This window comes from Pseudoalteromonas sp. SG43-4 (assembly GCF_014164325.1).
In the GTDB taxonomy this organism is placed as follows: domain Bacteria; phylum Pseudomonadota; class Gammaproteobacteria; order Enterobacterales; family Alteromonadaceae; genus Pseudoalteromonas; species Pseudoalteromonas distincta.
In genome coordinates this window covers 1-57,671 of sequence record NZ_JACJFB010000001.1, presented here as the reverse complement: position 1 = coordinate 57,671, position 57,671 = coordinate 1, and the positions used below count along the sequence as shown (strand labels likewise).

General features: G+C 37.6%; 48 protein-coding genes and 2 tRNA genes (1 of these 50 running past the window's edge). 16 read left to right on the top strand and 34 right to left on the bottom strand.

Annotation, left to right across the window (positions count from 1 at the left end; genetic code table 11):
- Together msbA and H5160_RS00245 are read right to left on the bottom strand one after the other, a co-directional pair.
- Positions 1-1,548 carry the 5' portion of a lipid A export permease/ATP-binding protein MsbA gene (msbA, locus tag H5160_RS00250; protein ID WP_149602576.1) on the bottom strand. 198 nt of this gene lie to the left of the window's left edge, so the window shows 1,548 of its 1,746 coding nt (coding positions 1-1,548); its start codon is at positions 1,546-1,548; its stop codon lies off the left edge, out of view.
- A 60-nt stretch (positions 1,549-1,608) separates the two neighbouring features.
- Positions 1,609-3,876 (bottom strand): DNA internalization-related competence protein ComEC/Rec2, encoded by a 2,268-nt coding sequence (locus H5160_RS00245; RefSeq protein ID WP_182736329.1) that lies wholly within the window; start codon positions 3,874-3,876, stop codon positions 1,609-1,611.
- On the opposite strand from H5160_RS00245, the gene H5160_RS00240 reads away from it, so the two are divergent.
- Positions 3,856-4,362: a DUF2062 domain-containing protein gene (locus H5160_RS00240; protein WP_024595571.1), complete on the top strand. Its 507-nt coding sequence runs from the start codon at positions 3,856-3,858 to the stop codon at positions 4,360-4,362. The genes H5160_RS00245 and H5160_RS00240 overlap by 21 nt on opposite strands.
- A 102-nt stretch (positions 4,363-4,464) precedes the next feature.
- Here the strand turns inward: H5160_RS00240 and H5160_RS00235 are convergent, their stop codons facing one another.
- The 24 genes from H5160_RS00235 to H5160_RS00120 form a co-directional block, all read right to left on the bottom strand.
- The gene (locus H5160_RS00235) at positions 4,465-6,210 is read right to left on the bottom strand and encodes a DUF3466 family protein (protein ID WP_182736328.1); all 1,746 of its coding nucleotides are present in this window, start codon (positions 6,208-6,210) and stop codon (positions 4,465-4,467) included.
- 11 nt (positions 6,211-6,221) lie between these two features.
- Positions 6,222-8,135, bottom strand: coding sequence for an ABC transporter ATP-binding protein (locus H5160_RS00230; protein ID WP_182736326.1), 1,914 nt, complete (start codon positions 8,133-8,135; stop codon positions 6,222-6,224).
- A gap of 15 nt (positions 8,136-8,150) precedes the next feature.
- Positions 8,151-8,390: a glutaredoxin family protein gene (locus tag H5160_RS00225; RefSeq protein WP_182736325.1), complete on the bottom strand. Its 240-nt coding sequence runs from the start codon at positions 8,388-8,390 to the stop codon at positions 8,151-8,153.
- Complete coding sequence (gene rlmKL, locus H5160_RS00220) at positions 8,383-10,500, bottom strand: bifunctional 23S rRNA (guanine(2069)-N(7))-methyltransferase RlmK/23S rRNA (guanine(2445)-N(2))-methyltransferase RlmL (RefSeq protein WP_008133692.1); 2,118 nt, start codon at positions 10,498-10,500, stop codon at positions 8,383-8,385. Before rlmKL ends, H5160_RS00225 begins: the two co-directional genes overlap by 8 nt.
- Before the next feature lie 91 nt (positions 10,501-10,591).
- Positions 10,592-11,122, bottom strand: a complete 531-nt coding sequence (locus H5160_RS00215; RefSeq protein ID WP_182736323.1) for a cell division protein ZapC domain-containing protein — start codon at positions 11,120-11,122, stop codon at positions 10,592-10,594.
- 117 nt (positions 11,123-11,239) lie between these two features.
- On the bottom strand, positions 11,240-12,250 hold the full coding sequence (gene pyrD, locus H5160_RS00210) for a quinone-dependent dihydroorotate dehydrogenase (protein WP_182736322.1): 1,011 nt from the start codon (positions 12,248-12,250) through the stop codon (positions 11,240-11,242).
- A gap of 120 nt (positions 12,251-12,370) precedes the next feature.
- A complete protein-coding gene (locus H5160_RS00205) occupies positions 12,371-17,212 on the bottom strand; it encodes an NAD-glutamate dehydrogenase (protein ID WP_182736321.1) in 4,842 nt (1,613 codons plus the stop codon).
- A gap of 208 nt (positions 17,213-17,420) precedes the next feature.
- Positions 17,421-19,742 carry an RND family transporter gene (locus tag H5160_RS00200; RefSeq protein WP_182711197.1) on the bottom strand — a complete coding sequence of 774 codons (2,322 nt, stop codon included), beginning with the start codon at positions 19,740-19,742 and terminating at the stop codon, positions 17,421-17,423.
- Positions 19,742-20,737, bottom strand: coding sequence for a YCF48-related protein (locus H5160_RS00195; RefSeq protein ID WP_182695649.1), 996 nt, complete (start codon positions 20,735-20,737; stop codon positions 19,742-19,744). Before H5160_RS00195 ends, H5160_RS00200 begins: the two co-directional genes overlap by 1 nt.
- A 126-nt stretch (positions 20,738-20,863) precedes the next feature.
- Positions 20,864-22,228 carry a DUF1329 domain-containing protein gene (locus H5160_RS00190; protein ID WP_165721954.1) on the bottom strand — a complete coding sequence of 455 codons (1,365 nt, stop codon included), beginning with the start codon at positions 22,226-22,228 and terminating at the stop codon, positions 20,864-20,866.
- A gap of 13 nt (positions 22,229-22,241) precedes the next feature.
- Positions 22,242-24,341: a DUF1302 domain-containing protein gene (locus tag H5160_RS00185; protein ID WP_154903039.1), complete on the bottom strand. Its 2,100-nt coding sequence runs from the start codon at positions 24,339-24,341 to the stop codon at positions 22,242-22,244.
- A gap of 252 nt (positions 24,342-24,593) precedes the next feature.
- Entirely contained in the window at positions 24,594-24,815 is a 222-nt protein-coding gene (locus H5160_RS00180) for a DUF2835 family protein (RefSeq protein ID WP_010552655.1), read from the bottom strand.
- Entirely contained in the window at positions 24,816-27,410 is a 2,595-nt protein-coding gene (gene pepN, locus H5160_RS00175) for an aminopeptidase N (protein ID WP_182736319.1), read from the bottom strand.
- Between the two features lie 47 nt (positions 27,411-27,457).
- On the bottom strand, positions 27,458-28,921 hold the full coding sequence (nhaC, locus tag H5160_RS00170) for a Na+/H+ antiporter NhaC (protein ID WP_002961908.1): 1,464 nt from the start codon (positions 28,919-28,921) through the stop codon (positions 27,458-27,460).
- A gap of 181 nt (positions 28,922-29,102) precedes the next feature.
- The gene (gene prc / locus H5160_RS00165) at positions 29,103-31,127 is read right to left on the bottom strand and encodes a carboxy terminal-processing peptidase (protein WP_165723491.1); all 2,025 of its coding nucleotides are present in this window, start codon (positions 31,125-31,127) and stop codon (positions 29,103-29,105) included.
- A gap of 26 nt (positions 31,128-31,153) precedes the next feature.
- Positions 31,154-31,804 carry an RNA chaperone ProQ gene (gene proQ / locus H5160_RS00160; RefSeq protein WP_002961909.1) on the bottom strand — a complete coding sequence of 217 codons (651 nt, stop codon included), beginning with the start codon at positions 31,802-31,804 and terminating at the stop codon, positions 31,154-31,156.
- 15 nt (positions 31,805-31,819) lie between these two features.
- Positions 31,820-32,098 carry a hypothetical protein gene (locus H5160_RS00155; RefSeq protein WP_002961910.1) on the bottom strand — a complete coding sequence of 93 codons (279 nt, stop codon included), beginning with the start codon at positions 32,096-32,098 and terminating at the stop codon, positions 31,820-31,822.
- Positions 32,098-32,556, bottom strand: coding sequence for a GAF domain-containing protein (locus H5160_RS00150; RefSeq protein ID WP_002961911.1), 459 nt, complete (start codon positions 32,554-32,556; stop codon positions 32,098-32,100). Before H5160_RS00150 ends, H5160_RS00155 begins: the two co-directional genes overlap by 1 nt.
- Positions 32,557-32,684: 128 nt before the next feature.
- Positions 32,685-33,065, bottom strand: a complete 381-nt coding sequence (locus H5160_RS00145) for a hypothetical protein (protein ID WP_002961912.1) — start codon at positions 33,063-33,065, stop codon at positions 32,685-32,687.
- A 173-nt stretch (positions 33,066-33,238) separates the two neighbouring features.
- A complete protein-coding gene (locus H5160_RS00140) occupies positions 33,239-33,484 on the bottom strand; it encodes a hypothetical protein (protein WP_165723493.1) in 246 nt (81 codons plus the stop codon).
- A 13-nt stretch (positions 33,485-33,497) separates the two neighbouring features.
- Entirely contained in the window at positions 33,498-34,310 is an 813-nt protein-coding gene (locus tag H5160_RS00135) for a CPBP family intramembrane glutamic endopeptidase (protein ID WP_154903035.1), read from the bottom strand.
- 119 nt (positions 34,311-34,429) lie between these two features.
- Positions 34,430-35,326 (bottom strand): LytTR family DNA-binding domain-containing protein, encoded by an 897-nt coding sequence (locus H5160_RS00130; RefSeq protein WP_259416207.1) that lies wholly within the window; start codon positions 35,324-35,326, stop codon positions 34,430-34,432.
- A 371-nt stretch (positions 35,327-35,697) separates the two neighbouring features.
- Positions 35,698-35,788 (bottom strand) — tRNA-Ser (locus H5160_RS00125).
- A gap of 83 nt (positions 35,789-35,871) precedes the next feature.
- Positions 35,872-35,962, bottom strand: a tRNA-Ser gene (locus H5160_RS00120).
- A gap of 251 nt (positions 35,963-36,213) precedes the next feature.
- Here H5160_RS00120 and H5160_RS00115 point away from each other — a divergent pair.
- The 7 genes from H5160_RS00115 to H5160_RS00085 are packed head-to-tail and all read left to right on the top strand — an operon-like array spanning position 36,214 to position 39,353.
- Positions 36,214-36,879 (top strand): Bax inhibitor-1/YccA family protein, encoded by a 666-nt coding sequence (locus H5160_RS00115; protein WP_008133668.1) that lies wholly within the window; start codon positions 36,214-36,216, stop codon positions 36,877-36,879.
- A 55-nt stretch (positions 36,880-36,934) separates the two neighbouring features.
- The gene (gene tusD / locus H5160_RS00110; protein WP_024596911.1) at positions 36,935-37,288 is read left to right on the top strand and encodes a sulfurtransferase complex subunit TusD; all 354 of its coding nucleotides are present in this window, start codon (positions 36,935-36,937) and stop codon (positions 37,286-37,288) included.
- Positions 37,285-37,641 (top strand): sulfurtransferase complex subunit TusC, encoded by a 357-nt coding sequence (gene tusC, locus H5160_RS00105; RefSeq protein ID WP_182736317.1) that lies wholly within the window; start codon positions 37,285-37,287, stop codon positions 37,639-37,641. The genes tusD and tusC overlap by 4 nt, the downstream gene beginning before the upstream one ends.
- The gene (locus H5160_RS00100) at positions 37,638-37,904 is read left to right on the top strand and encodes a DsrH/TusB family sulfur metabolism protein (protein WP_008133664.1); all 267 of its coding nucleotides are present in this window, start codon (positions 37,638-37,640) and stop codon (positions 37,902-37,904) included. The genes tusC and H5160_RS00100 overlap by 4 nt, the downstream gene beginning before the upstream one ends.
- Positions 37,905-37,907: 3 nt before the next feature.
- On the top strand, positions 37,908-38,237 hold the full coding sequence (locus H5160_RS00095; protein ID WP_182736315.1) for a TusE/DsrC/DsvC family sulfur relay protein: 330 nt from the start codon (positions 37,908-37,910) through the stop codon (positions 38,235-38,237).
- Positions 38,237-38,923 carry a pseudouridine synthase gene (locus H5160_RS00090; protein ID WP_182736314.1) on the top strand — a complete coding sequence of 229 codons (687 nt, stop codon included), beginning with the start codon at positions 38,237-38,239 and terminating at the stop codon, positions 38,921-38,923. The genes H5160_RS00095 and H5160_RS00090 overlap by 1 nt, the downstream gene beginning before the upstream one ends.
- Entirely contained in the window at positions 38,916-39,353 is a 438-nt protein-coding gene (locus tag H5160_RS00085; protein WP_154903032.1) for an NUDIX hydrolase, read from the top strand. Before H5160_RS00090 ends, H5160_RS00085 begins: the two co-directional genes overlap by 8 nt.
- Position 39,354: 1 nt before the next feature.
- Here H5160_RS00085 and H5160_RS00080 read toward each other — a convergent pair whose 3' ends face one another.
- The gene (locus H5160_RS00080; RefSeq protein WP_165723498.1) at positions 39,355-40,626 is read right to left on the bottom strand and encodes a sensor domain-containing diguanylate cyclase; all 1,272 of its coding nucleotides are present in this window, start codon (positions 40,624-40,626) and stop codon (positions 39,355-39,357) included.
- Between the two features lie 361 nt (positions 40,627-40,987).
- On the opposite strand from H5160_RS00080, the gene mnmA reads away from it, so the two are divergent.
- The 5 genes from mnmA (at position 40,988) to H5160_RS00055 (ending at position 45,952) form a co-directional block, all read left to right on the top strand.
- A complete protein-coding gene (gene mnmA, locus H5160_RS00075) occupies positions 40,988-42,088 on the top strand; it encodes a tRNA 2-thiouridine(34) synthase MnmA (protein WP_002962705.1) in 1,101 nt (366 codons plus the stop codon).
- Positions 42,088-42,690 carry a high frequency lysogenization protein HflD gene (gene hflD, locus H5160_RS00070; RefSeq protein WP_007375707.1) on the top strand — a complete coding sequence of 201 codons (603 nt, stop codon included), beginning with the start codon at positions 42,088-42,090 and terminating at the stop codon, positions 42,688-42,690. The genes mnmA and hflD overlap by 1 nt, the downstream gene beginning before the upstream one ends.
- A gap of 31 nt (positions 42,691-42,721) precedes the next feature.
- Complete coding sequence (purB, locus tag H5160_RS00065) at positions 42,722-44,092, top strand: adenylosuccinate lyase (RefSeq protein ID WP_149602566.1); 1,371 nt, start codon at positions 42,722-42,724, stop codon at positions 44,090-44,092.
- A gap of 89 nt (positions 44,093-44,181) precedes the next feature.
- The gene (locus H5160_RS00060; RefSeq protein ID WP_182736312.1) at positions 44,182-45,339 is read left to right on the top strand and encodes a cupin domain-containing protein; all 1,158 of its coding nucleotides are present in this window, start codon (positions 44,182-44,184) and stop codon (positions 45,337-45,339) included.
- Positions 45,340-45,493: 154 nt separating this feature from the next.
- Positions 45,494-45,952: a GNAT family N-acetyltransferase gene (locus tag H5160_RS00055; protein WP_024594684.1), complete on the top strand. Its 459-nt coding sequence runs from the start codon at positions 45,494-45,496 to the stop codon at positions 45,950-45,952.
- 62 nt (positions 45,953-46,014) lie between these two features.
- Here H5160_RS00055 and H5160_RS00050 read toward each other — a convergent pair whose 3' ends face one another.
- The 3 genes from H5160_RS00050 to H5160_RS00040 form a co-directional block, all read right to left on the bottom strand.
- Entirely contained in the window at positions 46,015-46,461 is a 447-nt protein-coding gene (locus tag H5160_RS00050; RefSeq protein WP_024594685.1) for a DUF4826 family protein, read from the bottom strand.
- A 117-nt stretch (positions 46,462-46,578) separates the two neighbouring features.
- A complete protein-coding gene (locus H5160_RS00045) occupies positions 46,579-47,982 on the bottom strand; it encodes a M28 family peptidase (RefSeq protein WP_002962717.1) in 1,404 nt (467 codons plus the stop codon).
- Between the two features lie 173 nt (positions 47,983-48,155).
- On the bottom strand, positions 48,156-48,569 hold the full coding sequence (locus H5160_RS00040; protein WP_002962719.1) for a hypothetical protein: 414 nt from the start codon (positions 48,567-48,569) through the stop codon (positions 48,156-48,158).
- 149 nt (positions 48,570-48,718) lie between these two features.
- On the opposite strand from H5160_RS00040, the gene H5160_RS00035 reads away from it, so the two are divergent.
- Positions 48,719-49,516: a hypothetical protein gene (locus tag H5160_RS00035; RefSeq protein WP_182696478.1), complete on the top strand. Its 798-nt coding sequence runs from the start codon at positions 48,719-48,721 to the stop codon at positions 49,514-49,516.
- A gap of 6 nt (positions 49,517-49,522) precedes the next feature.
- Here H5160_RS00035 and H5160_RS00030 read toward each other — a convergent pair whose 3' ends face one another.
- On the bottom strand, positions 49,523-49,927 hold the full coding sequence (locus H5160_RS00030; protein WP_182696479.1) for a GFA family protein: 405 nt from the start codon (positions 49,925-49,927) through the stop codon (positions 49,523-49,525).
- 225 nt (positions 49,928-50,152) lie between these two features.
- Between H5160_RS00030 and H5160_RS00025 the strand changes: the two genes are divergently transcribed.
- On the top strand, positions 50,153-50,989 hold the full coding sequence (locus H5160_RS00025; RefSeq protein ID WP_024594956.1) for a hypothetical protein: 837 nt from the start codon (positions 50,153-50,155) through the stop codon (positions 50,987-50,989).
- 97 nt (positions 50,990-51,086) lie between these two features.
- On the top strand, positions 51,087-52,934 hold the full coding sequence (locus H5160_RS00020; RefSeq protein ID WP_154903025.1) for an ABC transporter ATP-binding protein: 1,848 nt from the start codon (positions 51,087-51,089) through the stop codon (positions 52,932-52,934).
- 127 nt (positions 52,935-53,061) lie between these two features.
- Here the strand turns inward: H5160_RS00020 and H5160_RS00015 are convergent, their stop codons facing one another.
- From H5160_RS00015 to H5160_RS00005, 3 genes are all read right to left on the bottom strand, one after another.
- Complete coding sequence (locus tag H5160_RS00015; RefSeq protein WP_002963227.1) at positions 53,062-53,481, bottom strand: MAPEG family protein; 420 nt, start codon at positions 53,479-53,481, stop codon at positions 53,062-53,064.
- A gap of 189 nt (positions 53,482-53,670) precedes the next feature.
- Positions 53,671-56,058, bottom strand: coding sequence for a GGDEF domain-containing protein (locus tag H5160_RS00010; protein WP_182736311.1), 2,388 nt, complete (start codon positions 56,056-56,058; stop codon positions 53,671-53,673).
- Between the two features lie 177 nt (positions 56,059-56,235).
- Positions 56,236-57,339: an endonuclease/exonuclease/phosphatase family protein gene (locus H5160_RS00005; protein ID WP_182736572.1), complete on the bottom strand. Its 1,104-nt coding sequence runs from the start codon at positions 57,337-57,339 to the stop codon at positions 56,236-56,238.
- Positions 57,340-57,671 lie beyond the last annotated feature (332 nt).

The window sequence follows — 57,671 nt, the reverse complement described above, 5'->3', positions numbered from 1 at the left end:
AATAAGCTTTTCAGATTCGGTATCAAGTGCTGATGTAGCCTCGTCTAAAATCAAAATAGGTGCGTCTTTTAATATTGCACGTGCTATCGCTATACGCTGGCGTTGACCGCCGGAGAGCATTACACCATTTTCACCTACCATGGTGTTTAATTGCTCTGGCAGGTCTTTAACAAACTCCCAAACATGCGCTTGTTTAGCAACTTGCTCTAATTCTTCCTCAGACACATCATGCTTTATGCCATAACAAATATTGTTAGCAATCGTATCGTTAAATAACACGACTTGTTGAGACACTAAAGCAAATTGGCGACGTAGATCTGTTAATTTATAATCCTGCAGAGCTATACCATCAAGTAATATTTCACTCGGTAACTCTAAGTCATAGTAGCGTGGTAATAAATTAGAAATTGTTGATTTACCCGAGCCTGAGCGCCCTACTAAGGCAATACTTTCACCCGCTTTAATCGTTAGCGACAAATCGTTTAATACGGCTTCATCTTTTGTTGGGTACTTAAAGGTTACATTTTTAACTTCAATTAACCCTTTAACTTTATCGACTGAAACGGTGCCAGTATCTTTTTCCATTTCTTCATCTAAAACTAAAAAAATACTTTGCGCGGCAGAGATACCACGCTGCATATCACTATTAACATTGGCGAGTTGTTTTAGCGGTCGCAATAGCATCATCATTGAGGCAATTAATGCCATGAAGTCACCAGAGGTAATCGTATCAATCATTGATGGAAGAGATACAGCCCATAAAATAACAGCCATAGCACTTGCTGCTAATATTTGAATAATTGATACACTTAAAGCTTTTGTCGCATCCATTTTAATGCGCTGCTGGCGGTTATGATTATTAATCTTTGAGAAATGGTTTATTTCTTGGTCTTGTCCGCCAAATCCATGAATAACTTTATGTCCGCTAAGCATTTGTTCAGAGCTACGTGTAACCTGCCCCATAGCTGATTGGATACTTTTAGAAATATGGCGAAAACGTTTCGATACAACCGCTACAATAATGGCAACGAGAGGGATGATGACTAAAAATATAAGTGAGAGCTTCCAACTGGTATAAAACATTACACCAAGTAAAAAGACAACAAAGGCTCCTTCACGTACAACAATAAGTAACGCTTTAGTAATTGCTTGTTGAACTTGCTCTGTGTCAAAAGTGATTTTTGAAATTAAATCGCCTGTTGAGTTTTTGTCATGAAAAGAAACGGGTAAATGCAATATGTGCTCAAATAACTCTTGGCGTAAAGAGCGTACAACTTGAGAGCCCACATAACTTAAACAGTACGAAGACATAAAGTTAAAAACACCACGCCCTAGTACTAACGCGATAACAACAAAAGGAGCGTACTTTAAAACTTCTGTATTTCGCTGGTTTAAACCTTGATCAATAAACGGCTTCATTAATTGAATGAATAAAGCATCCATTGCTGAATAGCCTATCATCCCAACAATTGCGATAAAAGCGACGCTTTTGTATGCGCCAACATACGAGACAAGACGTTTATAAATTTGTGCAGTACTTTGATCCATAACACTCTCTAAATACAGTAACTCCCTGTATTGTATCCTTCGATGAGATAAAACTAAACGTCAATCTTTGATAAACCAATAACTTTCCTGCCCTCTTGCTGTTTCTATGACCAAATTGTTTGAGTAGAATTTAATACTAATTTGTCCTTCAACGCCTGTTGTAAATTGCTCGGCGCTTATTGCTTTGTAACGCTCGACAACAACGGGCTTGGGAAATTCCCACTGTCCTTTATAAGCACTTGAATGAATCACAACTTTAGGGCCAACATAACTAATAAAATTAACACTTGAGGATGTATCACTGCCATGATGCGGGCTTAACATGACTGTACTTTTCAACGATGTATTATTAGCTAATAATGAGGCTTCACGGGATTTTGATATATCACCTGTAAATAACACACTATAAGTATTACTCGATACTCTAACAACGCATGAATCGTCGTTTTCATTTCCATACCCTATAGTGCTAAAGCTTTCTACTCTTAAACCGACAAAATCAACACTTTGGACTTCACACACATTAAGTGTATTTTCAGGATGAAATTGCTTTAATGTTTCCCCAAATCCAGCTTCAATAAAATGCTGTATTCCTCCAGCGTGATCGCTGTCTTCATGACTTAGAATTGCTGTTTTTACTGTGAAATTATTTGCTTTTATATAAGGCAATAAAATACTTCGCGTACGACTAAAACGATTAAAATAACTTGGACCAAAATCATAGATAAGCACTTGGTTATCTTTTTCAATTAATGCCATGAGACCATGCCCAACATCAAACACATGAAGTTGCCAGTTAGGCTTTTCTTTTAGAAGATTATTCAATAAAAGTACTGTTAAAGGAATGAAACAGAGCAATTTATAGGGGAGGAAGTAAATCATCAACATAGTAATATAGGTAAAAATGACGAATATTAACTCGATTCTTCCTGTTGTCAGCCATCTTAACGGCTCGGGTATTTCATAAAGTAATTTAAATAACGCATATAGCCCTGTATCAAACAAATGTATTAAATTACCTATATCTAAAAAAGTACTCAGTAATGTAAAAACAATCAAAAATGGCAAAATAATGATGGAAAGAAACGGTATCGCAATTAAGTTAATGACTAGGCCCGCAATACTTACGCCATTAAAAAAATAAAGTGAAAGTGGTAATAAACCGATAAACAATGCTACTTGAATAACAAATAACGCAATAATTTTGTTTTTGATTCGTGTATTTAATATTGGTAATTTATTAATAACAGTAAAAATTATAGCGACCGCTAAAAATGAAAAATACAGACCTGGATTAAGTAAATTAAATGGGTTAACAGCAAGCACTATTACCAAGGCAAATAAAATACTACGCCATCGCAGCTGCTGCTTAGCAAGAAAATAAAGTAACAAATAACAACCCAGCATAATTAGCGCTCGCGTTGCTGATACTAAAAAGTCACTTAAATATACGTAAACTAATGCAGCTATAAAACCGAACGAACTGTAGTAAAGTGTAAGGTTAAATGATTGACCAATTGAAAAGTTTATTTTCGTACAGATAAATCGAATGAATAAATAACCAAAGCTAAAAATCAAACCAATATGTAAACCCGATATAGCCAGTAAGTGACTTAACCCAAGTGATTGCATTAATTGTTTATCTGTATAGCTCATCAACGATTTATCACCACTGAGTAATGCATAATAGAGCCACTGCAATCTTGTATTTGTATAGGTATTTTTAATGAAGTTTTGATAATCTAGTACGATGCTTTGTTTATCGCTGTGTATTATATTAAGCTCTTTCTTGAGCACTTTACCTTTAAATAATATCCTATTTATAAATGCATAACGTTCATTATCAAACACATTAAAATTTTTATTACTGCGAAAATATTTTAAATGGATTAATGCAGAGAATTCATCCCCGACTGTAAAGGGCTGTGCAGAATTAACACTGAGCATTGCTTTGGGTGCTCTAAAACTCGAAAAACTACTCCCGTCTAATGCCACTATTTTGGCTTTGATATACTGAGGTTTTTTATCAGAAATAATCTCTTCAACAACTAATGTAGAATCAAGTGCATACTTTTCGTTCGATTTTGGTATTTCAAAACTATAAAAAAGGTAGAAATGCATACCAACAAAGCAAATTGCACAAATAAAGCCTAACAATACGTTTAAAAACGGCTTAAAATAAGCGCTCACTATTACAATGAAAATTGTGAAGACTGTAAATTCGAGAGTTTGATAATAAAACACGGTTGCTACACAGCCAATTACAAACCCAAGACTTATCCACACTGATGTAAATGGTTGCTTTAAATGGCTAAAAAAACGATCCAAAGATTTTTACCTGATCCAAATAAAATTAGACATCATAAATCACTAAAAATATTTGGACGACTTTTGCAAGACGCAAATCTTTGGCATTTAAATAGACGTTCAGCTCGAGGGGCCTTCGCGGTCGGGTTATTTTTTGCTTTCATCCCTGTTCCTTTTCAAATGGTTTTAGCCGCAGCAGGTGCTATATTATTTAGGGTTAATTTACCCATATCAGTTGCTTTAGTATGGCTTACGAATCCATTAACCATGCCACCTATCTTTTATGGCTCATACTTAGTGGGTACGTTAATACTTAATCAGCCAGAACAACACTTTGTATTTGAAGCAAGTTGGTCTTGGTTTTTAGAAAGTATAGAAACAATTGGTCCTGCATTTTTATTAGGTTCATTAGTATGTGCTTCTATTGCATCAATTATAGGATATTTTGGTATCGATATTATTTGGCGCCGCTCTGTGAAAAAAGCATGGTTATCACGAAATAATTAGTGGCGTTAAAGCTAAATAATCGCTGCAATCCTAATCTAATAAAATATTATAGACGAAAAAAAACCAACTTTATCAAGTTGGTTTTTTTATAATCAATAAACTTTAAAAGCGAAATACACGCCTTAAGCCAACCAGTGGTAATAACAATAATGTATACCAAGCGAAGCTAGCAGAGTTACGCTCATAAACTTCAGCTTCTACTGGAGCACAGCTTTCTACTTCACCATTTGCAATTGGCGTTAGTTTAACTGCTATTGCAATACTCTCATATTCAATTTCACCATTAATATCAGTTACTACACCGCCTAATGAATCTAGCTTTTCAACTGTTTTAGTCGCAGTACCAAATATTTCATTATTTTCGTTGATAGCAGTCGCTTCAACCATAGTATAAGCGTAATCAGTTTCACCGTCGGTGTCATAACAAGGCAGTAAATCGTTTAGATTAGTGATTTTGTCTTCACCAATTTTGTAAATAAAGGCCTCTTTGAGTCGCGAGCTATCAGAAACACCCACTTCCCCTTCACCTACAATATAACCTTGGTTGTTTATATCGTTACCGTAAGAACTTGAGCTTGAAAAGTAATCATTAGGGAAAACCGTACTACCCGTTGCTATATCATGGTAAAAGAATTTATTACGAAGAGTACCTTCAATACGTTTAGTTGCATAACCTGTAATTACATCGTTATCATTAATAGCAATTGATTTACCAGACTGCCAGTCATCTTCTTGATTAATAAAATCAACAACCGCACCGTCTTTAAAATAAACTGGCATTGTAAGAATTGTATCGTCATTTTTGTAATAACGTGTATTCGATGATCCTACAATTGTCCCGTTGTTGTTCACTGCTAAAGCAGTACTTGTAAATGCATCATCTTCCGCTTCACCTTCATCAGGTGTCAGTGCCATACCAAGCTCTTCAACAGACGTGATATTAAGTGATTCATCAAGTTCCCATTTAACAGCGCGCTTATTAAATAAGCCTCGTGTAATATTTGTATTTAACAAGTTGATACATACTGACGTAGGTTCGTCTTCATTATCACAGTTATCATCAATATTATCTTGTCTGTCATCTGGAATGCTTGTAGACATGTTACCTACAACGGTATAACCACTGTTAGTTTTAATAATATCGTTGGCACGACTTGTACCACCGTATTCATTAAACTCAGGCTCTAACTCAACACTTACACTGCCATCAGCGCTTATTACAATCCCACGCTCTATAAATTCATGAGTAAACCATGTTTCTGCATCATCTTCACCATCAGGTGTAAAAGATACTTTATCGTATGGAGCGCTTCCCCAACCGACTGTAACACCATCTTCAGTTACAGCATTAAAAAGGTTAGTAGTTGAACGTGTTAGTCCGTCATAATCAACAGATGCAATATCAAATAATGGTTGCTCAGTTATTTGTGTATCATTATATTTTATGCCTACTAATGAGCTTAATTTTTGATATTCAAAATTTGTAGAAATTGAAGATAAAAAACTAACCATGAAAGTGTGTGCATCAGCATTAGTAAGTACCGCATCATTATTTTCAATGTCATCAAGTGTGAAGGTAATCTCTTTATCACTTAATTCAAATGCTGCCTCTGTATTGTCATAGCTATTTTCAATAAGGTTTTCAGTAAAATCTATATAGCTTGTATCAATAGGTAAATTGTATAAACCATTTGCGAAACCAATAATATGCCCGCTTTCGCTTACATCTGTTACATAAGAATATTTAGCGTCTTCAAGAGTCCCTAATTCACTTAACTGGTACGTCGCACTTGTTGCTGAAGTGCTTAATGTCGCTAAAATACTGGCAGCGAGTAATTTATATTTCATTTTAGTCCTTACTACTGATTCTGTAATTCTTCAAGTTCTTCCCAGCGCTCAAGGGCAGCTTCAAGGTCAGACTCAAGTTGTGCTAAATGGTTCAATGCTTTAGTTGTTACATCACTCTCTTGTTTAAAAAAGTTTGCGTCACTCACTACAGCTTGTTGAGCTTCAATTTCAGCTTCTAGTTTTTCCATTTTATTCGGTAGTTGCTCTAATTCAAGTTTTAATTTGTAAGAGAGTTTATTTGTCTTAGCTGCTGGTTTTGCAGCTGGAGCGGCTACTTTTTCAACTTTTTTTACTGGTTGTTGCTGAATTTTTTTTTCTTGTTCAGCTAAGTAACCTACATAAGCTTCATAGTCGCTATAACCACCGACGATATCTGTTACTTTACCATTGCCTTCAAATGCCCATACACTAGAACATGTATTATCAATAAATTCTCGGTCATGGCTTACAATCAGCACTGTACCTTGATATTGATTAATAATGTCCTCTAATAACTCTAACGTTTCAATGTCCAAGTCATTCGTTGGCTCATCGAGAACAAGTACATTAGATGGTTTTAAAAACAGTTTAGCTAATAGCAGTCTATTTTTTTCACCACCAGAGAGTGCTTTAACCGGGGTTCGAGCGCGTGCTGGAGGGAACAAAAAGTCTTGCAGGTAACCTAAAACATGGCGTGAACGACCGCCCATCATCACTTCTTGTTTACCTTCGGCAACGTTATCTTGAACAGTTGCTTCTTCGTCAAGTTTTTCACGGTATTGGTCAAAGTAAGCAAACTCTAAATTAACACCTTGCTTAGTAATACCACTATCAGGTTCTAAATCACCAAACATTAGTTTTAATAGTGTTGTTTTACCAATACCATTTGGGCCTACTAAGCCAATTCTGTCGCCACGCATTACAAGTGTCGAAAAATCATCAGCAATAACTTTGTCTTTAAATGCATGGCAAAGGTTCTTAGCTTCAAATACCAACTTACCTGAGCGATCAGCTGTTTCAATATTAAAGTCAGTTTTTCCAACTTGATCAACACGTTGCTTGCGCTCATTACGTAGCTGTTTTAGCTCTCGAACACGCCCTTCGTTACGCGTTCTTCGCGCTTTAACACCTTGGCGAATCCACGTTTCTTCTTCAGCTAAACGCTTATCAAACAATGCATTTTGCGCTTCTTCTACTTTTAAATCATGCGCTTTTTGCTCTAGATAAGTCGCGTAATCACCTGGGTAGGAAATAAGTTTACCGCGATCTAAATCTAAAATACGCGTAGCGACAGCGCGAATAAACGCACGGTCATGCGATATAAATACAATGCCGCCTTTAAATTCTTTTAAAAACTGTTCAAGCCACATTACACTAGCCATATCTAAATGGTTTGTTGGCTCATCTAGTAATAATAAGTCAGGCTCACTTACAAGTGCACGCGCAAGTGCTACTTTACGTAACCAACCACCAGAAAGAGACTCAAGCTTAGCTTCTGGTGTTAATTCTAATTGTGTCAAAACTAATTGAATTCGGCTATCAAAACGCCAACCATCAGCGGCTTCAAGTTGGTTTGATAAACGTTCAAGTTTATTTAATAACTTATCAGTACATTGTGTTTGCAGTTCGTTGCTAACATGATGAAAATCAATGAGTAGGTTAGCGATTTCTGGCATACCCTGTGCCACGTAATCAAATACAGTTCCGCTTGCACCTTTTGGTGGATCTTGCTCTAAACGAGAAATTCGAATACCACCAAGCTGATTTATTTCACCGTCATCTAAAACAACTTGTCCATCGAGCACTTTTAATAACGTTGACTTACCCGCGCCATTTCGACCAACTACACACACTCTTTCGCCACTTTCTATAACGGCGTCTGCTTTGTTAAGCAAAGCATGTGTACCAAAAGCAAGTTGTGCTTTTAAAATTCTTATTAAATCCATAGTTCTTATTTGCTCTTATTCTGCTTGTGCTAAAAAATCGCGCACAGAGTGTAAAGTAAAAGGCCAATATAATTTCTCGCCTTTTTCACTTTTTAATACAGGAATAGTAATTTGATACTCAGCAATAAGCTGCTCATCAGTCATAATATCGATTAGTAATAACTCACTGTTGTCATTTAGTACATCAGTGATAAGTTGCTCAGCCTGTTCGCACAAGTGGCAGCCATCAGTATGATATAAAATCCATTTAGCCATGCGTAATTAGCCAGCTATTATGGATTTTTTTATTACGTTTGAAGTCTGGTGATAGCGTTTTATCTGAGATATTAACGGCTTTTAAACCTAAACCAATCAGGCCAACTTCATCCATTACAAAACCACGTTTGTTATTAGAGAAAATCAAAGTACCTGATGGACTTAAGATCTTTTTAACCCACGTTAATAATTTAATGTGATCACTTTGCACATCAAACGCGTCTTTCATACGTTTTGAGTTTGAGAACGTTGGAGGGTCTAAAAATATCAAATCATATTGTGCTGTCGCATGCTCTAACCACTTTAAACAATCTGCTTGTTCAAAACGGTAACGTGTATTACTGATATTGTTTAAATCGAAGTTATCTTGGCCCCATTTTAAATAGGTTTTAGATAAATCAACTGTTGTAATTGCTTTAGCGCCACCAAGTGCAGCATGCACAGAGGCTGTACCTGTGTATGCAAACAAGTTTAAAAAGCGCTTATCTTTCGCATTTTCTTGAATATAACGACGCATTAAACGGTGATCTAAAAACAAACCTGTGTCTAAGTAGTCAAATAAATTAACTTTAAACTTAGCACCAAACTCTTCAACTACCATAGTGCGGTTTTGTTTAGACATGGCCGTATACTGGTCTTCGCCCTTTTGCTTTTTACGCACTTTTACAGCAATATTTTCAGGTGAGATATCAAGTTGTTGCGAAGTCAATGTTATTACGTCTTGCAGGCGTTTTTCTGATGTTTTTTCATCAATTTCTTTAGGCGCTGCATATTCAAAAATAACAGCAGAGTCACCGTAAATATCTACAGCAACATTGTACTCAGGGATATCCGCTTCATAAACTCGATAAGCGTCTACTTTATTTTGTTTAAGCCAGTTTTTTAAGCCTTGCTTATTCTTTTTCAATCTATTTGCGAATGACGTAGAACCTTCAAAATTAAGCGCTTTTTTATCATCGGTGGTCAAACTTACTTGCTTATCATCTAATTGATATAAGTTAAGTTCAACATCAAGTGGGCCATTTTTAAACTTATAACGCTTAAGACGCACAAGTTTTAAAAGTTTAAATAAGCTCTCGTCCATACCTAGTAAGGCAAGTTTCCAATGATTAAAGTGCTTTTTAAAGCCAACACCTAAATTACGGTGTAAATCAACAAGCTCAGCCATAGAACCAATACGCTCACCATAAGGTAAGTTTGAAATTACAACACCCGGTAATTTTGCAACAGCAGTAAGTTTAGTTGCATCACTTTGCTTAAACTTAATAACATCATCAAGCTCAGCACGTTTGGCATTATCAATCGCTTTATTTAAAACTTGTTCATCGTAATCGTGGCCAATTAACCACAATTTAGGATCGGTAATGTTAGCAAGTAACTCTTCTTTAAGTTCTTTAAACTTAGCGGCTCTAAAACTGGGTAAACGCTCAAAAGCAAAGCCTTCACGAAATAATCCCGGTGCTTCGTTTCGTGCCATGCCAGCCGCTTCGATTAAAATAGTACCCGCACCACAACATGGATCGAATAAAGGTTGTTTTACATTATCAAGCCAACCACTTCGTTTAATTAATGCAGCCGCTAAATGTTCTTTAATTGGTGCTTTACCTTGACCTTGACGGTAACCACGTTCAGACAAACGAGGGCCCGAATAGTCAATATACATAGAAACGCCGTAACGATTTAATCGTGCAACAACACGCACATTTGCATCTTGCTTATCAACGTTAGGACGCTGCTCGTATAAATCATTAAAGTAGTCAACAATCGCATCTTTTATTACAAGACCCGAAAATTGTGTGTTTTTTAATGAGTCATTGGTACCGTTGAAGTCGACAGCGAATGTTTGAGTTGGTCCAAACCACTCTTGCCAAGGTTGCGAGCGAGCAAAATTATACAGGCTATTCTTGTCATCTACGCCTTCTTTTTCTTCAATAAGCATAAGCACACGCGTTGCAAAACGACTTGATAAACAAACCTTTTGCGCCAGTAATGAGTCAGCCTCAAAACGAACAGAACCAACAGTTTGCTTAGACACAGTTGCGCCAAGTTCTGTTAGTTCATCAACCAATAAATTTTCGATTCCGATAGAAGTAAGTGCGATAAATTGCAAAGTAATAACCCTTAATAGCTAATTGCGCAGGATTATAACATAGGTTGGGCGACAAACACGCCATAAAGACACGCTTAAGACTTAAATTTGGTTAGGCGGTTTGACTTTGATATTGCTGATTTAGGATGGGGTGTACTCGATTATTCAAAATACGGATTACTTCAAATTGCGCTAAAGATAAGTTTTCGTCTAATTTAAAGGTTTCGCTTAAATTTAAGCAAATAGATGCATCAGGGCAATGCTCTACAATTAAAAAATCGCCAGCCTGCGTTTTAGATATTAATTTAACTATTGCTTCTACACTTGGCTCTGTTCCAGTGTACTCTTCAAAAAACCAGCTTTTTGATAAAACGGGTTTTAAGTGATATTTAACAGCGGTTGCATTTAGCGATATTTGACAAATTTGAGCAGCAGACCACAATTCAAACCCATCTAAATAGTTATAAACTTGTTCATAAAATGCAGCATCTTCTAGACTAAAACGTGGATTTTTAAAAACAGAATCGGTGAGTTGTCTTAACTTATAGGGCGTACATAATTGCATGTCGTCATTTAAATCAAGTAATAAACGATTTTTATTAGGACAAGTAATCCACTGCCATTGCTTTGATGCTTGTAACATTTACTCCTCCTTGGGTATGTTGAATAATTATTGCTCACAGTATAACCGCTTTTGACCACTTTTAAAATGCTTGCTTAGAACATTTATCGAACGATCAAAAGCTTAGATAACTGATCCTTATAAGCCGTTAACGATCGACTTTACCAATTGTGGACCTTTGTAGATGAACCCAGTATAAACCTGGACTAAATTTGCGCCTGCATCGAACTTTTCTTTTGCAGATTGCGCATCATCTATTCCGCCAACTCCGATGATTGGTAATTTACCTTGTGTTAAGCGTTTCAATTCACTCACTACCTCTGTAGAACGCATTCTAACAGGGTGACCTGATAAACCGCCGGCTTCTTCTGCATATTGCTGGCCCATAACTGCAGCTCGCTCAAGCGTGGTGTTGGTGGCAATTACACCATCGATTTTATTATTTAAAAGTGATTCACTTACTTGCTCTATTTGAATTTGATCTAGATCCGGTGCAATTTTTACAAGCATAGGCACTTGTTTATTGTGCTTTGCAACTAAATCTAACTGTTCGTTTTTAAGACTTTGCAGTAAATCATCAAGTGCAGCACCATATTGCAAATCACGCAAGCCAGGTGTATTTGGTGATGAAATATTTACCGTAATATATGAGGCATGTTCAAACACTTTACGCATACAATGAATATAGTCATCTTTACCTTGTTCATTTGGCGTATCTTTATTTTTACCAATATTAATACCGAGTATGCCGCTGTATTTTGCTGCTTTTACATTTGAAACTAAGTTATCAACGCCTTTATTATTAAAACCCATACGGTTAATAATAGCGTTTGATTCTGGCAACCTAAAAATACGAGGTTTATCATTACCCGCTTGAGCACGCGGCGTAATAGTGCCAACTTCAATAAAACCAAAGCCCATTTGGCTGAATGCATCAATACATTCCGCATTTTTATCAAGGCCAGCTGCTAGCCCTACAGGGTTTTTAAATTTCAGACCCAAAAAATCGACTGGCTTATCAGAAATATTTTGCGACCAAGCTAAATTTAAAGGTGTATTGGTAAAACGACGAAGATTATTAAGTGCAAACTCATGCGCCCACTCCGCATCACGGGTAAACATAAAACGGCGAGCTAAATCATAAAACATCAATATAATCCTCTTTTTAAATTTTAGACAAAAAAATACCTCAGACAAGGCTGAGGTATTGTATAACAATTTTAACAATCAGTTATTTATTTACTAAACAATTAACTGATTAAAGCTAAATTATTTTCCTGACGTATCACAATTGTGGCTTAACAACATAAGTTCACGAAGTGCAACCGAGAACTTAGCAAAGTCGTGGCTTTGTGATGTTTTAAACTCAGCCAGCATTTGTTTCCAGCGTTGAAGTAATAAATCTTGGCTATCCATCCACTCGTCTATTTGACTATCAACATCGCTCTCATCACCTTCAAAGCTATTTAATACAACTTCAGATAACGTACGTTGCTGCCAATCAAGCTCTTCTCGATAAGACGAGCGAGCAAGTGCTTGCCAATGATTTGCTACTGGTTGCTTAGTTATTTGCTCTAAGAACCAATGCAGACCCATTCTTGCACCTAGTTTAAAGTAAGTATTGGACACCATCGAAATACTCTTACCTGAACTATTCGCAACTTCTGCTAAATCCATCACAGAGAATAAGCTTGATAAAGAAACAATACGATTAGCTATATCTGTTGGAACGCCCGCGTCAATTAACTTATTGGCCTCAATTACAATACGATCATTTTCTTTTTCAATCATATACGTATTTAAGTTATCGCTTAAATCTTTAAAGGTTGGCGCAAAGAATTCAATTCCTTGTTCAATCGTTTGTGACTTATTACGGTGACGTAAGAACCAACGCGTTGCACGGCGCACAGTACGACGAAGTTGGTAAAGCATTTCAGTTTGAACTGCTGCTGGTATTTTATTATCAAGTGCACTAATAGAAGACCATGTTTCACGCATTTCAAATATTTCGCTAGCAATTGAGTAACACATTGCTATCTCAGCTTCATTAGCACCAGTTTCTTCATGCATACGTACCATGAAGTTTAAACCCATATCGTTAACGATACTGTTAGCAAGTTTAGTTGCAATAATTTCTTTACGAAGTGGGTGGTTGTTCATCGCATCGTTAAACTTCTCACGCAATGGGCGTGGGAATGACTTAACAAGCAATTGGCGATAGTAAGGGTTTTCAGTAATTTCATCACTTACTAAAGACTCTTTTAATACCATTTTTGCGTAAGACACTAGCACTGAAAGCTCAGGACGAGTTAAGTCTTTACCTGCAGCGGCGCGTTCTGCCAATTCTTCATCACTTGGAATAAATTCGATAGCACGGTTTAACTTGCCTTCTTTTTCAAGCGCATGAATAAAGCGAATCTTTTCTTTGAGCGTTGAAGTTCCTTTAGACTGTGTAATTGAAATAGTATGTGTTTGACGGTAACAGTCTTTTAATACTAATTCAGAAACTTCATCTGTCATTGAGTAAAGTAGCTCATCACGTTGTTTACGTGTTAGGTCACCTTCAGCGACTAAGCCATTAAGTAAAATCTTAATGTTAACTTCGTTATCTGAACAGGCAACACCCCCTACGTTATCAATGAAGTCAGTATTAACACGACCACCTTTAGCTGCAAATTCAACACGACCTAATTGCGTTGCACCTAAGTTACCGCCCTCGCCTATTATTTTAGCGCCTAAATCTCTACCATTGATACGTAGTGCATCGTTTGCACGATCCCCTACATCGGCATCAGTTTCTTTAGAGTGTTTAATGTATGTACCAATACCGCCATTCCACAGTAAATCAAACTCCATCATTAATGAGGCTTTCATTAACTCATTTGGTGTCATACTAGCTTTTTTAGTGCCCAACATTTTTTTCATTTCTGGGCTAAGCGTAATTGATTTAGCTGCACGAGAGAACACACCGCCACCGGCAGAAATTAGCTCTTTATTGTAATCTTCCCAAGAAGAACGCGGCATATTAAATAAACGTTCGCGCTCAGGGTAAGATGTAGCAGCATCTGGATTAGGGTCAACAAAAATGTGCATATGGTTAAAGGCAACTTGTAGACGAATATGCTTAGATAACAGCATACCATTACCAAATACATCGCCTGCCATATCGCCAATTGCTACTACTGTAAAGTCGGTAGTTTGACAATCAATATCCATTTCACGGAAATGTCGTTTAACTGACTCCCATGCGCCTTTTGCTGTGATACCCATTTTCTTATGGTCATAACCAACCGAGCCACCAGATGCAAATGCATCACCTAGCCAGAAATTGTATTCGTTAGCAATGCCATTTGCGATATCAGAGAAAGTAGCAGTTCCTTTATCCGCTGCAACTACTAGGTAAGCATCATCTTCATCATGACGAACAACATCGCGCGCTGGTACTATTTCACCACGCTCAATATTATCAGTAATATCTAAAAGACCACGGATAAAGATTTTATAACACTCTTGGCCTTCTTTGATAAACGCTTCACGCTCAATCGGTAGTTGTTTACATACAAAGCCACCTTTAGAACCAACAGGTACGATTACCGTATTTTTAACTTGTTGTGCTTTAACTAAGCCAAGTACTTCAGTACGGAAGTCTTCACGACGATCTGACCAACGCAGACCACCACGCGCTACTTTGCCGTAACGTAAATGCACACCTTCTACGCGCGGAGAATAAACAAAAATTTCAAACGCAGGTAAAGGAAGTGGTACATCTGGAATTAAGCTAGGTTGTATTTTAAACGACACATAAGACTTAAACTGTCCGGCATCGTCTTTTTGGAAATAGTTAGTACGCAGCGTCGCAACAATCATATCTACGTATAAACGTATAATACGGTCATCATCAAGGTTTGCTACATTTTCAAGCTCTAAATAAATTTGCGTGCTTAGCTTTTCAAGTGTTTTAGCACTTGCAGGGCTTTTAACTGAGAACTTTTTAGCAAACAAGTTAACAATTTGCGCTGCGATATTTGGATAATTTGCAAATGTACTTTCTATGTAGCTTTGTGAGAACGTTACACCAATTTGACGCATGTACTTAGCGTACGCACGTAAGATAGATGCTTCGCGGCCTGTTAGGCCACCCATTAACACTAAACGGTTAAAACCATCGTTTTCAAGGCGGTTGCCCCAAACATTTGTTAATGCAGCACGAAAACGTGCTGAGATTTTATCAAAATCTGCCATCCCTTTGCTGTCAATAAGCATCGAGAAGTCCATGATCCAGTTGATACGACCATCGCTAGTTTTAACTGAATATGGTGTTTCACCAACAACACGAAGGCCAAAGTTTTCAAGCATTGGCATGACATCAGATAAGTGAATCGGCTCATCTTTATGGAATAAGCTTAATCGTACAATATTGCTGTTTGCTTCTTCTTGAGGACGGTAAAACAACATTTCTAGTTTGTTTTCATCGCTAAGTAGTTCTAACTTTTCAATATCAACAACCGCAGCACTTGGAAGCACTTCATCTTTGTATGAGCGTGCAAACGCATTACAGTATTTACGATTTAAATCGTTACCACGAGCTTCACCCGCAGACTCTAAAAGTGCAGATTGAAGTTTATCTTCCCACGTACGTGCAGCTTCTACTAAATTGTTTTCGATGTCTTTCACGTTATATTCGATCTTGTTGTCGGTCACACGAACGGTGTAATGAGTACGCGCCAGTGTTGACTCAGAGAAATAAGTAGTAAATTCGACTTTGTCGTCAGAATTAAATGCATTAGCTAATATATCTTGCGTTTCACGACGAAGAGCCGTGTTATAACGCTCGCGAGGTACATAAACCATACAAGATAAAAAACGACCATACGCATCTTTACGTACAAACAAGCGACACATATCGCGCTCTTGTACTTGTAACACACCCATAGCAACTTCAAGTAGCTCACCTTCGCGCGCTTGAACTAGCTCATCACGTGGGTAGGTTTCTAAAATATTTAAAACAGCTTTGTAAGCGTGAGTACCTTTAGCAAAATCACACATTTCCATAATGCGATTAATTTTACTTTTTAACACAGGTACATCAGTAGCACTGTTATTGTAAAAGCTTGATGAAAATAAACCGATAAAGCGGTCTTCACCAATTACATTGCCTTCATCGTCAAAACGCTTAATGCCTACATAATCGATGTAAGCTGGACGATGAACACGAGAAACAGAGTTAGTTTTTGTTAAAATCAGTAGGTTGCTGCTACGAGCTTCTTGACGTGCAACTTCAGGTAATTCTGATAATAAGCGAGTGTGTTCTTCAGTCGAGTTTTTCATCAAGCCTAGGCTTGTATCCATTTTACCTTTTAGTTGGTAATCACCTTGAACTGGGCTTAACTCATATTCACGGTAACCCATTAGGGTAAAATTATCTTTAGCTAACCAATCTAAAAACTCAGTTGTTTCTGAAACTTCATCTTTACTTTTATTATGATGACGTTTAGGTAACTCTTTAGTCACTGCAATCAATTTTTTACGGATTGGTTGCCAATCATCAACAGCAACTGACACATCAACAAGCACAGACTCTAATTCTTTTTTGAAAGACTCAATCACAGAAGAATCTGTTTGACGGTCAATTTCAATAAAAAATACTGTTTTAGTAGATGAAGATTCTTGCTCTGCTTTTAAATTTGATAATCCAGAAATTTTAGCGTTTTCATCACGCTTAATTTTTAATGGGCAGTGAAGTAATAAGTGAGAGGCGATATTTTCACGAGTCATGGCCATACGAACAGAATCAACTAAGAACGGCATATCTTTAGTGATAATTTCAACGATTGTATGTGATGACTGCCAGCCATCTTTTGCCACTTCTGGATTGAAAACGCGGATAACAGCGTCGTCAGTAGTATTTTTTTCTAGCGAGTTCCAAAGGCTTAATGCTGCGCCATATAGGTCACTATCGTTGCGGTTTGCCAAATCCTCTTTAGACATATTGCTGTACAAGGCTTTGGCGAATTTCTCAACGAGTAACACATTATCAGCGCGAACTTTTTTCTGGATCAGCTTACAGACATTATCTAGGATAACCGAGGCTTGGCCTTCATTTCGTGTCATTGTATGTTCCTTAATCTATTACTGCTAAAAGCAGAATATTTGTACAGCGTATTATTAGCGTGAAGTCAGTTAAATTCTAACCCTTTTACAGCTAATAAACAGCCTTTTCGATGAAAACATTTTAAGCATTTCAGCTATTTGGTCATCTATTCACAAAATATAGATATAAATGGCCATTACTGGCCATTTAGGAGCAAAAGTATTCACATTATTTTTTCTGGTCAGTCCAGAGAAGGCTACCAATTGCGGGTAATAACAACACTGCACCTAACATATTCACTAAAAACATGAAGGTTAATAGTATACCCATATCAACTTGGAATTTAAGATCTGAGAATATCCAAGTGCTCACACCAATAGCTAATGTAATACCAGTAAATAGAACCGCGCTGCCACGCTCAACAAGCGCATTTCGATAAGCAACACTAAGCGGTACGTTTTGCTTAAGCTGCCCCATCATCGACGACAGTATATAAATACCGTAATCAACACCAATACCTACACCTAATGCAATTACAGGTAAAGTAGAAACTGTTAAGCCTATTTCCAGCTGTACCATAAGTGCTTGGGCAAGGGTTGATACAATATAAAGCGGTAATACCACGGCTACTGTTGCTTTTACGCTTCTAAAGCTCATTAAACATAAAATAATAACGGCACCATAAACGTAAAGCATCATGGGTATTTGTGCTTCTGATACAGACTCATTAGTAGCTGCCATTACGCCCACAGGTCCTGACGCTAATTTAAATGCTAGTTTTTCAGTGCCCTCTTCTTGTGCAAATTGCTTAACACTCTTAATTACGGTATCGATAGTTTGTGCTTTATGATCATCTAAGAATATAATCACTGGCATAACTGAACAATCACCGTTAAGTAAGCCTGTACTAGTTTCAACTCGAGACGTTGACTGTACTAAGCTTGCTGAATTTCGTGGCAAACTCTGCCATTTTAAATTGCCTTCGTTGTAGCCCGCGTTAACCGATTGAGCTACAGAGCTCAAACTTACAGCAGACTGCACACCGGCCACATTCTCAACTTTGTATTGAAAACGGCTTATACGCTCCATCACATCATGCTCAGTACATGCTGCAGGATACGCCTCTACAATTACTTTTAAAATATCAGACGAGATAGTGTACTTATCCGAAATTAAAAACGTGTCTTGGTTATAACGGGCATCTTGATGAAGAGATGGCGCGCCTGCGTGTAAGTCACCTATACGCATTTTATCTGCTTGCCAGTAGCCTAGAGCAAATAAAACAAGGGTAAAACCGATAATCATTTTAGCGATTTTAGGATCGGTTGCTTTTACTAAAATGTCTCTGATCTTATCAAGTATATTAGGCTTCTCAGCATCACCAGATTGAATATGTACACTGTTTTCAAAGTTCATGTACGACGCCCAAACTGGCAGCAAAATTAAATTTGTAAATATAATTACTGCCACACCTAAACTCGCTGTAATAGCAAGTTCGCGGATAATACCAATATCAATAGTAAGTAATGTTAAAAAGCCTACGGTATCTGAAAGCAGTGCAATACCACCAGGTATTAATAAAGCCCTGAAACTTGACTGACAACAAATTCGCGTACTTTTTCCTTCACCTACTTTTTTGCCAATCGCATTGATCATCTGCACACCATGGCTTACACCAATAGCAAACACTAAAAACGGCACCAAAATAGACATAGGGTCTAGTCCAAACCCTAAACTTGAAAGCAGGCCTAATTGCCAAATAACAGCAATAATAGAACACGCGATTGGCAAAATAGTTAGCTTTAAACTGCCACAAAATAGCCAAACCATAATAAAGGTAAAGGCGATAGCAATGGCAAAAAATACGACTACCCCTTTTGCGCCTTCAGCTATATCACCAGCCATTTTTGCAAAGCCAATAATATGAATACTTACTTTGTCTGTACTTAAAGGCTCTCTTAAATCACTTTCTAGCTTTTGTGCAAAAGCTAATGTGTCTAATTTTTGTTGTGTTTGAGGATCTGTTTCTAAAAGTTGAGCCGTTACCATTGCACAAGAGTAATCGCTGGCAATCATACGCCCTACAACTTTTGCTTTTTCAATGTTTTCCTTTACTACACCTAATCCACGCGTATCTGCTTTAAAGTTTGCAGGAATAATTGGACCACCGGCAAAGCCATCCTCTACTACTTCTACAAAGCGAGCACTAGGTGAAAATATAGAATTCACTAAAGGACGATTTACACCAGGAATAAAATAAAGCTGATCGTGAACCGCTTTTAATTGAGTAAAAAATTCTGGATTAAATATATCTCCGCTGTCGTCACATACTGAAATTAAAATACTGTTTGCACCACCAAACTGTTTTTCATGTTTAGTGTATACCTTCATGTAATCGTGATTTAACGGGATATTTTTATTAAACGATGCATCAAGTTGAATTTGAGTCGCTTTAAATACAAGTAAACAGGTTATAAGTGCAAAACTTATAAGCATAATTAAGCGATGTCTAAAAATCGCCTTTTCAATAAAATCGAGTAACTTATGCATTAAGGGGTTAACTCCTTCACTTTAATGCCATCTTCTGTAGCCATGATCAATCTGTTATCTAAAATTACACCATCAAGAATCGCTTTACCGTCAGCAAGCTGCTCATGGGTGAGTAACCCATCTTGAAGATGAAAAATAACGCCACTATTAGCGAGCATGAGCCATTGTTTGTTATTATAATTAATGATGTTGTTAATCGTCGCTGTTTTAACATTTTCAAAATGCTGCCACTGCTTTTCGCCACTTTGCTTTGCAAAAACATTACCTCGTAGCCCCGCCACAATTTCTTGAGTGCTATCAGAGGCAACTGCAAAGAATGAACCGGGATAAACTTCTTCTATTCTTTGCCAAGTTTGACCATCGTCAACGCTTCTGGCCATTAAACCCATTTCACCAACGAGCATTAATCCATTGTCTGTTTTTTCTATACGATTAAAGTGCGGTAAGATAGAAGCAGTTTCCGCTTCGTATCCTTGTGGGTCATTTTCTTTTAAATCGTTTAAGTAATCACGATCATCACTAAAAAGTAGCGAATCTAAAAAGCGTTTTTGCCAATGTTGACCACCGTCTGTAGTTTGATAAAACATGCCATATGCGCCAACTGCAAAACCTTTTAAGTCATCTTCAAATAAAATATCTAAACATGGTTTGTCTAATTCAGGTAATGCTTGTTGTAGCTGCCAATTAACGCCACCGTCAGTAGTATTTATGATTGTTGCATCGTGGCCACACGCCCATCCATTATTTTCGTTACTAAAATCAACGGCAGTTAAGAGCACTTGAGTTGGAACTAGCTCAGCTTGTTGCCATGAATCACCCGATGTACTTTTAATAACAGTACCGTGTTTACCAACAGCAATTAAGCCATTACCCGTGTTAGTTATATCAGTGAGTAAGGTTTTAGCTGCATTTGTTGCACTGATTGCATAGTTAGGGGCTTCTTGTGCAACACTCGCACCGCTTATTATCAGGCTGGCATATACCAAATACTTCATAAATTTTAATCGCCTTGTACGAGAGAGTTGTTTGTCTTTTTACTAGGGAGTGCGTTGCGCGCTGTAAGACAAACGCGATGAGAAAGGAAAAGGCACTTAACATATTGTTAAGTGCCTAGTTTAATACTATCTACCTGCGCGACGTAAAGCGCTTGAAGTAAATTCGTTATCGTTAAACGACTGTGAAAAATCGTACATTTTTTCTTGGTTATCTAAACCAATTGCTAAATAACGACGAGAATTCAAATCATGATAAACCTCAAGGGTACTCCACTGTGTAGGAACTTCGTAATAGTTAAGGCCATAAGCCATGGCTACACGGTAAAGTTGGTCGCGGTTATCATAAATATCAGTTACCTGTACTTGCCAGCTATCTTCATCAATGTAAAACACACGCTTTTTATAGATATGGCGTGTATCATCTTTTAAGTTAGCTTCAACAACCCAAACACGATGTTTTTCGTAACGTGTATGTTCTGGGTTAATATGGCCAGGCATTAAAATATCATCGTACTCTAGCTTGTCGCTATGAAGTTTATAGCTGTTGTAAGGTATGTATAACTCTTGCTTACCTTTTAGCGTCCAGTTGTAACGATTTGGTGAGCCATTAAACATATCAAAATCATCGGTAGTGCGCAGGCTATCTGCAGCTGTGCCTGGTGCATCATATGCAACATTAGGTGCACGACGAACACGACGTTGCCCCGAGTTATAAGTCCATGCTTGGCGCGGCGTTAATATTTGGTCCATTGTTTCATGAACTAATAATGCAGTACCCGCTAAACGTGCAGGCTCTGTAACGCTTTGTTTAAACTTAAACAAAATGTTTGAGTCTTGTAGCTCTGCAGGTGTTGCGCTTGGGTCTGAGTATTTAACTAATAGCTGCTCATCAAAACCAACATAGTTGTAAGAGCCAGATGCAGTCGGTGCAGCTTGACCACCAAAGCGCTCAATAGACTGGCCACGGTAACGTAATAAGTGATTCCAAATTGCCTCTAAACCTGTTTTAGGAATAGGGAAAGGAATACCTATCGCGGTATTTTTAATACCGTTACCGCCTTCGATTAATTCAGCAGTCGGTGCAAACTTTTTAGTCGCGTCATAAACAAACTGAGGGTACGAAGCTGAGCGGCGTGTTTCATACACTGGCATTTTAAATGTGTCTGGGTATGCTTCAAATAAAGCAATTTGACCCGGACTTAAATTGGCTTTGTACTTTTCAATATTACTTTTATCGATAGTGAAAAGCACTTTATCAGCTGTAAATGGGTCAAGATGATGCATACCAGCTTCATAACCTGCAGGCGCTGTTGTAATTCCATTATTCCACGCTGGAATAGAACCATCAGCATTCGCAGCTTTTTCTGCACCCATTGGCGTTAAGTTTTGACCTAATTGAGCAACTTCATCAGCGTTTAATTTAGCCAAGGCTGCGCTGCTTGCAAACAAACTACAAAATGCTGTAGCGATGAGGGTAGGTTTTTTAATCATAGTAATGTTACCCCTAAATAGAATATTTTAAGTTAAAAGAAACGTAATCGCGGTCTGAGAATGTATTAACACCGCCACCGCCCCAAAACGAGTTATAGCTCACATCAAGTGACCACGCATTTTGGTAGTTAAAGTTCATCGTAGCACCTAAAGATTTACGATCTTCGATAAATAAGAACATAGGATCTGGTGTATTACCGTTTACGTCATGAGAAAATACAAAACGTGGTGAAAAGTTAATACCTTTGTAAAAGTTGAAGTAGTCGCCTTTCGCAATTAGGCGGTAACCCCAAGACGATGCTGTAGCGAATGATTTCTCTTCAGCGCCATTTGATAGACCAAGTTGCAATGTTGAATAATCAGTAGTACCTGGGCCTGTTATTGTGCCACTACGGCCAGTGCCTGATACATTTAAACGCATTTCGTCATAGCCAGGCATATCGTGAATTTTAACTACACCCACTTCACCAACTACAGCCCAGCTATCAGCACCTAATGAAGGACCAAATAAATGTGTTGCTGTAAATTGAATTTGTGATGTATCACGTTCAATGTAGCCTTTGGCAACTTCACCTGCACCAACTGAGCTTACCGCATCGCCTATACTCATTTGCGAAATACCCGCAAAATCAGGACGAATACCAGCAACCGCCAATTGCTCAGGCATAGCTGTGTAAAGTAACTCTACGTCATCAATTTGTAGCGGTTCATCTTGGCGAAAAGCAAATTCACCCGCGAAGGCTGTTTCGCCAATAGTCGTATTAAAACTTAAACCATATAACTTAATATCTTCAGGGTATTCGTTTTCAGCTTTAGAAAAAGCAGTTAAATCAGCAACATTATCTGACGTGATTTCTGTTGTCATGATCATCGCTAAATCTTGGGCAATTGCAGCTTGTGAAAAGTTTGATACGCGACCAGATATAAGCGGACGACGGCTATGATAATTCACGTGATAGAGTGCAATTTCAGTATCATTAAATTCAGGTAAAAATACACCTAAACGTAAACCATACTGACCGCCATCTTCAGGCTCTGTTTTACCATTATCTCCTTTACCTTTTAAAGCAACTTTAGTTGGGTATGCAAGATACATTTGAGCTAATAAAGCACTTCCTTCTGCACTTGAAGGATCAATACCTTGTGCTGCTGCGGCCAATGCAAAATCAGATGTTAAGTTATTCAAGCTATCTGTTAAAAAAGCGACATCAATATCAGGATTAGACGTAAAACCTAATTGAACATTCTGCTGATAACCATTTTCTGCTGCAAAGTCATTAGTCGAAAAATACGTACCAGCTGCTGGTAAACGCGTTTCTTGCCATTGGTATTGGTAGAAACCTTCAAGGGTAATGTTGTCAGTAATGCCAAGCGATGCCCAAAGCATGCCTACAGGTATGAATGCTTCTTTAAGCTCAGCACCTGGCGCTTTCAATCGGTCAATATCAACTGGGTTTACGTTAATACCATGAGATATAAGTGTACTCTCACCCCAGTTAACTACTTGTTGACCTAAACGGACAGATAAAGGGTTATTACCATCATTTAAATCAAAATCAGCCCACACAAACGCATCTAATAAACGAATATCTGCACAGCTTTGCGCTTTAGTGTCTTTATCATCACACGGATCAACCCCCTGCCCTGATGTAGGATTTGAATATGCATGATAGCCATCCATCAACGCAAAGTCATAAAAATACATGAAGCGAGTGAACAAACCGTAGTTATCTTTATTTATTGAAAGGTCGTGTGTTCCCTTCAAAAGTTTTGAAAATGAGTCACCACTGTCAAAATTTAAATTACCAGCATCACCATTATTTGAATAAGAGCCAGGTTGAGCCCATACATCTTGAGATGAGTAAATAGTGTTGTTTAGCGCAGGGTTGTAACCTGTCCAATCAAATGCCGGATTGTTACTTTTACCAATTAGGCTAAAGTCTCTGTCTTCTACGCGAACACTTTGCCCATATGAAAAGGTTGAATCGAAGGTAATGTCAAAACCTCCAGCTTCAAATGTTACAGCTTGTGTACTTGCTGCAGATAAACCTAAGCTAGCGGCTGCTATACCTATAGCGATTCTATTTTTAACAAAAAGCGATCTTCTTATCATTTTGGTTCCCCCCTGTCGCGGGTCATTTTGTGTGATCAAGTTATTGTTTTTAGTGTAATCATAACGATAGAAGCGAATCAGTGAAATTACAAATACTCGCTCTAATCTTCCGTATACTTTATATTTTGGTTGACGCTTACGTATTGGTAAGACGTCGTACCAGATAATTTATACACGTAATTTAACAATAGGACAAATTGAAATTAACAAAAATACAATATTTTTATGTATATATAACATAAAAACCGAGTGTCAGGCCACTCGCTCTAGGCGGATAAACTTGTTTTCGGGGGTTAATAAGAGTCTAAAACGGCCACGTACACCTAAACTTGAAATGAAGGGCCTCAAATGTGTAGCAGCAAAACGAATCGTTTTACCGCCATCTTCTACAACTTGTAAAGAGCTAAAACGGCCATGGTAGTAATCCATGCACTCGTTATAGCTCAATCTTAAGGTAAAATAATACTCAATCATTTATGCGAGCGCTTTTTCAACCTTTTCATACAAATCAGCACTTAGCCCATCTAGATTAGCTAAGCGTTGTAATTGCAGTTTCATTGCTTGAGAGCGAACATCATCGTAACGCTTCCATGACATGAACGGTGTTAGCATACGAGACGCATTTTGTGGATTAATTGCATTAAGTTTTATTAACAAGTCACCTAATAACGTATAGCCTTGGGCATCTGAGCGATGAAATTGTGCTGTATTAAAGTGACTAAAGCTTCCTACAAGTGCACGTACACGGTTCGGGTTTGAAAAATCAAAACACGGATGTTCGTAAAGTGCCTTAATATTATCTATAGCTTTATTGCCTGACTGCATAGCTTGCAGTGCAAACCACTTATCCATCACTAAAACATCATGGCGCCATTGACTATCAAAATGATTCAAAAGCTCTTCTTGTATAGGGTGGGATGCTTTTACCACTGCGCTTAGTGCACCAAGTACATTGGTCATATTAGTCGAACTTGCGGCTTCTTTAATAAAGCTTACAGCCTCTGGCTTTTGAGTTTTAGCCAAATAATGCAAGCATATTTGTTTTAAAGCGCGTTTAGCAACGGAGCTTGCACTTATACTGCCATCATCTTCAAGAGATTCGTAACAAGCAAGCAGTTCATCAGCAAGTTCGTCAGCAATTTGTTGCTCAAACTTTTCTGTTATTTCAATAATCTCATCAACAGGTATTACTTCAAATTCAGCGGCTAATGTATCAAAACTTGGCAGTTTAAACAGCTCTGCAATTAAGGCTAAATCACCCTCTTTGGTGTTTATAAGTACACGTAGCGCATTTATAGTTTCGCTGCTTAACATGCTATTAGTTGTGTCGGTAATCTGAGACTTAATCGCTTTAATAAATAGCTGCTGTTGTGCATCCCAACGTGAAAAATCACTGCGTGCAAAACGCATAATATGCAATAGTTCGGGCTCTGTTGTTTGCTGATTTAAAATACAAGGTGCAGAAAAATCTTCGAGTAAAACCGCAACAGGCTTTTCTAAGATATTATCAAAGCTAAATGTTTGAGTCGTACTTGTTACATCAAGCACATGATCTAGTTTTTTACCTTTACATTGCAGAGCAATACTTTCCCCATTCGCATCAAGTAGTTCAATAGCAAAAGGTATATGAAGTGGTTTATTGTCTGGCTGATTGTCCGGTGCTGCTTGTTCTATTGTTAATGTATACGTATTTGAACTGCTATCAAAATGTTGTATTGCATTTAAGCGCGGGGTACCCGATTGACTATACCACAGCTTAAATTGCTCTAAATTTACACCTGATGCATCGCTCATTGCACTGACAAAGTCATCACATGTTACTGCTTGTCCATCGTGGCGCTCAAAGTAAAGTGTCATCCCTTTTTGAAAATTAGTTTCACCCAGTAACGTGTGCATCATACGGATAACTTCAGCACCTTTATCGTATACTGTTACAGTATAAAAGTTATTCATTTCAATAACTTTTTCAGGACGAATTGGATGCGCCATAGGGCCTGCATCTTCGCTAAACTGATGCGTACGCATTACTTTAACTGCATCAATTCGGTTAAGTGCACGAGAGCCTAAATCACTACTAAACTCTTGGTCTCTAAATACGGTTAACCCTTCTTTTAGCGATAACTGAAACCAATCTCTACAAGTAACTCGGTTACCTGTCCAGTTATGAAAGTACTCATGCCCTACAATGGATTCAATCGTATGGTAGTCTTTATCTGTCGCTGTTTCTTGATTAGCTAATACACATTTACTATTAAAAACGTTTAGCCCTTTATTTTCCATCGCGCCCATGTTGAAAAAATCGACGGCTACAATCATATAAATATCAAGGTCATACTCTAAATTAAAGCGTTCTTCATCCCATTGCATTGCTTTTTTAAGTGAAGCAATAGCATGAGGTGTTTTAGATAAATTACCCTTATCAACAAATAATGCTAACTCTACGTCTTTGCCGCTTTTAGTCGTGTAAGTATCTTTTAAAACATCAAAATCGCCCGCTACAAGTGCAAATAAATAGCTCGGCTTTTTAAATGGGTCTTGCCATTTCACAAAATGACGACCATCTGATGTTTCACCGCTATCTACTTGATTACCATTAGAAAGAAGTTGTAGATACTTTTTATCCGCAATAATAGTTACATCAAACGTGGCAAGTACGTCAGGGCGATCCATGTAATAGGTGATTTTTCTAAACCCCTGCGCTTCGCACTGTGTGCAATACGCACCGCCCGATAAATATAAACCTTCTAAAGAAGTATTCGTCTCAGGTGATATCTCGGTCACAATACTTAATTGGCAACTATCCGGTAGGTTATTAATTATTAGCTGCTCACCGACAATTTCATAATCCGTTATATCAGCTGTATCAACAGATAAAGACAGTAAACTCAAATCAATACCATCAAGCACTAAAGGTGCTTTTTTATCACCAACTCGGGTAAGTGTTAGTAAAGAGCTTACTTTGGTTGATAAAGGCTGTAAGTCAAATGTTAGCTCTGTGTGGTCAATTAGAAAGTCAGGAGCTTTATAGTCTTTAAGATATTGTGCTTGAGGTTTACTTGATTCAGTCATAGATACTCCAAAGCAGCTCCTTTTAAGTTAAAAGGAGCTGCTTAAAATTAGGCAGATTGTTTTGGCTTAATACGTAAAATTTTAATGCCTAAGTAGGCATAAACAACCGCTAAAACAGGGTTAATTAAGTTAAAGAAAGCGTAGAGTGCATAATCAAAAGGGTTTATAAGTAAAACGCTTTGCATGTATGCGCCACACGTATTCCATGGAATTAGTGGGCTAGTAATTGTACCGCCATCTTCCAATGTACGAGATAAGTTAACAGGCTTCAAACCACGTTTTTCGTATTCATCTTTAAACATACGTCCCGGTACAACAATCGCTATATATTGATCGGCCGCTATTACGTTAGTTCCTATACACGTAGCTATTGTCGCCGCAATTAACGATCCCGTGCTTTTAGCTATTTTAAGTATACTTTTTACGAAAATATCCAAAAGACCTGTTTTTTCCATAATGGCACCAAACATCAGTGCAGTCATAATCAGCCATGTAGTTGTAAGCATACCAGCCATACCGCCACCGCTGAGTAAGGAATCCATCTTATCATCGCCGGTACTTATGCTAAAACCATCAAAGAAAGTAGTCCAAACAAGTTTGAAGTAGCCAACTAGCTGTCCTTGAGAAACATCAATTTGGCTAGCAATTAGATCAGACTGAAACAACATAGCCCAAACAGCGCCCACAACAGCACCAATTGAGATAGCAGGAAATGCTGGCATTTTTTTAATAGCTAAAACTAAAAGTACGATTAACGGGATCAGCATTTCAAAACCAATATTAAAGTTTTGCTGTAAAATAGCCGTTATTTCATCAATGCGCCCTGCTTCGCTTGAAGCTGTTGCATTAAAGCCCATGAATATAAATATAATTAGTGCAATTACAAAACTCGGTACTGTCGTCCACAGCATATGTTGAATATGCTCAAACAAATCAGCGCCAACAACTGCTGGTGCTAGATTGGTTGTTTCTGACAGCGGGCTTAGCTTATCACCAAAGTACGCGCCAGATATAACTGCACCTGCGGTTACTGTTTGCTCAAGTCCAAGACCCGTAGCAACACCCAATAAAGCAACACCTATCGTAGCAGCCGTGGTCCAAGAACTACCAATACTCATTGCTACAATGCCACAAATTAAACAACTCGCTGCATAAAACCAACTTGGATTTATAACTTGTAAGCCATAATAAATTAGAGTTGGTACAGTCCCAGAAAGTAGCCAAGTACCAATTAATGCACCTACCATAAGTAAAATTAAAATAGCACCAAGTGAAAGCGTTATGCCTTCTATCATAGCTTGTTCTAATTTTTTCCATGTGTAACCGTTTTTAAGACCAATTAAAGCCGCTGCAAAAGTGGCAAATAAAAGTGCTATTTGGTTAGGACCGGATGAAGAGTTGTCACCGAATAAGTATACAGCCGCGCCAAGTAAACAGATTAATACAGAGATAGGAATTAATGCATCAAAAAACGAGGCAGGCTTGATTGGTTTATCTTCCAATGGCTTCAAAATAGAGACTCCTACACACACTTGCTGTGTGTTTAATTATTATTTTTAGCACGTAAAGCGCATTAATTGAGCGTCATTAATCCAGCTCAACTTTATGTAATCGAAGATTATAACAATTTAGTAAATTTTAGGTAGTAAAAAAGGCGCCAATGCGCCTTTTTTACAGAGGTAAAACCAGTTATTACTTTTTAGCTATACGACCATAATTAATATAATCTTGAGTAATTAATGCAGCCTCTTCCAAAAATGGGTCAAGCTCTTCAATTACTTCTGGTATATCGTCTAAGTTTTCTACCGGATCTTTACCTAAACGCTTAAGACGTTCGTTAGTACGTACAAGTGCACGTGCTTCACCTTCATCTTTTTCTTTAATACGGTCTGCTTCAACTAAAGAGATAGTTTTACGGTCTTTCTCTTCGTTGTATAAGGTAATGTCATTAAATACATAACCAAATTCTGGCTCTGATTTAATTCGTACTTCGTGTTGTTTTTCAAGGTACGTAATAATAGGGGTTAAATTACCTAGTTTTTTATATTTCGCTTTAACAATGCTGTCCCAAGGAAGTGCATTATCTTGCTTACTTTCGCCCCACTGTGCAGGATCAATTGCTGATGGAAACGAAATATCAGGGATAACACCTTTATGTTGCGTACTACCACCGTTAATACGATAAAACTTAGCAATAGTATACTGTACACTACCTAACGCATTATCGTATAGGTCATAAGCACGGCCTAAGCCTTTGTGCTGCTGTACAGTACCCTTACCAAATGTTTGCTCACCAATAATTACAGCGCGACCGTAATCTTGCATTGCTGCTGCGAATATTTCAGAAGCAGATGCACTGTAACGATCAACTAACACAGTTAAAGGGCCGTCATAGTAAGTTATACCATCACGATCTTTTTGCTCTTCTATACGGTTATTTAAGGTATGAATTTGAACAACTGGGCCCTGGTCAAAAAATAAACCTGACAATTGTGTTGCTTCATATAATGAACCACCACCATTTTGGCGCAAGTCGATAATAATACCATCAACCTTTTCTTCTTTAAGCTTAGCAAGTTCTACTTTTACATCTTTCGAAAGATTATTGTAAAAGCCAGGAATTTCAATCACCCCAATTTTACTTGTTAAATCAGAATATTTTGCTTCAAATACTTCTGATTTAGCCGCTCTATCTTCAAGTCTGATTTTATCGCGAGTGATTTCTACAACTTTCGGAGCGCCGTGAGCATCAACACCTTTTAAATACTGTAGACGTACTTTAGTCCCTTTAGGACCTTTAATTAAATCAACTACATCATCTAAACGCCAGCCAATTACATCTACAAACTCTTCGCCATCTTGAGCAACACCAATAATGCGATCATCAGCTTTAATTTGATCTGTTTTATCTGCAGGGCCTCCCGGCACTAAGCTGCGAATAACGGTGTAATCTTCATCAGGGCTTAATACGGCACCAATGCCCTCAAGCTCTAAGTCCATATCCATTTTGAATTGCTCTGCACGACGTGGCGATAAATAAGACGTATGCGCCTCAATACTGCGTGCTAGCGAATTCATAACAATTTGAAAAGCATCTTCTGAATTTGATTGTACTAAACGTTTTTCTGCATTTTTGTAGCGTTTGGTCAGCACCTCTTTAATGCCTTCCCAATCTTTACCCGTCATTTTTAAACGCAGTGCGTCGTACTTTACACGCTCACGCCAAATTTCATCAAGCTCAGCTTGTGACGCAGGCCATGCTGAATCTTCACGGTCAAAAAAGTATTCATCTTCTTTATCAAACGTCATCTCTTTTTCAAGCAGAGTAAGTGAATACTCGTAACGTTCAAAACGGCGTTTAAGACTTAAGTTAAAAATATCAAACGTAAAGTCTAATTTACCGGTAGTAATAGCGTTATCAAAGTCATCACGATATTGCTCAAATGAGGCTATATCGCTGGCTAAGAAAACGCTTTTATTAAAATCAAGGGATTCGATATAACGATCGTACACTTTACTAGAAAGCTCATCGTTAAATTGAACCGGTGTATAGTGTGAACGAGCAAATAAGCTAGCCACTCGTTTGCTAGCAGTACCATGTTGACTCTCTTGCTTGAGCTGGGGTAAATCGTCAATAGTGACGGCTTCTACAGCAGCAAATAATGAACCTGAAAACAGGGCAGCAACTAACGGAATGAGCGTAAACTTTTTACTCATACACAACTCCTTAATTTATTTACAACTTAAACAATGTATAAGCTGTCAGCTTTGGTTTTAACTTGCATACCTGTTACTAACTCAACATGAACATCATCTTTGTTCACTTCAGTTATTACTGCATTTACAAGTGCTTGGCCAAGTTTAACCTTAACCTTATTATTAACCTTGACCTCAGTTGCTGGCAAAGGTTCAATTTTTCCTGAACGCTTAGCCGGCGCTGCTTTAGCAGGTTTGTTAGCTGCAGGAGCGTTTTTATCGCCTGGTTTGCTAGCATGAGCTGGTTTTTTCTTGAAAGATTTAGAATCAGAATCTTGGCGAGGACGCTGTTGTTTTTTGCGTTTAGCCATTTTAGCGCGGCTTTCTTCCAATGCTTTTTGTGCATGGTCGATATGCTCTTGCTCAACTTTTTCACCTTGATTACCATCAAGATCAATACGAAACTCTGACTTGGTCACAGCTTCTAAATAACGCCAGTTAGACGTGTATTTTCTAAGCGCTTGACGAACTTGAGTCTTACTTACTTTTTCAGACCCTTCAATACGCTCAGCAATATCTTTAAAAATACCTACTTTAAGCGGCTTGATGCCATCTTTTTGTTTAAAACATTGTGGGAATTCTTGATATAAAAATTCCAACACTTCATTAATATCTTTTAGCTTGTTTGTGGTTTCCATTTTAGAACCTATTTTTCACATCTTTTCATCAAGGGACGAATCGACGTAGTGTGTTACCCAGTCGACCAACTCTTCGAAATCGGCTTCTATAACAGCCATATCACCTCGAAGGTGTTCCCAAATACCATTTATTGTTTCATCAATAAATTCACATTCTGAATCATCTGGAAGACGATCCCATGCAATATGAATCAAATCATTGAGCGTTTCCGCTACATGTTCTTCTTCGCCTTCCCAATCGCCGACATCTTGTACAGCAAATAGGTAGTCTTGAACATTTAGCAAATCTTTCATTACAAGCTCGCCTCTAAGCATTTTACTAATGCTTCTAGACCGGCTTTATCGTCAGCATCAAATCGACCAATACTCGGACTATCAATGTCTAGTACAGCAAATACTTTACCATGTTTCATGATAGGTACAACCACTTCAGAATTAGACGCTGCATCACAGGCTATGTGGCCGTCAAAAGCGTGAACATCTTCAATTAATTGTGTTTCTACGGTTGCCGCAGCAGTTCCGCATACACCCTTTCCTACTGGAATACGAATGCATGCAGGGTTACCTTGAAACGGACCAAGTACTAATTCAGTAGGAGAATCCATAAAGTAAAAGCCCGCCCAATTTACATCCTCTAAAGAGGTAAATAACAGCGCGCTTATGTTTGCCATATTGGCAATTACATTGGATTCACCAGCTATCAGCGATTCAGTTTGCTTAACTAATGACTGGTAAAAATCGTGCTTTTGCATACCAAACTACTTCTTATTAAACATACAGTAGCTAAAGGTACTCTTTGTCGTGAAAAATTGGAACCTTTTGGAGGTAAAAAAAAGGAAATCACACCGTTTATCAGTGCGCTTGGTTAATAATGCTGCGATTATTTTTTTGCCGTTTTACGAAGACCAAACAAAAACAGCCCTGCAGCGAATGCTGACATTACACTATTGATCAAAAATATCTCGCCAGTTGTGGCACTTAATAAGTAACTAAATATCGCTCCGCCTAGTAATCCAAGAGTTAATACCCCTGAATAATTAACTTTAGAATACTTAAACATGAGTAAATACCCAGGCACAACAAAAGCAGCCATTGTTAAGCCTACTATGTGTGCATTTGATATAGCAGTCATTAATAAGGTAAGAAATATTGATACAAACTCGCCTTCAAGCGTAAGTGAGTAATAAACACCAAGTAAACTGCCTACAATAACAGGCGATAATAACGAAAGCCCTACGCTTTTTGCTAGCTGATGTTTCATTTAAAATCCTTAATACACAAATCTAAATTCTATGTATAAAGCATGCACCAAGATCTAAAGGTTAGAAACAGAGACTATGGTCGTAATTTATGATTAAAAATAAACCTTATTGCAGTTTGAGCCTATTACTTTATTAATAGGCTCATAAGTTTGGGTTACACTTATCAAAATGCTTACAACTTAGCTATTTTATTTGATAACTCAAAGTGGCGAGATGTTACTATTTCCTCAAGCACTGCTACCCTTTTGCTCAACATCGCTGTTTGTTCCTCTAATTTTGTTATCTTGTTATTATTTAGTCCTTTAAATTTTGCGTGCGCTGCCATTATTGTAGTTTTATAGGAGAAATAACGTTTAGTAATAATAAGAATCAAAAAGGGTGAGCTAAATATAATTATTACAATAAATAATTCTAGCATGGTCGTTTCCCACTCAGTTTAAGTTAGCTTGTTGCGTGTAAAGGCCATTTTTAGTGCATTGAAATAATTTTGATAATGTAACTTCGCGCTGCTTTCCTCGTCGAATTAGCATCTCAACATACACAATACTTAACACAATGGCTGTTGCTTTAAATAAGTTACCTTGTAGATCACCTACTGCGCCACCCGACATACCAAATATTCCGTAAGCTGCATTCATAAAAATATGCATCCACATAGGAAACCAAATACGATAACCACATTCACAATATAGCCACGCAAACCATGTACCTGCTACAGTAGTGATTGCAACCGCCATCAAAGCAGAAATCGCATCATTGCCTTGATAAATATGGCCCAGACCAAATATTACTGAACTAATTAATGCCGCAGGCACAAAGCCCCATCTACAATATTTAAATAAAACACCAAACAATGCAGCCCTAAAAATTAGCTCTTCAAAAAAACCCGCATAAACTGAGCCGGTTATTATTGCTGGTATTGATAGGTTAAGTTCATCACTCAAAAATCCATAACCTATTGCCATAGGAGTACAACAAATAATTGCTGCAAGTGCATAGTTAATAAAACCAGAGGAATTGAGCCCTATAGTTTCAAAAGGCTCACTTTGTTTAAACAAAATAATAGCCGCAATAACTAACGGTCCATATAAAAAAGTATATTTAGCGGGGGTAAATAAAATGCCAGTTAGATTATCAAGTTCAGACAACCAGCTAGACCAACCTTCTCCCCAAAACTGCCTCATTACATAGTGGCAAAATACAAATATAGAAATTATTACAAATGCCTTGATAGCGTATTTCATATCTACTTTTCTCGTTAAGTTGTAAATTTCAACTTAATCTTGGCAATAGTAAAAATACAAAGCGACCTATTAGGTCTCAATTACAAGACGAGGTATAAAGCCCATGTTTTAGGGGGGGATTAACATGTTTTTGGGATTAATGACAAAGCATCTTTTATTACTTTTACATAAGAACGAGACACAGGAATTTTAATATCAATTGTATGTAGCGATAATTGCAACCCTCCAGTATTACCACTGTAGTGTTGAATGTTTTGCAGGTTGACCGCATAAGAACGGTGGCATCGTAATATAATTGTTTTTTCTGGAAGCTGCTTTAATAAACCGCTAAGAGATACACGTAATAGTTTACGTGAAGTTGAAGCTCCTTCTTGTATTGTTATTTCACAATAGTTGTCTGAAGATTTAATAAATAAAATATGGTGAGGAGCCGTATTAATTTCGTCGTTTTTGTTATCGCCTTTGAGAGTAATTGTCTTTAACTCAACTTCTCTCAACTGCTCTTGAGCAACGCTAACTGTACTTGGCTTAGTTAAATCTATTACATGCCTATTTACCACAAGTAAAAAAATAAGAGGAAATACACCAATACAAAAAATATACCCTACAAAAAGTAATTGATTCTGCCAATGCCAAGATCCAAGTACAGCAACCACAAAATACCCATGATTGAATATCGCAGTAATTAAAATATATGTGATAGGAATAATAATTAAACGGTTTAATTTACTTAGCTTAAACTTAAGTAACACTATTTCTATGAAACCTGACAATAGCAAAGCACAAAAGGTTACTAACCCATAGCCAAAAAGTCGCAGAAACTTGTAAGACTCGGTATCGCTTGAAGTGCCAAAAGGTTGAAATACAAAAAGTACAAAAAGCGTTATAAACGAAAACATGACGGCACGATATACAACTAACTTTCTCGAATTTAGATCATCTTTGAGCCACAACATCCTATTTTGCATACCTTTAATCCACCAATATTTAAAAATAACACACATTAATATGTGCATTCCAACTCATTTAAAGTTTTTTGTGATGGTAGTTTTATTAAAAACAAAAATAGGAAGAGAACATCAACGTTTTTTAACATCAGAAGATGATTTGTGAGCAATTCTATCTGCTTTTAAGGTTTTACTAATAAGAGATAAGAGATGTAATACCAATTCGCTTAATTAAGTGATCTATTTAGAGGGCGGATAAACGTGTTTACAGCTAGCCAATAAATTCGCTATTTAGTTGTTCAAAATGAGAATTTTTTAACGCAGGGAGCGACACGTTTAGCCCCGCAAAATGATTAAGTATTATTGCGGATTGGTATAAGTGTACTGATTTTGTTCCAAACACAAAAAAGCCCGCTAAATTGGCGGGCTATTCTGTTATGTGGTGGAGAGATAGGGATTTGAACCCTAGATGGGCTATAAACCCATGCCGGTTTTCAAGACCGGTGCATTCGACCACTCTGCCATCTCTCCGATACTGCTAAGTTAAAAGTAAGAGTGTACTAATAACTATTTAAATGAATGATATTTTAATTACCACACACTTATTAAATAAGTGGTGGAGAGATAGGGATTTGAACCCTAGATGGGCTATAAACCCATGCCGGTTTTCAAGACCGGTGCATTCGACCACTCTGCCATCTCTCCGCACGGCCTGCATAATAGGGAAACCCATCCCTTTTGTGAAGCTTTTTTTTAAATTAATTGTTTAAGTGCCTAAAAAACAATTAATTTGTTTAAAGTTAAAACAAAATGTTTTTAATTTAGCCGTCAATATACTTTTATATAAATATTTAACTCTATTGATCTACAAAGGTTTGCCCAAACATATAAGAGTTGGTAATCTAATTTTAGTTAAATTATCGAAACACACACGTTTCACTTAAAGGAGCTCTACAATGGCGTTTAATCAATCGTACAATACCGCGAAACCGGTAATGTCTACCATTGAAACAAACAAGGTACTTAAAAACACCTACTTTTTACTAGCTATGACACTTGCATTTAGTGCAGTTACAGCCGGTATTTCAATGGCACTACAATTACCTTACTTTATGGGAATTGTGTTTACACTCGTTTCGTTCGGTTTATTATTTGTTGTAAATAAAAAAGCAGATACAGCATCTGGTGTATTTTGGGTGTTTGCTTTCACAGGTTTAATGGGGGCAGGCTTAGGTCCATTGCTTAACCATTATGCTGCATTACCTAATGGCCCAATGCTTATTATGCAAGCCTTAGGTTCTACAGCGCTTATCTTTTTTGGTTTATCTGCTTATGCACTAAATACTAAAAAAGACTTCTCATTCATGGGTGGCTTTTTAACTGTTGGCTTAATCGTTGTGATTGTAGCAAGCATCGTTAATATTTTTATTGGCAGTTCATTGATGTTTATGGTGCTTAATGCAGCAGTTGTACTGATTATGTCTGGTTTGATTTTATTTGATACAAGCCGAATCATAAACGGTGGTGAAACTAACTACATTCGCGCAACTGTGTCTTTATACCTAAGCGTATATAACTTATTTACTTCTTTGCTTGCTCTACTTGGCGCAAGTGATGACTAATTAAATAGTTCTGTTAAAATAGCCCCTTTATTGGGGCTTTTTTATTGGAATTGTTTTGGCACGCTTTGTTCTTTCATTACATACACCACCATCCGATCACGATACCACGCAACGCATAGTTAAATTTGCGAATGCATGTTTAGCCCAAGGGCACACCATTGATGCTATTTTTTTATACCAGCAAGGTATTTATCATGCATCTACCCACTTTGATTTATCCTCGGACGAACTTCAAATTTCAGCACTTTGGCAGCAACTCGCTGATCAAAAACTAAATTTAATGCTGTGTGTTACCGCTGCGCAAAAGCGCGGGTTAGATATTAAAAACACAGGTGTATTTAAAGTCGCAGGGTTAGCTGAATTTGCAATGCTTGCAAGCGACGCAGATAAATGGGTGCAATTTAAATGATAAACGTATTAGTAATGAGTCAGTGCAGCCCATTTGACGATTTAAATATTCGTGATGCACTAGATATGACATTGATATTTGCTGCTGTTGATCAAAATGTAAGTTGGTTGTTTAGCGGCCCCGCCGTTTTAGCTTTAAAAAAGCATCAGCAACCAAATAATATTGGCTTAAAAGACTTTTTTAAAAATATTAAAACACTCGAAATTTATGATGTTGAAAACATTTTCGTGTGTGAAAAATCATTGCTTGATTATGGTTTAAATAAACATGATTTACTCGTAGAGGCAAAATCTCTTAACTTTAGTCAACAACAAACACTAATTAAAGCGCAGCAGCATGTGGTGAACCTATGAGTACGTTACATATTTTTTCAAAGCCGCTTAACTATTACTCGGCAAATCAGCTAGAGAATTTAATTTTATCAGGCGATAAGGTACTACTTGTTGGTGATGCCTGCTTTGCAAAAAAACAATTTAGGCAATTTGCAGATACACTGTTAATACTTGAACAAGACGCGCAAGTACGTGCAATAAAATTAGCAGATAACGATAAAGCAATTAGCTATGAAGACTTTGTGGCACTCACTTTATCAACTAATCAATCAATTACGTGGTAACTCATGCTTGAATTTAACAACCAACAGATTGAAACCGACAAACAAGGCTACTTGCTAGACCATACTTTATGGTCAAAGGAGCTGGCGCCTGTAATTGCTACTCAAGAAAACATCATACTTAGTGAGCAACACTGGGAAGTCATTAATTTTGTTCGTGATTTTTACATTGAATATAACACCAGCCCAGCAATTAGAATGCTTGTAAAAGCAATGGCTAAAGCACTCGGTGAAGATAAAGGAAATAGCCTTTATTTATATAAATTATTTCCTAAAGGCCCAGCCAAGCAAGCAACAAAAATTGCCGGATTACCAAAACCAGCTAGGTGCATATAATGAGAGCTAAATCAGGCAATAATCAAGCAACACAAGCCAAGCCAAAAAGAAGTACTGGGCGTACTTATTCACGCAGTGCACTTAACAAAACGCCATCTGGTAAAAGAGAAATAAAGCCGCAGATAGCATCTAAAGACAGAAAAATTGTGTTATTCAACAAGCCGTTTAATGTGCTATGTCAATTTACGGATGACGCAGACAGAAAAACGCTTGCAGAGTTTATACCTATTAAAGAAGTTTACGCAGCAGGAAGGTTAGACAGAGACAGTGAGGGTTTATTGCTTTTAACAAACTGTGGGAAACTACAAAACACCTTAACTGCTCCTGATAAAAAAACGAATAAAACCTACTGGGCACAAGTTGAGGGTGAACCAACGAGTGAATCAATTAATGATTTATGTAATGGCGTAGAACTTAAAGACGGGCTTACACTCCCCGCTAACGTTAAAATAATTGATGAGCCAACAATTTGGGCGCGTAATCCCCCTGTACGCGAGCGAAAAGCAATCCCTACCACTTGGCTAAGTATTACCATTAATGAAGGTAGAAACAGACAAGTTCGTCGAATGACCGCGCATATTGGACACCCTACACTTCGCCTCATCCGCTATAGCATTGGCAACTATACGTTGGATGATATTAATTGTGGTGAATACAAAGTAATTAAGGGCGTAGTTGATGCATAAACCGCATGTCACGGTTGCAGCAATAGTAAAAAAGCAAAATGAGTTTTTACTTGTAAAAGAGCGCGATAAATTTACAAAGCAAATTTGTTACAATCAACCTGCGGGTCATTTAGAGCAAAATGAGACACTTGCACAAGCTGCAAGCAGAGAGCTACTAGAAGAAACAGGCTTAGCGCTTGAGCCAGTCGGCTTTTTAGGTGTGTATAATTTGCATGCCGAAAATGGAGTGCACTATTTGCGATTCTGCTTTTTATTTGAAGCGCCTAATAATATAAAAGCACCAACACCAATAGATTCTGACATTATCAGTGCTAATTGGCATACATTAGAGCAAATAAAATCATTACCGCTTAGGAGCCCTTTAGTGCTCAAGTGTATTAACGACAGCCTGAATCGACCAGCGTTAAGCTTAGAAACCATTTACAATTGATTTACTCAGAGCTTAGCGCTATACAATTACGCCCTTGTTTTTTAGCATAATACAGGGCGTTATCAGCGGCTTTAACAAAGCTGACTTCATTACTATTTGTATAGTTGCTGATGGTATTAATACCCATACTTATAGATAAAAATCCGGTAAAGCTATCCTGGTGAGCAATAGCTAAGCTTTCTACAGCTTTTTGTATTTGCTCAGCTATAAACAACGCTCCTTGCCTATCCGTTTGTGGAAGTAAAACAACAAATTCTTCTCCACCATAGCGAGCCACAAAATCTTCTGGGCGACTAACCGTTGAAGCAATTTTTTGAGCCACGTCATATAAGCACGTATCGCCCGCTACATGCCCATACCGGTCATTAAATTGCTTAAAATGGTCAATATCAATAATAATCATCGATAGCATGCCTTCGCATTCTTTTGCTCGTTCAAACTCATGCGTTAGCTTTTCATCAAACCGACGCCTATTCGCAATTTTGGTTAATGCATCCAAAAAGGCCATATCCCTGAGTATATCTTCTGCTTCTAAGCGCTCTGTTGCATCATTAAAAACAGCTAAAAACTCTTCACCTATATCAATCCCTGAAATTTCCATCATCACTTGTGAGCCATCACGACAAGAAACTCGATAGTTATTTGCGGGTATGTCGTTATTGTTATTTAGTGCCTTTTCAAGTGAGTCTTGCCACAGCTCTTTTGCAAGTGCTCTGTATTGGGGATCTGGATACGCTTTTTCCCACCATGATTTAAGATTTGGCACATCTTCTACTGTATAACCAAAAACATCTACAAAACGTTGATTAACTTTCAAAATATCACCCGTCTTGGCACATACATTACATACAGGCATTGGCAAAACGGTAAATAACCTAGCGTAGTGACTTATCTCATGTTTGCGCATAGGGTTGAGTGTACTTTGAGGTAAGTAACTCATTGGCATATCACTTTTTTCTATACTAAGCTTTTCGTCCATTTCTAAAGCGAAATACCATTCAAGCCACCAGTGCTCTACATGATCAAGCACCTTTAACTCAACGTTTTTTTTAACTGTTGAACCTTTTATTAAGCTAAATAACTCATGTACATGGTTTGGCTCTTGGTAAATATGAGGGTTTTTGAGTTTTATTAACTCATAAAAAAGATGATAGGCTGATTTTTTAAACTCTGTCGTTTTGCTAGAAAGTAATTCGCTATCCACAAAATCAGGTTTTCGTGTGTAATGCTCAACTAAAGAATTTATCTTGTTTATTTGATAGGCATAATTCATATATTCATTCCATTGACTATATTTCAAGCGGCTTTAAAGTGGTTTACATTCATATACTCACCACTATTTTATTTTTATTAAGTGTATATTTACTCTAGTAGTTTTAAAAGAAAATACTATTAATAAAACTCAATAACTACATGAATTATTCTATAGTCTTAATTTATTAGTAAAGATCACTTTAATATTACTAAAGTTACAGCCTGATAATGCGTTTAAGTCTAGTTTGCTATTTGTTATACAAATAAAATAGTGACAAATTATGTCCTTTGCCGCCCTACGCTCTTTAAGCACAAACAAAATACATGCTATAATCGCGGCCTTTCCAAGTTAACAGCAATCTGTATAAGCGAAATTATTCATGAGCGAAAATAGTCACATTAAAGTCATTGTTGGCATGTCCGGCGGTGTTGATTCTTCTGTATCTGCATATTTATTACAACAACAGGGCTACCAAGTAGAAGGCCTGTTTATGAAGAACTGGGAAGAAGACGACAATGATGAATACTGTGCCGCCGCTGATGACTTAAAAGATGCACAAGCCGTGTGCGACAAATTAGGCATTGAGCTTCACACAGTAAACTTTGCTGCTGAATACTGGGATAATGTATTTGAGTACTTTTTAGCAGAGTACAAAGCGGGTCGTACGCCAAACCCAGATATAATGTGTAATAAAGAAATTAAATTTAAAGCCTTTTTAGAATTTGCGGCTCAAGCACTCGGTGCTGACTTTATTGCAACCGGACACTACGTTCGCCGTGAACTTCGCGATGACAAATACGTAATGTGTCGCGGACTTGATAACAATAAAGATCAAAGCTACTTCTTATATACCCTAAGCCATGAACATATTGGCCAAACGTTATTCCCTGTAGGCGATATCGAAAAACCAGAAGTGCGCCGCATAGCAGAAGAACAAGACCTAATCACTCACGATAAAAAAGACAGCACCGGAATTTGCTTTATCGGTGAGCGTAAATTTAAAGACTTTTTACAAAAGTTCTTACCAGCGCAACCTGGCGTTATCGAAGACACTGACGGTAATAACGTAGGCGAGCACGAAGGCTTAATGTACCACACACTTGGACAACGCAAAGGCTTGTTAATTGGTGGTATGAAGGAAGGTTCTGGCGAACCATGGTACGTAGTTGATAAAGATTTAGAACGTAACGTACTTGTTGTTGGCCAAGGCAAAGATCACCCTCGCCTATACAGTAATGGTCTTAATGCAAACCAATTACATTGGGTAGACCGCGTTGGCCCTAAAGGTACCACTCGCTGCACAGTTAAAACACGTTACCGCCAAGAAGACTTAAGCTGTACCCTACTTGTAGGTGAAGACGGCATGGCTCGTGTATTATTTGATGAACCACAAAAAGCAGTTACGCCAGGTCAATCTGCTGTATTTTATGCAGAAGATGTGTGTTTAGGTGGTGGTATTATTGACTCGGTGATTAAGTAATGAATGAACACCAAGTCATGGCGCTTGCCGCCATGTGCCAGGTTGCTAAGCAAGTTCAAAAAATTGCCCAGTACGGCAGTAATAATGAGCACGACTTAGAAGTATTACTTTCAAGCATTATTCAAACATCACCGGCATCGCCAGAAGATGTTTACCAAGGTACTGACAACTTACGTGATGGCTATAAAACATTAATGGCGCAGCTAACTGCTGGCGCTCAAAAAGATGTTGAAATAGTAAAATACGTAGGTGGTTTGATGCAGCTTGAGCGAGCACTAAGTGCAAACGACAAAAGCTTAAACGAATTAGGCAAACGAATTGATGATATTCATCGTCGTTTAGATCATTTTGCTATTACTGACGAGAGCGTTGTTGCCGGTTTAGCAGATATATACTCGTCGGTGCTGAGCCCCCTTGGGCACCGAATACAGGTTTATGGTAAACCCGAGTTATTAAAACAGCAGCTCACTCAAAATAAAATCCGTGCGTTATTATTAGCCGGCATTAGAAGTGCAGTATTATGGCGACAAATGGGCGGTAAACGCCGTCACTTTTTCTTTGCAAAAAGAAAAATACTCGCCATTGCTAAAACAAAAATTTAACTATCGTTCAAACTAAAATTTAGGAGTTATTATGGAGCTTTCAGCGTTAACGGCTATCTCTCCAGTGGATGGTCGCTACGGCAGCAAAACCACTGAACTACGCAGTATTTTCAGCGAATTTGGCTTAATTAAATACCGCGTAATTGTTGAAGTGCGTTGGTTGCAAGCGTTAGCTGCAGCAAGCGATATAAAAGAAGTACCTGCATTTAGCGAAGAAGCTAATGCACTTCTAAACGCCATTGTAGATAACTTCAGCGAAGCTGATGCACAGCGCGTTAAAGATATTGAACGCACTACAAACCACGATGTTAAAGCGGTTGAATACTTATTAAAAGAAAAAGTAGCCGATAACAGTGAGCTTCATGCAATCAATGAATTTATTCACTTCGCTTGTACTTCAGAAGATATTAACAATCTATCTCATGGTTTAATGCTTAGCGAAGCACGTAACAAGGTTTTGCTTCCTTATTGCGATGAGCTTTTAAGCGCAATTAAAGAAAAAGCGATTGAGTACAAAGCAATCCCAATGATGACTCGTACGCACGGGCAACCAGCTACACCATCAACGATGGGTAAAGAGTTTGCTAACGTATACATGCGTTTAAAGCGTCAACGAGACCAAATTGCTCAAGTAGAAATGCTAGGTAAAGTTAACGGTGCTGTTGGTAACTACAACGCTCACCTTAGTGCATACCCAGATTACGACTGGCATACTCACGCAGATAAATTTGTATCAAGCTTAGGTTTAACACTTAACCCATTTACGACACAAATTGAACCGCATGACTATATTGCAGAGTTGTTTGACGCAATTGCACGTTTTAACACTATTTTGCTCGATTTTGACCGTGACATGTGGGGTTACATCGCACTTAATCACTTTAAGCAAAAAACAATTGCGGGCGAAATTGGCTCATCTACAATGCCGCATAAAGTTAACCCAATTGATTTTGAAAACTCAGAAGGTAACTTAGGTTTAGCAAACGCTATTTTTGCTCATCTTGCACAAAAATTACCAGTTTCTCGCTGGCAGCGTGACCTTACCGATTCAACAGTATTACGTAACTTAGGTGTAGGTATGGGTTATGCGATTATTGCATACCAATCAACACTTAAAGGTGTGAGCAAGCTTGAAGTAAACGAGCAACGTTTAGCTGACGAGCTTGATCAAAACTGGGAATTGCTAGCCGAGCCGATTCAAACAGTTATGCGTAAATATGGTATTGAAAAGCCATACGAAAAACTTAAAGATTTAACACGCGGCAAACGTGTAAATCAAGAAATAATGGCTGACTTTATCGATGGTCTTGACCTTCCAGAGCACGCTAAAGTAGAAATGAAAAAACTAACACCTGCTAATTACATTGGTCGTGCTGTTGAGTTTATTGATGATTTAGTTTAAAAACTAAATTACTCTTTTAAAAAGCGAAAGGATCATCCTTTCGCTTTTTTTTGTTTTAACCCCATTGCACTAACTAGTAGGCATAATGTATGTATCAATTAAAAATAAATAATTTGTCTGAGCAAGAGTTTTTAAGCCATTTTTGGCAAAAAAAACCGCTTTTAATCAAACAAGGTTTTGCTAATTTTCAAGACCCACTTGATGCTAATGAACTTGCCGGTCTCGCAATGGAAGAAAGCATAGAGTCACGTATTATCACCAATCATAAAAATGATTGGCAAACGCACCAAGGTCCATTTGAAGACTTTGAAAAGTTAACAGACGAAAATGCCACCTTATTAGTGCAAGCTGTTGATCATTGGCATCCTGAAGCTGCACAACTACTAGAGCCATTTAGGTTTATTCCAAACTGGCGCATAGATGATTTAATGATTAGCTATTCAACGCCTAATGGTGGTGTTGGCCCACATTTAGACCAATATGACGTATTTATTATTCAAGGCGAAGGTAAACGTCATTGGCGCGTAGGCCTGCCCGATCCAACACTTAAGCAGTTTGCTCAAAACAAAAAATTACTGCAAGTAGAAGCATTTGAAGCCGTAATCGATTGCATATTAGAGCCTGGCGATATTTTATATATTCCACCAGGGTGCCCTCACGAAGGTTACGCTGTAGAAAATGCACTAAATTATTCAGTTGGTTTTAGGGCGCCAAACCAACAAGATTTATTGTCGAGCTTTGCCGATCATATTATTGATACCGAAAGCGGACAAAAACGTTATACCGATCACAACATCACATTAAGAAAATCAAAGGGTGAACTTACAAACCTTGAAGTTGATAAAGTTAAAACATTGATGGCGGCACTTTTAGAAAATGACGATTTATTTAAACAATGGCTAGGCTCAACGCTTAGTCAGCCCAAACATGAAATGGATTTAGCGCCAGTAGAGCCTCCATTTACGTCAGAGCAAATAAGCGATGATTTAAGTAATGAAGAAGCAGTGTTTGAACGCTTAGGTGGCACACGCGCTATTTATCAGCAACTCGATACAGAAGTTTTACTAAGTGTAAATGGCGAAAATTACGCTATGCCGTTAACCGACTTAGCGGCGGTAAAACTACTTACCGATAATACTGAGTTTGAAAGTTCAGCATTAAATTTAATAAAGCCAAGTTTAGTTTTTACTCAAACTTTTACTACACTTGTTAATGAGGGGATCTGGTTTAATATAGACCACGACTAATAATACCAATTTTATTAATAATGATGAGCACGTTACAGCGTAAAATATTATGTATACAGGTCAGTTAAAATTTTTAATTTTCATCTAATATTGGCTTAAATAATTTTGCTGTGATTGCTTACTCATTCTAATTTGGTATCAATAGGAGTTTGCAATGGGCTATCTGGTTGATAAGGTTGAATGGGATATAAAAAAAGATATGCTACAAAAAATTCGAGAGCGAGTTTTTGTTTACGAGTTACATATCCCCAAGCATATCGAATTTGATAGCCTAGATAAAATTGCATTACATGTACTTGTTACAGACGATGCAAACTGCCCAATAGCAACAGGTAGATTATGTAAAGATGGCTTGATCGGCAGAATAGCTGTATTACCTGAGCACCGTAATCGCAAAGTGTATAAATCGCTTCTCAACTTTATTGTTGAATTAGCCTCAAACCAAGGTATTGAAGAAGTAAGCATTAATTGTATTTTAAATGAAGTAGAGCGTTTTAAGCGCAATGGCTTTATTCAGCAAGGGAATGTATTTATGGAGGCGGGAATTCCTAGGCAACGTATGCAATGCCCTGTTTCGGCGTTTAATACTACTCCCTTCACACTTGTCCATTAGATAAAGAGAAGGGCGATAAATAAGCTATCACCCTCTACTTTTTTACTTAACCCAAACTGTCGTTACTTTGCCTCATTTGCCCATAGCGGTTCATTATCATACATTTCGTACAAGCCATGGGCTCTATTGATAAGTAAGTTAGCAAAGTCTACCTGTGTTTTATCACGCGCGCCTGTACTCATAATCTGATCCGCTTTTAATTGCCACTGCAAAGAAAAGTAACGCATTGCATCACGAGCATCTGTAGCTGCACTTACTTCAGCATGATCTGTAGGTAACCGCCCTGTTACTACCCAATATGTTTTACCGTTCTGTGCTTTAAATTTCCACATTGCACAAAGTGGTGCTAAAAATCGACTGTCTTTATCAACTACTGATTTTGGCATAATGCCCTTTTCGGCTAAATGCTTTTGCGCTGTTTGAAAACATTCGCGTTGCCACTGCATTCTTTGCTCATCAGTTATAACTTGTTCTTTTGCTGTTAACGGCTTTTTTTCTTGTTGCTGCATTTTTATTAACCTTTTACTTCTTTTTTAACACTCTAAGGGCTTAGTAAATAAGGTGCAAGTATAAAACGGTCATTTGCACCTTAAAGCGCTCTGTTTGCTGTGTTTTTAGCCAAACTATTATTTTATATTGTGATCAAACGAACCCACATCACCCGGAAATACTACTGGCGACTCAACACCGTCTTTACTGACAGAGGCTACACCAAAGTAATAATTATCAATCACTACGTTTTTAAGTGTGTACTGTGAAACCTTACCAACGTATTTACTAAACTGCCATTGCGGCTCGCTCGTGTAACGCCAATAAATTTTATAGCCAGCAATATTTTCATCACTGCTTTGTTGCCATGAAAACGACGTATCAGCTGTAACAGCTCCCTTTATTTTAACTTCTTTTGGTGGTGCGGGCGCCCACGCCATAGATGCCATCGTTACCGCATTAAGTGAAGTTAACTTAGCTGTATAATCAAAATCAACGCCTTCAATAGTATCGCCATACTCAACGCCATTTTCAGTGCGTAAATCTTGATGCTGACGATCGTAGTGCTCGTTAGTTTCCATAATACGCACTGCTGCAAAACCTGCATCATTAAATGGACGATGATGCCCACCACGGCCAAATCTATCTAATCGATATACAAGCATTGTATCTAGGTTAGGAATGTATCTGTCAGCAATAGTATCTATGTAGCGCGCTAAATTTCGACTCGCCGAATCAACTTCACCACCCGTAAAGCGGCGAGTATTAGCTTGCTCTTTTGTTTCTACAACACGGGTACCTTCTGAAAATATACGCGCAGTTGTATTATCAGTTACCCCATTAATACCGGTAATATTGCCAATCATATCGTTGTTTAAAACGCCATGAACTTGCCAGTCATGCTTTTGCGCATAAGCCGTTAATATTTTTCCGCCAAACAAACCCTGCTCTTCGCCCGAAAGCGCCGCGTAAACTACCGAACCATTAAATTTGTATTTACTTAAAACACGAGCAGCTTCAATTACTCCCGCTACACCTGATGCGTTATCATTTGCCCCAGGTGAATCACTCGTAAAGTCCATAACATCACTTACACGAGAATCTATATCACCCGACATAATCACCATGCGATTAGGTTCGCTTGACCCTCGTTGAATAGCCACAATGTTAACCACTTCAACAGGATTAGGAATGCGTTTTTCGCCAGATATAGTGTCCTTTACTTCAATGATTTCCAAACAACCGCCACACTGCGCGGATATTTTTTCAAATTCATTTTTTATCCAGCGCCTGGCCGCACCAATGCCTCGAGTATCCGATTTAGTTTCTGAAAGCGTATGGCGAGTACCGAAATCCACCAGCGTTTGAATGTCACTACCAATACGTTCGGCTGATACTTGAGCTGCTATATCATGTAATTTTTGCTGTTCTGTGTATTGAAGTTGTGTTTTCCCATGTGCTGATAATGCAAGTGTGCAGGCGCCTGCAATTGCAGTAAATTTAAGTAACGTTGTTGTGATTTTCAAAGGTGTTTTAAGCATCTATTAGCTCCTAATTATTATAGTGTAACCATTACTTAACTAAGATTTTATGGCAATACATTTGAGGTAGATGCAGAAAGGATCACGCTAAAGCGCATTTACAAGAGTTTATTAGGATAGTAAAAAGCCCACTACCTTTTATAGGTACTGGCCAAAATTTATTATGCATACTTTTAATGAGTGGTTTTAATATCAAATTCTTTCAAAAAGGCCTCATGTCCTCCTAAGCTTGCAAGCACACCAGCAGAAAACATAAATATTAATACAAATGCTAAACAGCTCAAAAACTCCGAACTATTTTCAGGCTTAATATAGTAGTTAAGTAAAAAACCACTCAACACACCTATAAAAGCTATTTTGCTAAATAAAAAGTAACTCGGGATCTCAAATGCCCAAACTGAGGTATTGTTTACAAACTGCCTATATCCATACGTCATAAAAGCCAACATACCAACAATACTAATTGCAAAAGTAGACACTGTGGTTAATACGCTCATATTTTTATAAATAAGCACATACCCTAATCGTAAAGAATAGATAAATACCGCAAACCACGCTAAAACAGCAGGCCCTAAAATCAATCCCATTTCCAATCCTTGAATAACGTCTAAGTGATTAATTGCTAATACAATATTATATTTAGAGGTTAAATTACAAACCTTGTTACACAATAATCTATAAAAAAATGCGATTTTCGTGGCACACTGTAATTGTGTATACATTAATAGTTTAAGTTATGCGTCAACTAAAAGAAGATACAATTAAAAGTAACCTTATTGAGTCGCAGCAAAGCGCGTACGGCCCCGTATGCGTGTATCAAAATAAAGAATATCGGTGGTTAACGCTTGCACAAAAAACCAATGAAGACATAACAATTCAAGGCGTTATGAACCTTACGCACCCAGAGCAAGTAATAGTACCTGTAAACCAATGTATGATGTTATTTTTACTTAAACCGGTAGATACACTCAATATATTAAATTTAGGTTTAGGCACTGCAGGGTTTGAGCGAATTATGTATCACTTGCAAAGTAGTACGCCTTACATAAACACCATCAATACATTTAACACGGTAGAAATAAACCCAAACATTGCCTTAATTGCTGCACAGCACTTTAAGTTACCAATTAAGCACAGCAGCTATTTACAATGCGCCGAACAATATATTACCCAATGCCCTGATCACTTTAACGTAATCACTATCGATATTTTTAGTGGTGAATATCATCAGCCTTTTTTAACCAGCGATAGCTTTTGGCAAAATATAAATCGCTGCAGTGAGCAAAATACGCAAGTAATCATTAATTTAAACCCACAAACTGGCCAAGAGCTGCAAATGCTTTTAGTACTTTTAAGGCAACATTTTAAGTGCTTAGCGATAATAGAGTTTAACGAATACAAAAATATAGTGATCATACTAAGCCAGCAAACATTAATGCATATAAACGTTGATGAAATACAAAACTCACCGGTGTTTATAAACTTTGCGCCAGACCTTTATAAAAGTATTAACAGCATTTACCACATTGAATGAAACGCTTTACCGCCCAGGTTCATGTTTTTCATAGCACGGTAAGCTTGTTTCTAACTTCTCCCAGTTAGCTTTAGACGTAACAAAATTATGCGATAAAACCTGCTCAGTAATATCGCTATCAAATATTCCTAAACGAATTCGTATTCTGCTTTTGTCATCACTGTTGCTACTGTAAACAGGCGAGCCACAACATCTACAAAAATAACGTGTGCGCCCTGCTTTAAAACTATATTCACTGAGTCGTTCTTGACCTTTTGTTATTGTAAAGTCACTTGTATTTACAAAGCCATTGGTTGCAAATGCAGTCCCGCTGTTTTTTCTGCACAGTGAACAATGACAATGAATAATGCTGGTTATACTGCCCGACACTTCAACGTTTACTTCACCACACAAACACGAACCCGTATACATATAACATCCTAACTATTAAATTATTTTTATACTCAGTTAAAATTTGCTGAGTTGATTTTATAAATACAATAACAACATTATATTTCTCAAGCTCTATTAAACCATAACTTTTGTTTTAGTGATTGACATAAAAACATTAAATTGGTTACATAACCTTTACTTTAAAGTTATAACCAAAACAATAATTGGTTAACCAAAAACATCTAAACTTACTGAGACCCAATTATGCATTTTAAACACATGTCACTTTTATGTTTGTTAAGCGCGTTAGCGTCGTGTTCAACCATTCAAAAAAATACATCGAGCGATTGGCTACTTATTGATAATTTTGAAAACTCTCTTAGCGACTGGCAAAGTGTCGATACCCAAAATGAAACTAAGCCACAGGTCAAAAACCCTCAAATCACGGTTATACAACCAGAACAAACAAACTCATCAATAAATCATTATTTACTAAAAAAGCCTGCACGCGATGGCATTGTTGGAAATCGTAAAGCGCTTTCTTATACAAAACTTCCACAAGCGGTTGAAGTTGGCGCCACCTACACATTTTATATGCGTATAAACGTGGCTGCGTTTCCTAATAACCATGCTTTTGGATTGAGTAACCTTTCTCCAGCGCTAATAAATAAACATGCGTACGATGCGTTTGAGCCAACACTTCGCGTAACCGATAAAACAGAATCAAACGGGTTTGTAAACGATGGCGCTTTAATGGTTAAAACCGACAGCGGATATAGCAACATTCAAAACTACACTACAAAACAGTCAGCTAAACCTCTGCAAACAAATACTTGGTACGACGTATGGTACGTTGTTAATAACGCAGCAGCCTCAGAGCAAGGTCAGCAATATGATGTTTACGTAAAAGGTGGTGAGTTTAACAGTCAAACGCTGGTATATAAAAATGCACAATTTAGAATGAAGCGCGAACAACCTCTTATATACTTTTTAGCAAACTGTAATACAGGCCCAATTAAAAAGCCTTACGGAAATGGTGGTCTCAGATATGACGATTTATACATGAGCGAAGGAATAAACCTAAGTAACCCAACGCAATAAATAAGAATAATACTCATAATTAGTGCCCTACAAACCTGCATTTAAAAATACTTAAATGGTATGATACTCGTCATTATTTGCCATTTAAGTTTTTAAAATGTATCGATTATTTGAAAAAATGACAAAAGCATTTCCTGAGGACCAACCCACTCAGCCGCCTTCTACTTTATTTGCTTTTTGTCGCCACTACACCAAAGGAATGGAGCTGTCGTTGCTGCTTATGTCAATCAGTGCCGCCATGCTCGCTATTTTAGAGGTTTCTTTATTTAGCTACATGGGCCAACTTGTTGATTGGTTAACCGCCTACACGCCCGAAACTTTGTTTATAGAGCAAAAGTCTGAACTTATTAAAATGGCTGTCATGCTGTTATTAGTATTGCCCATTGTTGTCTTTTTTCATTCTGCTATTTTGCACCAAGCATTGCTTGGCAATTATCCTATGTCAATTCGTTGGTTAGCACATCGTTATTTACTGCGCCAAAGTGTTAGCTTTTATCAAAATGAATTTGCAGGAAGAATAGCCACTAAAGTACTGCAAACTTCTTTAGCCGTTCGCGAAACAGTGACCAAACTACTCGATGTATTAATGTATATCGTGGTTTATTTTGGCTCAATGGTATTTTTAGTTGCCGAAGCTGATTGGCGCTTAATGATCCCTTTATTAGTTTGGTTGGTTTTATACATTTGCGTGCAACTTTACTTTGTACCGCGCCTTAAAAAAATTGCCAGCTCACAAGCCGATGCGCGCTCAGAAATGACTGGTCGTATTGTTGATAGTTACACTAACATTTCAACTATTAAATTGTTTTCGTATACCCAGCGTGAAGAGCAATACGCAAAACAAAGCATGGATGTATTTTTACAGCCTGTGTACAAGCAAATGCGCTTAGTAACCAGTTTAAACTTTGTTATTCAAAGCTTAAATTACCTATTAGTATTTTCGGTTGCCGCTGTATCACTTTATTTATGGTCGCTTAGCGTAATTAGCGCCGGAGCTATTGCTGTTGCTGTTAGCTTAGCGCTTAGATTAAACGGTATGGCGCAGTGGATCATGTGGGAAATAAGCAGCTTGTTCGAAAACATTGGCACCGTAGCCGATGGTATGAAAACACTGTCGAACCCTATCGAAGTTGCCGATAAACCAAATGCTGATACGCTTAACGTAAGCCAAGGTGCTATTGAGTTTAACAACGTACACTTTAACTACGGCAAAGCTGCAAAAGAGACTAATCGCAGCCCTGTAATGAACGGTTTAAACTTAAATATTAAACCTGGCGAAAAAATTGGTTTAGTCGGTCGCTCTGGCGCGGGTAAATCAACACTTGTTAACTTATTACTGCGCTTTTACGATACCGACTCTGGAACAATAAAAATTGATGGGCAAAACATCACAGACGTTAGCCAAGAAAGCCTACGCCGCTACATAGCAATGGTAACGCAAGATACCTCCTTGCTTCATCGCTCAGTAAAAGACAATATTTTGTACGGTCGCCCCGATGCAACCCACGATGAGATGATCAACGCGACCAAACAAGCTAAGGCGCTTGAGTTTATAAACGACTTGGTCGACAGCAAAGGCAATAAAGGCTTTGATGCACAAGTGGGCGAACGCGGGGTTACACTTTCAGGCGGTCAACGCCAACGTATTGCTATTGCACGTGTACTACTTAAAAATGCCCCCATACTTATACTCGACGAAGCCACCAGCGCACTCGACTCAGAAGTAGAAGCCGCAATTCAGGCAAGTCTTGATGATTTAATGACAGGTAAAACAGTTATTGCCATAGCGCACAGGCTATCAACCATTGCACAAATGGATAGATTAATTGTACTTGATGACGGCGGCGTAGTTGAGCAAGGCACTCATGAACAATTAATCGCTAAGGGTGGAATATACGCAGCCCTATGGACACACCAAACAGGCGGGTTTATAGGCGTCGATTAGCCATTAATATTACATTACGGTAGAGGTAGTTTTATTCTGCTTCTACTTTAAACAAAAAAGCGAAGATGCCTTAAAGGCTCTTCGCTTTTTTTATCGTTATAAATAAATTTTATAACTTTTTTATAAATTAAGAGATTAGCCTTAACCCTATCATTATCAGCATAACCACATTAGCAAGTACGCCGATTAAAAAAAAGTAACTACGTGGGCTTGGGTTTTTCTCCGTTGCTATAGCGTAGTACAGCGCCATGTGAATTAAACGCGCAATTAAATACACCCAAATACACATTGCAAAAATCGGGCTTTGATAATTAATTACAAACGCAAATAACACCGTACCTATAAATAATGCACTGTTTTCAAGCGTATTATGAAACGTACGATGTGCTCTAAATATAAAGCTGTCGTGCGATAAATCCTCGTCAATTTTACCTGGTACAGCATTTGGTTCTTTAGCTTTGCTAAAAGTAGCCACAGCCCACTGTACAAGCAACATAATTAAATAGAGGTAAAATGCCAAATAGGCCGAAAGTGCAACTTCAGTCATTATTAAATCCCTTATTTTGTTTTTAACTTAGTATTGATTGCAATTTTGAAGCCTAAGTTAACACACTGATATTAAAAGGGTTAATCTAATAAACCTAATTACATATGTAAGTAACACACAGCATTGTATAAGATTTACTTGTTATAATTTTAAAAAATAACATCAAAACTAAACTGTATACTGCTGGATTTACTCCGATCTATAAAGTTTAAACTCTTCAAGCGAAGCATCCCATAACGCTACCTGATTACGCCCCAAGGACTTAGCCTCATAAAGAGCTAAATCAGCCTGTTCAATCAACTCAGAAGGTGTTCTGGCTTTAAATTTAATAGACGTAACCCCAAAGCTACACGTAACAGGAATATCATCAAATGTCGCTTTTTCAACTTTAATACGAATAGCCTCAGCTATACGTATTGCTTGCTCTTGAGTTGTGTTGGGCAAAATAATACAAAATTCTTCGCCACCAAAACGGGCCACGCTATCACTTTTACGTATATTAGCTTGTAAAAGTTCGGCTACGCCACAAAGTACTGTGTCGCCAATGCTATGCCCATAGGTGTCGTTAACGCTTTTAAAATGATCAATATCGACCATTAAAATACAGTACTCTCCAATCTGAGGTAAATCCAAAAAGTCGCGATTCATAACCTCAAATAAAATACGACGGTTATAACAATTGGTTAAAGGGTCTCTTGCTGCCAAATAGTCTAACTCTTCATTACGTTTTTTAGAGGCAATAAAACTTCTATAAACCAGTAATACAATAGCTAAACAAGCGGCTAATAAAAATGCTAGCGCAATACTGGCGTATTTATTCTTTGAAAGCTCTAGCTCTGATATAACTCTAGCTTGGGCGGCGATTTCAATTTGATTATTTTTCTTTTCAAGCTCAAGCTGATGGCGTTTTTCTTTTTCTCTTAACGTCTCAAGCTCTATTTCCATTTTGTACGAATGCAAATGTGCTTTTTCAAGCGCCAACTTATCTTCACTTCTTTCATTTTGAATAATATCGGTTAGGGCTATTTCTTCTTCTGCATAACGAAGTGACTCTTCTATACGACCACGCAATTTTTCTGCTATTCGAATTTCACGATAGGCATATAGCATATGTAATTTATCATCTATTTCGGTTGATAAAGCGAGTGACCTTTTTAGTAAAGAAATCGCCTCATTTGTATCAATACCAATTAAAATGCCCGCAAGCGCAGTAAGCGACTTTATCTCATAAAGTTTACCACCTGTTTCTCTGGCAAACGACAATGACTCTTTGTAATACTCTATAGCCTTGTTGTTATTTCCTTGGGCACGATAAATATTACCAATAATACGTGCTGTTGTAGAAATGTACGATGTAAGGTTTTTGTTTTTATAAGTGATATAAGCTTTTTTAGCATATTGCATTGCTGATGCTAAGTCGCCAGATTCGAGGTTAATAACAGCCATTTCTCTTAAAGCTGAAGCGAGCGTTTTTTCCTCGACCATACCTTTTGGCAAATCGATAGTTATTTGATAGAAAAATTCGGCCTGATCAAACTGCCTTAATCGTGTATATACCAGTCCCATTTGATTTGATGTTTTAGCAATCCCAAGCATGTTATTTACTTTTTTATAATATAAATATGCCTCATTTATATGTTCAAGTGATTTTTCATAAAGGTTAATATGACGATAAATAATACCCGCCCCTAGTAATGCCTTAGCAAAGCCAACAGGGTCGTCAATGTCTTTATGTATTTCTAATGCGCGAGTGGAGTAATCAAGGGCTAAAACTAAGTTATCTAAATAACGATGTGCTTCTGCTAGTGTATTTAAAGTACGCGCCATTAGCTTTAAATCACCTAAATTAGAATATACCTCTAAAGCTTTTGTATAAAAGTGAGCCGTTTGCTCTCTATTTTTGAGGCGTTTATACGACTGAGCTAATTTTTTATACGTTTCACCTAACTGTCTTTGTATTAATTCGTCTTCGTCAACAAGGTATTTTAAAGCAGATGTATATTGCGCGTTCGCGTTATTGTACTTTTTTTGTTCATAAAACGAATCCCCCTTAGTAAGGAGCACTTGCGCTATAAAAAAGTCATCGCCATATACAAGGGTTGTTGGTAATAAAGTTTCAATGCGGGTAGTAAGTTCGTCATAACGTTTTTCTTCTAATAATATATTTATATAATTAATAGATGCCTTTATTTGGTTTCGTGAATCATTTAATTTGCTGTAGTAAACAGAGGATTGTAAAAAGTGATCGAGTGATTCATTAATATTGTTATTTTTTTTATTCGCCCTACCTAGCAAGTTATGTAGCTTTGCGCTGAGTAACGTGTCATCAGCACTTTGCGCTTGTGACAACAACGACTTACTTAGTTCAATACTTGTTATAACGTCAGTATCTATAAGTAATTCAGCTCTTTTTAGCAGCCCTGCATTAGATTCATTAGTTAAATTGTATGAGGTGGTTTCTTGTGCGTAAGCGCTGTTTAAGCTAACAAACAAAGCAAAAAGCAAAGCTTTCACTAAAAATGTAAAATTATAAATTCGCTTTACATTGAAACTATGTATTTGCGAAGGTAAATCCATATTTCGCTTATGATTCAAGTAGGTATAAAATTCCATATTTACCATTTTAGTAATTTATTATTAATACAATTCAAAAGGCTGATGATAAAATATACAAACCGGCGCAATACATCAAGTATTGCTGCTATATGAATACTTTTAATTTATAATTTTAGCATAATTATGCATAGAGCAAGCCTAGCTTCTTAGTTTTAGTGTAACTAACACAATACCATGATCGGTACTTAAATCATCACGCTCAAATTCGGGGTTAATTAAGTGACGATCATAAGTATTATACTCAATCACCTCAAAAAAACTGCCAAGGTAGCTGGCATCAAACTCACAAGATAATAAAATATAATCAAGCACGGAGCTGCTCGCGCCATAATAATGTGTTGGTGCTCTTAAGGGCATAAGCTTAGTTGCATTAACATTTTTTGCTTCGTTTTCATCAGCTAAATCAAAAATGCTATTGCTTTCACTATCGCTTATTTCATCGCTAGTCATTGCCTCACCATTAAATAGTCCATCTTCGTTTAGCTGCGACTTAACAAACAAATCCCATGAATCATTTAAACAATATTTAGCGAGGTAGGTTTTAGCATCAAATGCAGGCGCAAAGCGTAGCGTACTTGTCAGTAAATGGCTTAATACGCCATCCGCTAGTTCATTATTAAAGTCCCCCATTAATAGCATGGGTTGTTGCGTAGCTTCGCGACGGGCAATCATTTGTATCATTAGTAATGTAGCTTCACTGCCACGCTGAATAGTTGAGCCCCACCCACCCGCTACATTCGCTTTTAAAATTTCAATTATGTTTTGCTCGGGTGTAAGCTCTTTATTATGCTCATCGACATTAATCATTGGGCGCTTAGATTTAAAATGCACCACGTAACAATCAGTATTGCCTATATGCGGCAGCGTTATAGTTGCTCTTAGTACTTTACGACTAAAAGTAAACTCACTATTAAGGCCAAGCGCATTTGCAAGCTCACTATCGTGCTCAACCGCTGCTACTTCAACTATGGGGTATTTAGAGGCGATTGCCACTACAGGGCGTTTATAAATAAAGTCATCAATCACCTCTGGCGTATCAACTACAGCAAAGTAATTATAACCTTGCTCGCCTACTAGCTCTTTTAATGAGTCAATGCTAAACACTTCCTGAAAACCAATCACATCAGGGGCATGTTCTGTTAAGTAATCAACAATCCAACGCTGCTTTTTAGCCCACTGCTGCACAGTATAAATTTTTTCAAACTCATAGTATGCATTGGGCGGCTCAAGATAGTTAAACAGGTTAAATGTGGCTATTTTTAGTTGGGTGTTAATAATTCCAGATTCATCACTTTTTAAATCTGTATCTAACTGTTTAAGATCTTGATTGCTGATGGGTATCGCCTAAGTAAAGTTGAAAGTGTTGCTGGCTTATAAACTATCATTTTATTACATGTTTACGTAATAAATCAGCCAGCTTAATTGTAATTTTATACACTCTTTTACTTTATACCAATCCGCAATAATACTTAATCATTTTGCGGGGCTAAACGTGTCGCTACCTGTGTTAAAAAATTCTCATTTACGACTGCATGGATGCAGAAGGTAGAGCAATGCAGGAGCAATTGCCGAGA

What these genes read in the sequence shown, in the direction of transcription:
- H5160_RS00240 (WP_024595571.1), top strand. Translation starts at nt 3,856, where the DNA reads ATGGCTAAAAAAACGATCCAAAGATTTTTACCTGATCCAAATAAAATT.
- H5160_RS00235 (WP_182736328.1), bottom strand. Translation starts at nt 6,210, where the DNA reads ATGAAATATAAATTACTCGCTGCCAGTATTTTAGCGACATTAAGCACT.
- H5160_RS00230 (WP_182736326.1), bottom strand. Translation starts at nt 8,135, where the DNA reads ATGGATTTAATAAGAATTTTAAAAGCACAACTTGCTTTTGGTACACAT.
- H5160_RS00225 (WP_182736325.1), bottom strand. Translation starts at nt 8,390, where the DNA reads ATGGCTAAATGGATTTTATATCATACTGATGGCTGCCACTTGTGCGAA.
- H5160_RS00215 (WP_182736323.1), bottom strand. Translation starts at nt 11,122, where the DNA reads ATGTTACAAGCATCAAAGCAATGGCAGTGGATTACTTGTCCTAATAAA.
- pyrD (WP_182736322.1), bottom strand. Translation starts at nt 12,250, where the DNA reads ATGTTTTATGATTTAGCTCGCCGTTTTATGTTTACCCGTGATGCGGAG.
- H5160_RS00205 (WP_182736321.1), bottom strand. Translation starts at nt 17,212, where the DNA reads ATGACACGAAATGAAGGCCAAGCCTCGGTTATCCTAGATAATGTCTGT.
- H5160_RS00200 (WP_182711197.1), bottom strand. Translation starts at nt 19,742, where the DNA reads ATGCATAAGTTACTCGATTTTATTGAAAAGGCGATTTTTAGACATCGC.
- H5160_RS00195 (WP_182695649.1), bottom strand. Translation starts at nt 20,737, where the DNA reads ATGAAGTATTTGGTATATGCCAGCCTGATAATAAGCGGTGCGAGTGTT.
- H5160_RS00190 (WP_165721954.1), bottom strand. Translation starts at nt 22,228, where the DNA reads ATGATTAAAAAACCTACCCTCATCGCTACAGCATTTTGTAGTTTGTTT.
- H5160_RS00185 (WP_154903039.1), bottom strand. Translation starts at nt 24,341, where the DNA reads ATGATAAGAAGATCGCTTTTTGTTAAAAATAGAATCGCTATAGGTATA.
- H5160_RS00180 (WP_010552655.1), bottom strand. Translation starts at nt 24,815, where the DNA reads ATGATTGAGTATTATTTTACCTTAAGATTGAGCTATAACGAGTGCATG.
- pepN (WP_182736319.1), bottom strand. Translation starts at nt 27,410, where the DNA reads ATGACTGAATCAAGTAAACCTCAAGCACAATATCTTAAAGACTATAAA.
- prc (WP_165723491.1), bottom strand. Translation starts at nt 31,127, where the DNA reads ATGAGTAAAAAGTTTACGCTCATTCCGTTAGTTGCTGCCCTGTTTTCA.
- proQ (WP_002961909.1), bottom strand. Translation starts at nt 31,804, where the DNA reads ATGGAAACCACAAACAAGCTAAAAGATATTAATGAAGTGTTGGAATTT.
- H5160_RS00155 (WP_002961910.1), bottom strand. Translation starts at nt 32,098, where the DNA reads ATGAAAGATTTGCTAAATGTTCAAGACTACCTATTTGCTGTACAAGAT.
- H5160_RS00150 (WP_002961911.1), bottom strand. Translation starts at nt 32,556, where the DNA reads ATGCAAAAGCACGATTTTTACCAGTCATTAGTTAAGCAAACTGAATCG.
- H5160_RS00145 (WP_002961912.1), bottom strand. Translation starts at nt 33,065, where the DNA reads ATGAAACATCAGCTAGCAAAAAGCGTAGGGCTTTCGTTATTATCGCCT.
- H5160_RS00140 (WP_165723493.1), bottom strand. Translation starts at nt 33,484, where the DNA reads ATGCTAGAATTATTTATTGTAATAATTATATTTAGCTCACCCTTTTTG.
- H5160_RS00135 (WP_154903035.1), bottom strand. Translation starts at nt 34,310, where the DNA reads ATGAAATACGCTATCAAGGCATTTGTAATAATTTCTATATTTGTATTT.
- H5160_RS00130 (WP_259416207.1), bottom strand. Translation starts at nt 35,326, where the DNA reads ATGCACATATTAATGTGTGTTATTTTTAAATATTGGTGGATTAAAGGT.
- H5160_RS00115 (WP_008133668.1), top strand. Translation starts at nt 36,214, where the DNA reads ATGGCGTTTAATCAATCGTACAATACCGCGAAACCGGTAATGTCTACC.
- tusC (WP_182736317.1), top strand. Translation starts at nt 37,285, where the DNA reads ATGATAAACGTATTAGTAATGAGTCAGTGCAGCCCATTTGACGATTTA.
- H5160_RS00100 (WP_008133664.1), top strand. Translation starts at nt 37,638, where the DNA reads ATGAGTACGTTACATATTTTTTCAAAGCCGCTTAACTATTACTCGGCA.
- H5160_RS00095 (WP_182736315.1), top strand. Translation starts at nt 37,908, where the DNA reads ATGCTTGAATTTAACAACCAACAGATTGAAACCGACAAACAAGGCTAC.
- H5160_RS00090 (WP_182736314.1), top strand. Translation starts at nt 38,237, where the DNA reads ATGAGAGCTAAATCAGGCAATAATCAAGCAACACAAGCCAAGCCAAAA.
- H5160_RS00085 (WP_154903032.1), top strand. Translation starts at nt 38,916, where the DNA reads ATGCATAAACCGCATGTCACGGTTGCAGCAATAGTAAAAAAGCAAAAT.
- H5160_RS00080 (WP_165723498.1), bottom strand. Translation starts at nt 40,626, where the DNA reads ATGAATTATGCCTATCAAATAAACAAGATAAATTCTTTAGTTGAGCAT.
- mnmA (WP_002962705.1), top strand. Translation starts at nt 40,988, where the DNA reads ATGAGCGAAAATAGTCACATTAAAGTCATTGTTGGCATGTCCGGCGGT.
- hflD (WP_007375707.1), top strand. Translation starts at nt 42,088, where the DNA reads ATGAATGAACACCAAGTCATGGCGCTTGCCGCCATGTGCCAGGTTGCT.
- purB (WP_149602566.1), top strand. Translation starts at nt 42,722, where the DNA reads ATGGAGCTTTCAGCGTTAACGGCTATCTCTCCAGTGGATGGTCGCTAC.
- H5160_RS00060 (WP_182736312.1), top strand. Translation starts at nt 44,182, where the DNA reads ATGTATCAATTAAAAATAAATAATTTGTCTGAGCAAGAGTTTTTAAGC.
- H5160_RS00055 (WP_024594684.1), top strand. Translation starts at nt 45,494, where the DNA reads ATGGGCTATCTGGTTGATAAGGTTGAATGGGATATAAAAAAAGATATG.
- H5160_RS00050 (WP_024594685.1), bottom strand. Translation starts at nt 46,461, where the DNA reads ATGCAGCAACAAGAAAAAAAGCCGTTAACAGCAAAAGAACAAGTTATA.
- H5160_RS00045 (WP_002962717.1), bottom strand. Translation starts at nt 47,982, where the DNA reads ATGCTTAAAACACCTTTGAAAATCACAACAACGTTACTTAAATTTACT.
- H5160_RS00040 (WP_002962719.1), bottom strand. Translation starts at nt 48,569, where the DNA reads ATGGGATTGATTTTAGGGCCTGCTGTTTTAGCGTGGTTTGCGGTATTT.
- H5160_RS00035 (WP_182696478.1), top strand. Translation starts at nt 48,719, where the DNA reads ATGCGTCAACTAAAAGAAGATACAATTAAAAGTAACCTTATTGAGTCG.
- H5160_RS00030 (WP_182696479.1), bottom strand. Translation starts at nt 49,927, where the DNA reads ATGTATACGGGTTCGTGTTTGTGTGGTGAAGTAAACGTTGAAGTGTCG.
- H5160_RS00025 (WP_024594956.1), top strand. Translation starts at nt 50,153, where the DNA reads ATGCATTTTAAACACATGTCACTTTTATGTTTGTTAAGCGCGTTAGCG.
- H5160_RS00020 (WP_154903025.1), top strand. Translation starts at nt 51,087, where the DNA reads ATGTATCGATTATTTGAAAAAATGACAAAAGCATTTCCTGAGGACCAA.
- H5160_RS00015 (WP_002963227.1), bottom strand. Translation starts at nt 53,481, where the DNA reads ATGACTGAAGTTGCACTTTCGGCCTATTTGGCATTTTACCTCTATTTA.
- H5160_RS00010 (WP_182736311.1), bottom strand. Translation starts at nt 56,058, where the DNA reads ATGGATTTACCTTCGCAAATACATAGTTTCAATGTAAAGCGAATTTAT.